This window comes from Pseudomonas sp. Sample_24 (assembly GCF_004307605.1).
Taxonomy (GTDB): Bacteria; Pseudomonadota; Gammaproteobacteria; order Pseudomonadales; family Pseudomonadaceae; genus Aquipseudomonas.
This window is the reverse complement of the sequence record NZ_RCNW01000338.1, coordinates 1-56900: the sequence shown is the minus strand read 5'-3', so window position 1 is coordinate 56900 and position 56900 is coordinate 1. Positions and strand designations below refer to the sequence as shown.

The 56900-nt window shown below is 58.5% G+C and carries 53 protein-coding genes and 1 pseudogene (1 of these 54 running past the window's edge); 33 read left to right on the top strand and 21 right to left on the bottom strand.

Going from position 1 to position 56900, the window contains the following annotated elements:
• The 3 genes from D8V06_RS18705 to D8V06_RS18695 form a co-directional block, all read left to right on the top strand.
• Positions 1-288, top strand: partial view of an enoyl-CoA hydratase/isomerase family protein gene (locus D8V06_RS18705; RefSeq protein WP_241664331.1) — the 3' end only. Its footprint begins 495 nt before the window's first position; 288 of the gene's 783 nt are visible here — the last part of the coding sequence; its start codon lies beyond the left edge, outside the window; its stop codon occupies positions 286-288.
• 207 nt (positions 289-495) lie between these two features.
• Entirely contained in the window at positions 496-2067 is a 1572-nt protein-coding gene (locus tag D8V06_RS18700) for a gamma-glutamyltransferase (RefSeq protein WP_130931510.1), read from the top strand.
• A gap of 113 nt (positions 2068-2180) precedes the next feature.
• Positions 2181-2873: a GntR family transcriptional regulator gene (locus D8V06_RS18695; RefSeq protein WP_130905034.1), complete on the top strand. Its 693-nt coding sequence runs from the start codon at positions 2181-2183 to the stop codon at positions 2871-2873.
• On the opposite strand, the gene D8V06_RS18690 is transcribed toward D8V06_RS18695, so the two are convergent.
• The 4 genes from D8V06_RS18690 to D8V06_RS18675 are packed head-to-tail and all read right to left on the bottom strand — an operon-like array spanning position 2870 to position 8651.
• A complete protein-coding gene (locus D8V06_RS18690; protein ID WP_130905033.1) occupies positions 2870-4099 on the bottom strand; it encodes an amidohydrolase family protein in 1230 nt (409 codons plus the stop codon). The two genes, D8V06_RS18695 and D8V06_RS18690, sit on opposite strands and share 4 nt — an antisense overlap.
• A complete protein-coding gene (locus tag D8V06_RS18685; protein ID WP_056856781.1) occupies positions 4096-6588 on the bottom strand; it encodes an ATP-binding cassette domain-containing protein in 2493 nt (830 codons plus the stop codon). The genes D8V06_RS18690 and D8V06_RS18685 overlap by 4 nt, the downstream gene beginning before the upstream one ends.
• Positions 6585-7454 (bottom strand): branched-chain amino acid ABC transporter permease, encoded by an 870-nt coding sequence (locus tag D8V06_RS18680; protein WP_130931509.1) that lies wholly within the window; start codon positions 7452-7454, stop codon positions 6585-6587. The genes D8V06_RS18685 and D8V06_RS18680 overlap by 4 nt, the downstream gene beginning before the upstream one ends.
• Positions 7455-7457: 3 nt before the next feature.
• Positions 7458-8651, bottom strand: a complete 1194-nt coding sequence (locus D8V06_RS18675) for an ABC transporter substrate-binding protein (RefSeq protein WP_130931508.1) — start codon at positions 8649-8651, stop codon at positions 7458-7460.
• Between the two features lie 187 nt (positions 8652-8838).
• On the opposite strand from D8V06_RS18675, the gene D8V06_RS18670 reads away from it, so the two are divergent.
• Complete coding sequence (locus D8V06_RS18670; protein WP_056856778.1) at positions 8839-9237, top strand: nuclear transport factor 2 family protein; 399 nt, start codon at positions 8839-8841, stop codon at positions 9235-9237.
• Between the two features lie 547 nt (positions 9238-9784).
• On the opposite strand, the gene D8V06_RS18660 is transcribed toward D8V06_RS18670, so the two are convergent.
• Genes D8V06_RS18660 through D8V06_RS18650 form a run of 3 tightly spaced genes read right to left on the bottom strand, consistent with a single transcriptional unit; the run spans position 9785 to position 13717 of the window.
• Entirely contained in the window at positions 9785-10621 is an 837-nt protein-coding gene (locus D8V06_RS18660) for a hypothetical protein (protein WP_130905029.1), read from the bottom strand.
• Positions 10618-12216 carry a hypothetical protein gene (locus tag D8V06_RS18655; protein WP_130931507.1) on the bottom strand — a complete coding sequence of 533 codons (1599 nt, stop codon included), beginning with the start codon at positions 12214-12216 and terminating at the stop codon, positions 10618-10620. The genes D8V06_RS18660 and D8V06_RS18655 overlap by 4 nt, the downstream gene beginning before the upstream one ends.
• A 37-nt stretch (positions 12217-12253) precedes the next feature.
• Positions 12254-13717 (bottom strand): OmpA family protein, encoded by a 1464-nt coding sequence (locus D8V06_RS18650; RefSeq protein ID WP_130905027.1) that lies wholly within the window; start codon positions 13715-13717, stop codon positions 12254-12256.
• A gap of 101 nt (positions 13718-13818) precedes the next feature.
• Between D8V06_RS18650 and D8V06_RS18645 the strand changes: the two genes are divergently transcribed.
• Both D8V06_RS18645 and D8V06_RS18640 read left to right on the top strand, forming a co-directional pair.
• The gene (locus D8V06_RS18645) at positions 13819-14283 is read left to right on the top strand and encodes a hypothetical protein (RefSeq protein ID WP_130905026.1); all 465 of its coding nucleotides are present in this window, start codon (positions 13819-13821) and stop codon (positions 14281-14283) included.
• 136 nt (positions 14284-14419) lie between these two features.
• The gene (locus tag D8V06_RS18640; RefSeq protein ID WP_130905025.1) at positions 14420-14824 is read left to right on the top strand and encodes a hypothetical protein; all 405 of its coding nucleotides are present in this window, start codon (positions 14420-14422) and stop codon (positions 14822-14824) included.
• A 102-nt stretch (positions 14825-14926) separates the two neighbouring features.
• Here the strand turns inward: D8V06_RS18640 and D8V06_RS18635 are convergent, their stop codons facing one another.
• Positions 14927-15382, bottom strand: a complete 456-nt coding sequence (locus D8V06_RS18635; protein ID WP_130931506.1) for a VOC family protein — start codon at positions 15380-15382, stop codon at positions 14927-14929.
• A gap of 201 nt (positions 15383-15583) precedes the next feature.
• On the opposite strand from D8V06_RS18635, the gene D8V06_RS18630 reads away from it, so the two are divergent.
• The 3 genes and pseudogenes from D8V06_RS18630 (at position 15584) to D8V06_RS18620 (ending at position 17871) form a co-directional block, all read left to right on the top strand.
• Complete coding sequence (locus D8V06_RS18630; protein ID WP_130931505.1) at positions 15584-15901, top strand: transposase; 318 nt, start codon at positions 15584-15586, stop codon at positions 15899-15901.
• Entirely contained in the window at positions 15898-16233 is a 336-nt protein-coding gene (tnpB, locus tag D8V06_RS30890) for an IS66 family insertion sequence element accessory protein TnpB (protein ID WP_153188975.1), read from the top strand. The genes D8V06_RS18630 and tnpB overlap by 4 nt, the downstream gene beginning before the upstream one ends.
• A 61-nt stretch (positions 16234-16294) precedes the next feature.
• A pseudogene (locus D8V06_RS18620) lies at positions 16295-17871 on the top strand (IS66 family transposase).
• A gap of 46 nt (positions 17872-17917) precedes the next feature.
• On the opposite strand, the gene D8V06_RS18615 reads toward D8V06_RS18620, so the two are convergent.
• A complete protein-coding gene (locus tag D8V06_RS18615; RefSeq protein ID WP_130905022.1) occupies positions 17918-18277 on the bottom strand; it encodes a DUF2834 domain-containing protein in 360 nt (119 codons plus the stop codon).
• A 118-nt stretch (positions 18278-18395) separates the two neighbouring features.
• Between D8V06_RS18615 and D8V06_RS18610 the strand changes: the two genes are divergently transcribed.
• Positions 18396-19202, top strand: a complete 807-nt coding sequence (locus tag D8V06_RS18610; protein ID WP_241667845.1) for a helix-turn-helix domain-containing protein — start codon at positions 18396-18398, stop codon at positions 19200-19202.
• Between the two features lie 280 nt (positions 19203-19482).
• Positions 19483-20187 carry a CTP synthase gene (locus D8V06_RS18605; protein WP_130905020.1) on the top strand — a complete coding sequence of 235 codons (705 nt, stop codon included), beginning with the start codon at positions 19483-19485 and terminating at the stop codon, positions 20185-20187.
• Between the two features lie 197 nt (positions 20188-20384).
• On the opposite strand, the gene D8V06_RS18600 is transcribed toward D8V06_RS18605, so the two are convergent.
• The gene (locus D8V06_RS18600) at positions 20385-21185 is read right to left on the bottom strand and encodes a hypothetical protein (RefSeq protein WP_130905019.1); all 801 of its coding nucleotides are present in this window, start codon (positions 21183-21185) and stop codon (positions 20385-20387) included.
• A 264-nt stretch (positions 21186-21449) separates the two neighbouring features.
• A complete protein-coding gene (locus tag D8V06_RS18595; protein WP_130931504.1) occupies positions 21450-22880 on the bottom strand; it encodes an aldehyde dehydrogenase family protein in 1431 nt (476 codons plus the stop codon).
• A gap of 124 nt (positions 22881-23004) precedes the next feature.
• Here D8V06_RS18595 and D8V06_RS18590 point away from each other — a divergent pair, with 124 nt between their 5' ends.
• From D8V06_RS18590 to D8V06_RS18580, 3 genes are all read left to right on the top strand, one after another.
• The gene (locus tag D8V06_RS18590) at positions 23005-23907 is read left to right on the top strand and encodes a LysR family transcriptional regulator (RefSeq protein ID WP_241667844.1); all 903 of its coding nucleotides are present in this window, start codon (positions 23005-23007) and stop codon (positions 23905-23907) included.
• Positions 23908-24152: 245 nt separating this feature from the next.
• The gene (locus D8V06_RS18585) at positions 24153-24626 is read left to right on the top strand and encodes a carboxymuconolactone decarboxylase family protein (protein ID WP_130905017.1); all 474 of its coding nucleotides are present in this window, start codon (positions 24153-24155) and stop codon (positions 24624-24626) included.
• Positions 24627-24672: 46 nt separating this feature from the next.
• A complete protein-coding gene (locus tag D8V06_RS18580; RefSeq protein ID WP_130931503.1) occupies positions 24673-25050 on the top strand; it encodes a MerR family transcriptional regulator in 378 nt (125 codons plus the stop codon).
• 122 nt (positions 25051-25172) lie between these two features.
• Here D8V06_RS18580 and yfcF read toward each other — a convergent pair whose 3' ends face one another.
• Both yfcF and D8V06_RS18570 read right to left on the bottom strand, forming a co-directional pair.
• Positions 25173-25805 carry a glutathione transferase gene (gene yfcF / locus D8V06_RS18575; RefSeq protein ID WP_130931502.1) on the bottom strand — a complete coding sequence of 211 codons (633 nt, stop codon included), beginning with the start codon at positions 25803-25805 and terminating at the stop codon, positions 25173-25175.
• A gap of 259 nt (positions 25806-26064) precedes the next feature.
• On the bottom strand, positions 26065-26451 hold the full coding sequence (locus D8V06_RS18570; RefSeq protein ID WP_130905015.1) for a YkvA family protein: 387 nt from the start codon (positions 26449-26451) through the stop codon (positions 26065-26067).
• A 321-nt stretch (positions 26452-26772) separates the two neighbouring features.
• Here D8V06_RS18570 and D8V06_RS18560 point away from each other — a divergent pair, with 321 nt between their 5' ends.
• Positions 26773-27318, top strand: a complete 546-nt coding sequence (locus D8V06_RS18560; protein ID WP_130905128.1) for a hypothetical protein — start codon at positions 26773-26775, stop codon at positions 27316-27318.
• Between the two features lie 35 nt (positions 27319-27353).
• On the opposite strand, the gene D8V06_RS18555 is transcribed toward D8V06_RS18560, so the two are convergent.
• On the bottom strand, positions 27354-27989 hold the full coding sequence (locus D8V06_RS18555) for a hypothetical protein (protein ID WP_130905014.1): 636 nt from the start codon (positions 27987-27989) through the stop codon (positions 27354-27356).
• A gap of 223 nt (positions 27990-28212) precedes the next feature.
• Positions 28213-29247 (bottom strand): helix-turn-helix domain-containing protein, encoded by a 1035-nt coding sequence (locus tag D8V06_RS18550; protein ID WP_241667843.1) that lies wholly within the window; start codon positions 29245-29247, stop codon positions 28213-28215.
• Positions 29248-29644: 397 nt separating this feature from the next.
• Here D8V06_RS18550 and D8V06_RS18545 point away from each other — a divergent pair, with 397 nt between their 5' ends.
• From D8V06_RS18545 to D8V06_RS18525, 5 genes are all read left to right on the top strand, one after another.
• Positions 29645-30523 (top strand): transporter, encoded by an 879-nt coding sequence (locus D8V06_RS18545; RefSeq protein ID WP_130905013.1) that lies wholly within the window; start codon positions 29645-29647, stop codon positions 30521-30523.
• Between the two features lie 83 nt (positions 30524-30606).
• Positions 30607-31647, top strand: a complete 1041-nt coding sequence (locus D8V06_RS18540; protein WP_130931501.1) for a phenylacetaldoxime dehydratase family protein — start codon at positions 30607-30609, stop codon at positions 31645-31647.
• 32 nt (positions 31648-31679) lie between these two features.
• Entirely contained in the window at positions 31680-32300 is a 621-nt protein-coding gene (gene nthA / locus D8V06_RS18535) for a nitrile hydratase subunit alpha (protein ID WP_130931500.1), read from the top strand.
• A 44-nt stretch (positions 32301-32344) separates the two neighbouring features.
• Positions 32345-32977 carry a nitrile hydratase subunit beta gene (nthB, locus tag D8V06_RS18530; RefSeq protein ID WP_130905010.1) on the top strand — a complete coding sequence of 211 codons (633 nt, stop codon included), beginning with the start codon at positions 32345-32347 and terminating at the stop codon, positions 32975-32977.
• Between the two features lie 97 nt (positions 32978-33074).
• The gene (locus D8V06_RS18525) at positions 33075-34592 is read left to right on the top strand and encodes an amidase (protein WP_130931499.1); all 1518 of its coding nucleotides are present in this window, start codon (positions 33075-33077) and stop codon (positions 34590-34592) included.
• 142 nt (positions 34593-34734) lie between these two features.
• On the opposite strand, the gene D8V06_RS18520 is transcribed toward D8V06_RS18525, so the two are convergent.
• On the bottom strand, positions 34735-35007 hold the full coding sequence (locus D8V06_RS18520; protein WP_130931498.1) for a hypothetical protein: 273 nt from the start codon (positions 35005-35007) through the stop codon (positions 34735-34737).
• Between the two features lie 446 nt (positions 35008-35453).
• Between D8V06_RS18520 and D8V06_RS18515 the strand changes: the two genes are divergently transcribed.
• The 10 genes from D8V06_RS18515 (at position 35454) to D8V06_RS18470 (ending at position 47905) form a co-directional block, all read left to right on the top strand.
• A complete protein-coding gene (locus D8V06_RS18515) occupies positions 35454-36815 on the top strand; it encodes an MATE family efflux transporter (RefSeq protein WP_130931497.1) in 1362 nt (453 codons plus the stop codon).
• A gap of 138 nt (positions 36816-36953) precedes the next feature.
• Positions 36954-37919: an alpha/beta hydrolase gene (locus tag D8V06_RS18510; RefSeq protein WP_130931496.1), complete on the top strand. Its 966-nt coding sequence runs from the start codon at positions 36954-36956 to the stop codon at positions 37917-37919.
• A 161-nt stretch (positions 37920-38080) separates the two neighbouring features.
• Complete coding sequence (locus tag D8V06_RS18505) at positions 38081-38767, top strand: phosphoribosyltransferase family protein (RefSeq protein WP_130931495.1); 687 nt, start codon at positions 38081-38083, stop codon at positions 38765-38767.
• An 83-nt stretch (positions 38768-38850) separates the two neighbouring features.
• Entirely contained in the window at positions 38851-39396 is a 546-nt protein-coding gene (locus D8V06_RS18500; RefSeq protein WP_056856766.1) for a sigma-70 family RNA polymerase sigma factor, read from the top strand.
• Positions 39393-40352 (top strand): FecR family protein, encoded by a 960-nt coding sequence (locus D8V06_RS18495; protein ID WP_130931494.1) that lies wholly within the window; start codon positions 39393-39395, stop codon positions 40350-40352. The genes D8V06_RS18500 and D8V06_RS18495 overlap by 4 nt, the downstream gene beginning before the upstream one ends.
• A gap of 192 nt (positions 40353-40544) precedes the next feature.
• Positions 40545-43040 (top strand): TonB-dependent siderophore receptor, encoded by a 2496-nt coding sequence (locus D8V06_RS18490; protein WP_056856764.1) that lies wholly within the window; start codon positions 40545-40547, stop codon positions 43038-43040.
• A 122-nt stretch (positions 43041-43162) separates the two neighbouring features.
• Positions 43163-43732: a YceI family protein gene (locus tag D8V06_RS18485; RefSeq protein WP_130906508.1), complete on the top strand. Its 570-nt coding sequence runs from the start codon at positions 43163-43165 to the stop codon at positions 43730-43732.
• 101 nt (positions 43733-43833) lie between these two features.
• Positions 43834-44343, top strand: coding sequence for a sigma-70 family RNA polymerase sigma factor (locus D8V06_RS18480; protein WP_056856914.1), 510 nt, complete (start codon positions 43834-43836; stop codon positions 44341-44343).
• 3 nt (positions 44344-44346) lie between these two features.
• Complete coding sequence (locus D8V06_RS18475) at positions 44347-45300, top strand: FecR domain-containing protein (protein ID WP_130906509.1); 954 nt, start codon at positions 44347-44349, stop codon at positions 45298-45300.
• Positions 45301-45418: 118 nt separating this feature from the next.
• Positions 45419-47905, top strand: coding sequence for a TonB-dependent siderophore receptor (locus D8V06_RS18470; protein ID WP_130931493.1), 2487 nt, complete (start codon positions 45419-45421; stop codon positions 47903-47905).
• Positions 47906-48061: 156 nt separating this feature from the next.
• On the opposite strand, the gene paoC is transcribed toward D8V06_RS18470, so the two are convergent.
• From paoC to paoA, 3 genes are read right to left on the bottom strand one after another with little or no spacing between them, the layout of a single operon-like run.
• Entirely contained in the window at positions 48062-50257 is a 2196-nt protein-coding gene (gene paoC / locus D8V06_RS18465; RefSeq protein ID WP_130931492.1) for an aldehyde oxidoreductase molybdenum-binding subunit PaoC, read from the bottom strand.
• Positions 50254-51210: a xanthine dehydrogenase family protein subunit M gene (locus tag D8V06_RS18460; RefSeq protein WP_130931491.1), complete on the bottom strand. Its 957-nt coding sequence runs from the start codon at positions 51208-51210 to the stop codon at positions 50254-50256. The genes paoC and D8V06_RS18460 overlap by 4 nt, the downstream gene beginning before the upstream one ends.
• Positions 51207-51830 (bottom strand): aldehyde dehydrogenase iron-sulfur subunit PaoA, encoded by a 624-nt coding sequence (gene paoA, locus D8V06_RS18455; RefSeq protein ID WP_130904998.1) that lies wholly within the window; start codon positions 51828-51830, stop codon positions 51207-51209. The genes D8V06_RS18460 and paoA overlap by 4 nt, the downstream gene beginning before the upstream one ends.
• Before the next feature lie 215 nt (positions 51831-52045).
• On the opposite strand from paoA, the gene D8V06_RS18450 reads away from it, so the two are divergent.
• From D8V06_RS18450 to D8V06_RS18445, 3 genes are all read left to right on the top strand, one after another.
• Positions 52046-52768 (top strand): GNAT family N-acetyltransferase, encoded by a 723-nt coding sequence (locus tag D8V06_RS18450; protein ID WP_130931490.1) that lies wholly within the window; start codon positions 52046-52048, stop codon positions 52766-52768.
• 221 nt (positions 52769-52989) lie between these two features.
• Positions 52990-53295 carry an IS3 family transposase gene (locus tag D8V06_RS30885; RefSeq protein ID WP_056855265.1) on the top strand — a complete coding sequence of 102 codons (306 nt, stop codon included), beginning with the start codon at positions 52990-52992 and terminating at the stop codon, positions 53293-53295.
• Complete coding sequence (locus D8V06_RS18445) at positions 53292-54128, top strand: IS3 family transposase (protein WP_056855266.1); 837 nt, start codon at positions 53292-53294, stop codon at positions 54126-54128. Before D8V06_RS30885 ends, D8V06_RS18445 begins: the two co-directional genes overlap by 4 nt.
• A gap of 385 nt (positions 54129-54513) precedes the next feature.
• Here the strand turns inward: D8V06_RS18445 and D8V06_RS18440 are convergent, their stop codons facing one another.
• Positions 54514-55644 (bottom strand): P1 family peptidase, encoded by a 1131-nt coding sequence (locus D8V06_RS18440; protein ID WP_130931489.1) that lies wholly within the window; start codon positions 55642-55644, stop codon positions 54514-54516.
• Positions 55645-55691: 47 nt separating this feature from the next.
• Entirely contained in the window at positions 55692-56795 is a 1104-nt protein-coding gene (locus D8V06_RS18435) for an extracellular solute-binding protein (RefSeq protein WP_130931488.1), read from the bottom strand.
• Between the last annotated feature and the right edge of the window lie 105 nt (positions 56796-56900).

Below are 56900 nucleotides of genomic sequence, written 5' to 3'. Positions count from 1 at the left end.
CGCAGCTTTCCCGAAAACGAGCTGAACAGCTTCGTCGATGCTCTGGCCCGCCGTATCGCCACCTTCGACAAGCAATCTCTGGGCGAGATCAAGGAACTGGTGAATGTAGCTTCCCTCCCTTCAAACGAAGACGTCGGGAAAGAATGGCCCGCTTTTCTCAACTCTGTTCGACGCCCTGCCGCCCAACACCATATCGGCCGCCTTATGGAACTAGGCCTGCAACAAAAAGCTGATGTGGAAATTAATCTGCCCAAGTATACCGGCCAGGTCAGTGCCGAGAAAAACTAAGGCGCAGAAAACTGCATTTCCGAGGTGGCGGTTCAAAAACTGTTGAACGACGCCGGATCTCTTCAATAGCTTGTTTTGGGGGGCCTGGTTGACGTTCAAAAGGGTTTGACGCTGGACGCCACCCCGTCTGCCGCAGGGTAAAAGGCATACATCTTGCTTTGCTAACAATATTCATATCGATAGCTAGCAAAAAAGAGGCCTTGAACCATGATCGCTACCTCCAGTCGTGCCGTGATCTGTACGCCCCATGCCGATGCCAGCGCCACCGGCATGCGGGTTCTGGAGGCGGGCGGAACGGCCATCGATGCGATGCTGGCCGCCAGTGCCATGCTTGCAGCGGTTTTCCCGCACATGACCGGTCTGGGTGGCGATGCCCTGTGGATGATCCACGACAGCAAGGTGCGCACCATCGTGGGGATCGGCCAGGCCGGGCAGCGTTTGCCTGAGGGCGGATCCATCACCGTGCGAGGTCCGGCTTCGGTGGCCAGCACCGCGGGCGCGATGGCGAGCTGGAAGACCGCAGCAGACATCAGTCGTCATGAGTGGGGCTCCAGGCTGGGCTGGGCTGATCTGTTGGTAGACGCAGCGAGCGTGGCCGATGCCGGTGTCGTGGTTTCGCAATCGCAATTGTTCTGGCAAACCCTGCGCCAGCCGTTGATCGAGCAATTGCCGGACCTGCATCACCTGTGCAAGACCGACGGGCGCTGGCTGCGCGAGGGCGATAACCTGCGCCAGCCCGAGCTCGCCAACACCCTTCGCCATCTGGCGAAACACGGCGTCGAGGATTTCTACCACGGCGAACTGGCTGAGGCTTTCGGGGCTGCGTTCGATCGCCTTGGGTGCGGCTTGACCGCTGCCGATCTGGCCGCGACCCGCGCCCCTGAAGTCGCACCGATTTCGGTGCGTTACCGCGATGGACGACTCTACAATGTCGCGCCGCCGTGCCAAGGCCTTTACACGTTGCAGGCCATGGCCGCGCTGCAACACAAGCCGCTGGCGCAAGTCGGCAACGGCAGCGCGCTGTACTATCACTATCTGGTCGAAGCCATCAAGCAGGGGTTGCTGCGGCGCAATGCGCAGTTGTGCGATCCGCTGAGCAAGCCCTGGGATTTTGCCGCCAGTCTCGAAAGCGTGCAGATTCAAGCCTATGCAGATGCCATCGACGACCAGCGTGCTGCACCCTGGACCGAGCCGGGGCGCCCGGCCGATACCGTCTGGATGGCCGCGACCGATGCTCAGGGGCGTACGGCCTGCCTGATCCAGAGCCTGTTTCATGACTTCGGCTCGGGCTGCATTCTGGGTGACACCGGCGTGCTGTGGCAGAACCGCGCTGCCGGCTTCAACGCGAATCCCGGGCACGTCAATGGCTGGGCTCCCGGCAAGCGTCCGGCGCACACGCTCAATCCGTCCTGCTATCTGGCTGACGATGGCCGACGCTGGTTCTTCGGCACCCAGGGGGGCGATGGTCAACCGCAGACCCAGATGGTCCTGGCGACCCAACTGATCGACTACCAGCAGCCCATTGACCAGGCCCTGCAAACCCCGCGCTTTTTGTTGGGGCGCAGTTTTTTCGACAGCACGGACAATCTCAAGCTGGAAGGCGACATGGCGGCCAACACGATTGAGGGCCTTGGGATGCTGGGGCATGAGGTGGAAATCATCCCGGCCCGCAGCCCCATGACCGGCCACGCCGGGATCATCGCCATCGATGCCGATGGCCTGCGCAGAGCCATGCATGACCCACGGGGCGAGGGCGCGGGCCTGGGTCAGGCGGGCTGAGCCGTGAGCGGGGCATTTGCCGGGTTCATGCCGCTGGCGGATAATGCCGCCGATTGCCCGCCATCCGCAGCCTTGCGTATTGGCCTGAGGCTTTCTGGACAACAGAGGAATGGATGGGCTTGAGCACTGTCACCGCCAAACAGCTTGAAGTGCAACGCATCGTCGATGCGCTGTTCAAGGCTATCGCCCAGCATCGCCTGCCGCCTGGCACTCGATTGGTAGAAGCACACATTGTCGAAACCCTGCAGGCCAACCGCAATCATGTGCAGGTGGCGTTGCAGCGGCTGGCGATGCAAAAGGTGGTGACCATCGAAGCCAATCGCGGCGCCATGGTTGCTCAGCCGACGGCAAAGGAAGCGCGGGATATCTTCAGCGCGCGTCGCGCCATCGAGCGGGCGATCGTCGAGGCCATCACCCCGGCAGTGATGCGCAAACACCGGCAGCGCATCGCCCGGCACATGAACAACGAACGCAAAGCCACCAACGACACCGATCGACGTGCCATCGTCCGCGAGCTGAGCGAGTTTCACCTGCTGCTCGGCGAGATCAGTGGCAATGCCGTGCTGAGCGATATCCTCGCCAACCTGATGGTGCGCAGTTCATTGATCGTCGCGCTGTACCAGCGCAATGACGTGCCATCCTGCGCCTCGGATGAACATCAGGAGATCATTACCGCGCTGGAAAATGGCGACAATGAAAGAGCCGTCGCCGTCATGCTCGAACACCTGGATGAACTGGAAGGGCAGTTGGCCCTGGAAGAAAGCGTGCCCGAGGAATTCAACCTCAAGCAGGCGTTGATCGATTAAGCACTCGGCTTCAGCAACGTTCCCGCCGGCCGGCTGAACGTCTGAAGCCCTCCCTTGAAGCCCATGACCGGTGCGCATATTTCAGCGATGACCGCCGCCGGCGAGGGCGCGTCGAACACAATGAAATCGGCGCGGCAGCCTGGCAGCAGACCGTAATCGGACAACCTCAGCATACGCGCCGCCTCGCTGGATACCCACGCCAGGCATTGCCGCAGTTGCGCCGCCGTGCCCATCTGGCTGACGTTGGCGAACAGGTTGGCCTGGCGGATCAACGAGGCGTCGCCATAGGGCGTGAACGGGTTGCCGATGTTGTTGGTAGACACCGAACAGGTCACGCCGCAAGCGTGCAGATGCGCCAGTGGCGCCAGTCCTCTGGGTTTGTTGTGAAACGCCTCGCGACCCATCAGGAACAGATCGGTGCTGGGCAGGCAAGTCACCTGCACGCCCGCTTGCGCCAGGTGCAGGCCAAGCACCGTCAGGGGTTCCCGGGGCAAGGTCGACAACTTGGTCGCGTGGCCGACGGTGACGCGTCCGCCCCAGCCATGCAGCTGCGTGCAGCGTGCCACCTCCATGACGGTCATGCCTTCGGGATTCAGGTCGAAATCCAGGTGCAGGTCCAGGTCGCAGTCGTAGCGCACCGCCAGTTCGAACAGGCGCCGGATCTGCCCGTTCGGGTCACTGTCCATATAGGGGCAGCCGCCGAGTACGCTGGCGCCGCTTTCCAGTGCCTGGCACAGCAGCGCTTCAGTCCCCGGATTGTTCAGTAAACCCTCCTGGGGGAACACGCAGATTTCCAGGCTGATGGCCCAGGCATAATCGGCTTGCAAGCGGCGAATGGCATTGAACCCGGTCAGGCCAATCTGCGGGTCCAGCTCGACATGGGTCCGGATATGCGTCGTGCCTTGGACAATCGCCTTGTCCAGTACCCGGGCACCGCGCCGATAGACATCGTCTTCAGTGAATTCGGCTTTTGCTGCCCGGGTTTGCGCCACGGCTTCAGACAGCGTGCCTTCGTGCAGCTGGCAGCGTTGCATGATGCAGGCCTTGTCCAGGTGCAAGTGGGTTTCGATCAGGCCCGGCATCATCAATTGGCCCTGCAGGTCAAGGGTTTGCCAATGGCGTGTGTCCTTACTGAAGGCGGCGACGAAGTAGCCGTTCTCGACATGAAGCTCGCTATTGGCGCGCTCGTCAGGCAGCCGGGCATTGATGACTTTCAAGGCGCTCATGCGACGGCTCCTTCACCCAGGTAAGCGGCAGCCAACGCCTGATCGTCGCGCAATTCTGCGGCGCTGGCGGCTTTGACAATGCTCCCGGTTTCCAGCACATAGGCGCGATCCGCCACCTGAAGGGCCAGGTTGGCCATTTGATCCACCAGCAGGATGGTCACGCCTTCGTCGCGCAGTGCGGCCAGTGCGTCGTACAACTCGCCGATCATGGCCGGTGACAAGCCCAGTGAAGGTTCATCCAGCAACAGGACTTTTGGCTTGGCCATCAGGCCGCGACCCACCGCGACCATTTGTTGTTCGCCACCGGAAAGCAGCCCGGCCGGGTTGTCGATGCGGTCTCGAAGGCGCGGGAAGCGCTTGAGGATCGCCTCGATTTCCGCGTCGGCGTCGAAGGCTTCGCGGCGTGAATACCCACCCAGCAACAGGTTGTCGCGCACACTCAGGTAAGGGAATACCTGGCGGCCTTCGGGTACCAGCGCCAAGCCTTTTGCCGCGACGGTGCTGGCGTTGGCCTGTTCGATGTTTTCGTTGTCCAGCAGGATGCTGCCGCTGCTGGCGCGATGCAGGCCTGCCAGGCATTGCAGGATGCTCGATTTGCCCGCGCCGTTGGCGCCGAGAATCGCCACCAGCTCGCCGGGATTGACCAGCAGGTTGACCTTGTCGACCACCGCTGACGCGCCATAGTCGATGACCAGGTCCTTGACGAACAGGCGCGCATCGCGGCTGCCATTCCAGGCCTGTTCGCGCGGCGTGGCCTGATACTCGGTGCCGCCCAGGTACGCGGCGATCACCTGCTGGTTGCGGCGGATTTCAGCCGGCGGCCCGGCGGCGATTGGCTTGCCCGCATCGAGTACCAGCAGGTGCTCGGACACCGACATGACCAGCGCCATGTCGTGCTCGACCAGAATCACCGTGAGGCCAAAATCCGCCAGCTTGCGCAGCAGAACGGCCAGATCATCGGTGTCGCGGCGGCTCAGACCCGCTGCCGGTTCATCCAGCAACAGGACCGCAGGCGCGGTGGCCAGTGCCCGGGCGATTTCCACCAGGCGGCGATCCACATGGGGCAAGTCCTCGGCGGCAATGTTCACCTCGCCGCGGTAGCCCACCAGTGCCAGCAGATCCAGCGCCAGGCTTCGCTGCTCGTCGGTGGCAAGGCTGAACGGCAGGCCCAGGCGACCCTTCTGCATCGCGACCAGCAGATTGTCCAGCACCGACATTTCGCCGAACAGCAGGGTGGTCTGATAGGTGCGGGCGATGCCGGCCCGGGCGCTTTTCCAGGCCGGCAGGCCCGCCAATGGCTGTTGCAATTCGATCTGGCCGCTGTCCGGCACATAGAACCCGCTGATCATGTTGAGCACGGTGGTTTTACCCGCGCCGTTGGGGCCGATGATGCTGGTGATGCTGCCGGCAGGTGCATGCAGGCTGACATGCTGCGCGGCCTGCACGCCGCCGAAGCGAATGCCTATGTCACTGACCCGCAAGCCTGAAGACGGGCCACGACTGCGCAAATGCGCGGCGATGCGTTGCTGATCGATGCGCGTCGGTGGCAGCAAGCGAGGCGGTTTGATCCAGCGTCGGGCGAGGGCGCCGAGCAGGCCGTTGGGCGCGATCCAGAGCACCAATAGCAGGAGCACGGAAAAGATCAGCAGGCGGTACTCGGCAAAGTCGGACAGCAGTTCCGGCACCAGCACGATCAGCAGTGCGCCAATCAACGGTCCGAACAGCATGCCGCTGCCGCCGACGATCACGGCCAGGACAAACAGAATGGATTGGGAGAACGGGAAGGATTCAGGGTTGATGAACATCAGCAATGGCGCGAGCAAGCCACCCGCCAGCCCGGTCAATGCCGCCGACAAGGCAAACGCCAGGGTTTTGCTGATGACCGGATTGAAGCCCAGTGAGCGGGCGGCAATCTCCGAGGCTTTCACCGCGCGCATGGCCTTGCCCCAACTGCTGTGGCTCAGGCGCTGGTAAAACAGCAGGGCGCCTATCATCAACGCACCGGCCAACAGGGCGAGGACAGTCGCCGGATCAAGGCCGGCGAATTCCGGCAGCGGGATACCCATCAAGCCGTTGGAACCGCCCGTAACGTCCCGCCATTCGATCAGGCTGTGATGCACCACAAAACTGAAGGCGATGGTGATCATCGCCAAGTACGGGCCGCTGACCCGAAGGGCGGGAATCGCCAACAGCGCGCCAACCAGTCCGGCTACCGCACCGGCCGTGGGCAGGGCCAGCCACAACGGCCAGCCCGCCAGGGTCAGCAGTGCCGATACATAGGCACCGATGGCGTAGAAGGCGATATGCCCGAAGGAAATCTGCCCACTGAGGCCGATCAGGATATTGAGGCCCACACCGACCACCGCCGCCAGGGCGCAGAGGGTGAAAACCAGCAGCGAGTAGCTGTCCAGCGTGAACGCCAGTACGCCGCAGACGATCGCGAGCAGGGCAATGAAGACCGGTGCGGCCAGGGGGTTGAAGTTCTTCATACTTTCACCAATGCCTGGCTGCCGAACAGACCGTTGGGACGAATCGCCAGCGCGACAATGACCAGCGCAAACGTGAATATCTGGGTGAAGGCGGAGCCGAAATACAACGTGATCAATGCTTCAGTCAGGCCGAACAGCAGCCCCGCCGTGAACACACCGCCCGCGCTGGTGATGCCACCGAGAATGGCCACCGCGAACGCCTTGAGGCCGAACAACATGCCCATTTCCGCATTGACGCTGAACAGCGGCGCAATCAATAAACCCGCCACGCCGGCGAATAACGTGGAGACAGCAAAGGCGATGGCGACCACACGATTGACGTTGATCCCCATCAGCATCGCTGCGCGGGGATTCTGCACGCAGGCTTCCAGCACCTTGCCCAGCCGGGTGTAGCGCCGCACCAGATACAGCGCCAGGGCAATGGCCGCGCCTGCCAGCGGAATCAGCAATTGCAGTGCGCCCACGTTGCTGCCAAACAGCTCGATGTTCAGATTGACCAGGCTGCTTTCAAATTGGCGCGGCTCCTTGCCGAAGGTAAACAGCGCCAGGTTATCCACCAGGATGCCTCCCGCCACCGTTGCCATCAGCCAGGCCTGTGAGCCGCGACTGTGGAAGGGCCGTACCAGCCAGCGTTCGATCACCAGGCCGTACAGCCCGCAGAGGATCAGCGTCAGCGGCAGGGCCAGCCACAGCGACCAGCCCCAGTTGATGCAGAGGGTGTAGCCCAGCACGGCGCCGACCATCATGGCGCTGCCTTGGGCAAAGTTGACGGTGCGCGAGACGACGTAGGTCAGGTGAAAACCCAACGCCAGCAACGCGTACATGCTGCCGAGGCCGAGGCCGGTGATGATGGCGGCGGTGAACATGGCTTACTCCTCAGGCTTGAGCGGCACGATCTGGTCGTTGACGACGTGGGTGAACAGATAGTCGTCCGGCCCCAGCGCGTCATGTTTGGATGGGGTAAACGGTTGCGTGTAGTGCTTGATCAAACCGTCGTATTCGTTGATGGCGTAGAACCCGTCGCGTACGGCCTTGCCGTCGGTACTGCCGGCTTTTTCGATGGCCTGGGCGGTGAGATGCAGCGCGTCGTAGGCATTGGCAATGCCCACTGCCGGCGTGACGTCAGCCAGCGTCTTGATCTGCGGGTATGCCGTTTTCAACGCAGCCAACAGGGCATCGCCCTTGGCGCCATTGTTCTCGGTGAACACGTAGGTCTGGATGAAATGCACGCGAGAGGCGTTCGGCCCCGCCAACTCGCCAAAGCGTCCACCGGCCGGCCCCCAGTGAGAAACGACCGGCACGTCCCAGCCCATGCGGTCCAGGGACTTGACCACCTGTGCCGAGGGACTGACGTTACCGACCAGCAGCAGGGTGTCTGCACCGGCGTTTTTCAATCGGGTCAGTTGCGGCACTACGTCGAGATCGCTGTCCTGGATACGCTCGACACCAGCGTTGGGCATGCCGCGTTTTTCCAGGGCGCGCTTGAAGCCAGCCTCGTTGGACTCGCCCCATGGATTGTTGATGAGGATCATCCCCGGCTTCTTCATACCGTTGTCGACGCCGTACTTCACCAGTGCCTCATCCACCAGTTCATCGACGGCGGAAACCCGGAACACGTAGTTATCGGCTGCGCCGTTCTCGGTGATTTTCGTACCGGCGGCCCAGATGCCCATGAACGGTACTTTCATCTGGTTGACCAGCGGCACGATGGCCAGGGAAACCGGTGTATCAAGACCGCCAAACAGCACCGCGACCTTTTCCCGCTGGACCAGTTCGCGAGCGGCGAGGATGCCCTTGGACGGGTTGCTTTCGTCGTCACGACGCACCAGCTCCAGCGGACGCCCGAGCACGCCGCCGCTGGCGTTGACCTCATTGATGGCCATGGTCAAGCCCCGAGTCAGGGCTTCGCCGGATTTGGCCGACTGGCCCGAAAGCGCGGCTACCAGACCGACTTTGATCGGCGGCTCGGACGCTTGCGCGCCACCGAAAAGAGCCATGTTGAGCGTGACTGCCGCAGCCACGGGAAACAGCAGACGTTGCAGGTTTGGAAGCCGGGTGGCCATAGTTGATTCTCCTGATTGCTAGCAGTTGCATAATTATTGCTAGCAAGTAGGATGCCAGTCGCAGCAGCCCTTGAAATAGGGTGGTTTTGCAGGGGCTGGCAGAGTTTTTCGCGCCAAAAGAAGGCGGCTTGCACCATGCAAAGGCGTCCGAATCAACCGGGTATTCCTAGAGTCAGGAGTTTTAGCGATGTCTGAAATGAATAAAGATGTACAGATTGTTAGCAATTTTCTCGAGGCTTCCATGGCCCCGGATCCCGTCCGGGCGGCGACGTTCATGAGTGCCGATGTAAAGATCACCTTTACCGGCGGCCGGGCCATGCCCGATCCACTGGCGATCACGGCGTTCAATGGCTCACGCTACGCCTGGGTCAAGAAAGCCATGGGAAACTTCGACTGGATGGACCGGGGCGACCATACCGTGGTGTATTCCAATGGCACACTGTTTGGCGAATGGCCGGATGGCCGCCGCTTTTCGGGCAATCGTTATCTGGACCGCTTCGAAGTGCGCGATGGCAAAATCACCCATATGGACGTCTGGAACGACAGTGCTGAGTGGTTGCTGGCACCGGAGATTGCCAAGGAATGAAAGGGCACTTTGTTGTTGCGCACAGTTGAGCCAGGGTTCAGCGCGAACGAAGAAGTTGGGGGGCGGCCATTTTACATGGCACTGGTACCTCTAAAGACCTACCCGCCGCATTGCATTGGTATACCCGTGCTGCCGATCAGAGCCGGGCCAACGCCCAGTACGTCCTTTGCCACCTCTACACGTCGAGTTGATGTGTGGTCGAGGTCGTGCGAGCCGGCGCGTCACGCTGCAGCACTGGGCAGCCCTTTGAGAGCGGGTGATCTAGTGGTAGTTGGACCGGGATCTACTGGGTGGTGCCCGGGGTGAAAGTGGACGTTGAGTTTGCCGGATAGGACGAGCTGCCTTGTTGGCTTGATGCGCTCCAAAGGCTTGTTCACTTCCAGCTTGCGGAGCCAGCCGGCGCATGGCTCCTCCTTAAAAGGCGTCGGCTTTTAAGGCTTGGCTCAGTGGCGGGCGCCAGTATCTGTTGAAAAAGGAGCCCCCTGCCGAGCTTGTCGCTATCAGGTTACCGCGCGCGCAGGTATTCCCACGCATGCGGCTCTCCAAATTACCTCAAGTCTCCACCCAAACTCGGCGTGCCAAACCCGGCCAACGACGCGTTGGAGCGGTTGAAGTAGCCTGCCCAGAACGCGTTCAACGCATCCATGGTTCTGCCTGAGCGATAGCTTTGTTTGATGTCATCGGAGATCAGGCCAGCACCTGTGACGTAGACGCGGGCGCCGGAAAGATCGGCGAACAGGTTGTGGGTCTGGGCTTTTTTCAGCTCGTCGGCGACTACCAGGTTCTTGATCTGGTTTTTCGCGTAGAAGCTGGCGTAGTCGCTGTTTTCCAGCATGTCGCTGATCAGGAATACCACGTGATCGTGGGGCTTTTCGGCAGATTTGATGTCGTCGCCGATTTTGCGCAATGCGTTCATGATTTCGCTTCTCGGAATGTCCTGACGGGCATCACGTAGGCTCTTGACGAATAGTTTGCCGAAGCCGGTTTCAAAGTCTTGTGGCTGACGGGCCAGGCACTGGTCCAGGGTGCGCAGTTTGCGAGCGCTGGCGTCGTCGCGAACTTCCTCTCCGACATTTTTGTCGAGCTTTCCGGCATAGATCAAACGTAGGTATTCGCCCGGCAGAAACGCCGAAAAACTGTAGAGCTTAATGCTGTCACCGGGTTGCACGAAACGAGTGATCTGACCCCATGCCTGTTTCTGGATGTCTTCCGGAACGGGTACGGTCTCATCGACCACGACGATCAGTTCGCGGCCTGAAGCGTCTGGCTTCAGTTCTGGAAGTTGGGCGGTTTCGTAGCAACTTTGCAGGTCGTTACGCTCCAAAGCCAAGGCGATGTGGGGCATCACCAAGGCTGCGATCATCAATGCCTTCAGGGCTTTCATGCGTTGACTCCTGCGACCTTGAAGATGCCCAGTTGCTTAAGCAGCAGCTGTTGTTCACGGACACTCTTGAGAGTGGCTTCGTCTTGCTTCAGAGCTTTTGCCAAGGTTGGCAATTGCTCATCAGTGACGCTCGTGAGGTCGTGGAAGGTATTTGCGTCAATATCTGCCAGTACCGCCACGGGTGCCACCGTCTGAGGTTCGGACACTGCTGCAATGGCTGCTTGCAACGCCCGGACAGGTTGAGGCGCGGGGATTACCGGTGCCACTTCAATTGCTGGCGCTGGCGTTGTGTTGATGCGCTCTTGACCGTGCTTCAGTGCTTTTTCAGCAGTACGGCGCACCATCACATACGCGTTGAAGTCACGCTTTTGAATAGCCGAGCCTTTCATCGCGTTGAGGTGTTCGGCATTGTTGGTCATGCGCGTGGAAAGCTTCTGCTGCAACATGCTCAGCTTATGGTCGGCATGGCCGGAGATTTTGGTGCGCTCGCGCTCCATCCAGCGAACCATTTCGTCCGCACTGTTGAATTTATGTGTGTAGTTGTAGGCGCGGCGCGAGTGGACACCGGCGAAACCAAAAATGCTCGCTAGCCAGCAGGTGATGCACTGGATGGCGATGTAGATGACCGAGAGGATGAGGTATGTGGTCAACGACGCTTCTCGGATCGCTTGCATCTTGTCGTCGATGGTTTTGTTGTCAGCCGAGTCATTGACCGCTTTGGATTCATCCGGCAGCTCAAATGGGCTGACTTTGGTAGAGCCGCCACTCTGTGCGCTTTCAGCGCGCAGCGAGTTCACCATCTCATCCTGAATGCTGTCGAGCGTCTTGGCGCGAACCACGAATGCGGCGACAGCCATGATCATGATAATGCCGACGAACGCACCGATAAGCAGGTACTTGGGCGTAACGTCCACCGAGGTGGCGATGCGCGACAGAATGCGGTTGTAGTCCTTGTCGTTGCTGTCGCTGAAGCTGTCTTCGATGTTGATCGAATCGATTTGCTTAAGGTGGTTGGAGCGTGAATCGGATGCGTCGCCACGCCACCACGCACGGGCCTTCTTGATCAGGCTGTTGTGGTGGATAGCGTGACCGGCCGCTTCGGCAAAACCGCAGGAGATGACGGCCAGGAGGATTGCCACGCCAATAGCCTGGTAGCGTTTGTCACTGGCCGATGCGTCGAGGCTTAACCAGCCCGACAGTACGTAACCAAAGCCGACGGCTTCAACCACCAACAAAACGGCGGCCAGGATAAACACCCAGGCCGGACGTGGTCTGCGGCCGGCTTCGCCAATTTTTTTCAGGTAGTCCTGACACTGGCGAAAGAACTCCGGGCTCTTGTCTACCTGGCCGTATGCTTCGTAGTAGTCATTGCACAGATCGTACTCGGAGTTGGTCCAGCCATCTGGGCGGATGGTGGGCTCTTTACTGGCTGAGCGCGATACCGTGCCAATCAGCGGTACACCGTGCCAGATACGCATGGTGAAGTAGCCGACCTTCTCCCAGTAGAATTTCAGTAGGCACAGCAGGACGAAAAGAGCGGTGATGCTGACGATCGCCATCTCGTTTGCGGCAATAAAAGCTTTGAAAGCTGCCATCGCGGATTCTTGCACGTTCGATATCTCCGTTTATCTACTATTGGGTGCTGACAGGGGCATATGCGACGGTGTAGCTCTGCTCGCCGACGGGGTAGAACAACGCACCGCGCTCGGCGGTTGCATTGCCTTTGCTGAATACAACGTCCATGCAGGCTACCGGTGCTTTGGGTTCACTGATGAACACGCGGTACAGCACTTCTTTTTCGCCTTCGTACGTGTTGGCGACGGCATTCATTGACGGCAGCGGCTTACGATTGCCATCGTCATACCCTTTCACCACTTGAATGAAGGGTTGTTTGCCGACTTCGGCGCCTTCGCGAAGGATGGAAACCGGGGAGATAGTGACCAGGTTGCCGTTGACGGTATTGGCCCAGACTCGGTTGTTGTAGCCGGGCAGGTAGTCGCGTGTTTTCACGCCATCGAGCGGTTTATCGGTTGCCAGGCTGATGACGTCACCGCTTTCTCGCGGCATGTCGTCCTGGCAACTGCCAACGGGAATGTCGCTGGCATTAGCCGCGCTAACGAAGCTGAATCCGCCGGTTTTTGGCGTGATGTTTTGGCCCAGATTCCAATGCATGCTGGCGGTTGGCACACCGCCAAAGTCGACAGCCGGTTTCGCACCATTGCTGTTTTTAGTGCTGATGAGCTCCACCGCGGCGACAGTGGAAGGCGTTGGTGATGTCGATTTTGCCGCGACCGCAGGGGTGGCAGGCTTGCTCAAAGGTTTGGCGGTGGATGCACCGTAGGCCAAGTATTTGGCGTTGGACTGCTCGGCTTTGGCGCGCCTCACCAACACCTCCTGGGAGGTCAGCTCTGCAATTTCTACCCGGCGGTTTTCAGTACGGCCTTCGAAGGTACTGTTGTCGGCCAGAGGCCGCGAAGCGCCGGCACCCTGGTAGAAAATCGAAGTCGAAGGAATGCCTGCGGTCATCAATATTTTGCCGACGGTGCGTGCACGGCGTTCGGACAGTTTCTGATTGGTTGCGCTACTTCCCGTGGCATCGGTGTGGCCTACCACCAGTAAACGTCGAGTGTTCGCTATTTTAGGATCGACATTGGCATAGGCGGCTGCCACTTTGGCGACGCTTCGCTGGCCGCTGACAGTGAGTTGGTCGGAGCCGGTGTCGAACATTCCAGAGTCTTCGATTTGCGTCACGAGACCGGCATCCAACGGCGCGGCACTGGGTGTGGCCGACACAGTCTGAAGTTGTTCTGAATGGATCTTCAGGTTTTCTTCTTTAGCAATGCGATCCAGCTCTTGCATTCGGCTTTGCCAGACCGATCCTGCATAGCAACCAACAGCTGTGCCCGCGGCAGCACCCAGCAGTGCGCCGTTCTTGCCGTTAAGGGCATAACCTGCCGCACTACCGACAACCAGCCCAGCACCGCACAAGATCGCCGTGCCGTAGTCTTTGCCCAATTGGTCGAATTGGCCAGTTGAGCACCCGGAAGCCAGCAGCAATGCGCTGGCAAGCGTGGTGAAACGAAATGCGTTGGTCATTTCAAGTCCATTTCAATGCTGTTTTACAAAACGCAGTCACACCTAAATGCCGATAAAAAATCAGTATTCAGGCGAAACCAAATGCGTTCGGGAAGTGCGTATTGGGTGAGGTCAAAAGCCGACCGCGTTTAAAGATCGCCAGCGTTACGGCGCAGCACGGAAGGGCGCAAAATGAACAAGCCCTGGCGCGAAATTTTCATTTCGCGCACAGCTTTTGGCGGGCCGGGTCGAAGAATGGCCAAAGCAAAACTGGTTATCTTGTTCAAGCGAAGTCCTTTTCCAGGAAGTGCACTGCTGAGTCCAAAGTGATGGCTAAAAGGCATCATTTTTTGATACTAAATGCAACAAAGAGCGATGTCACGAAAATGTTTGGTCCTGTGCTGCTGCTCACCGCAGCAGAGGGACGACTGGATTTTTGGATTGGAGGAGGCGGTTCAAGACTTAGATACTGGCTTTCACAACCCTGGCTTTTTTTCTTTTTGGTCGGTAGCAGCGTGTTAAAAACGACTATCAGGCCATTGCTGTCTGTCAGGAATAGCAGTAAAACGATCCTTAGCCTCCGGTGAGCAAAAGCAAAAAGGGATACAGCCATTAGTTAAATAAACCCTACTACTTTGTCTTTTTCAAGAACACCGATTACAAGGCATAATGGCGGCGGGGTTTGTATAGAATCCGTCCATCTGGAAACAATTTAGATCAATAATGAACGATATAATTTCCGAAATAGTTAAGTGGCTAACTGAAAAACATTCGACAGGAATTCGCTCACTTTATGGTTTTCAGTCCGTGTTGGTAATCGTTGTGGGCATCGGCGCTATGATCAGTACCAAGGCGCTTGTCGAAAAACGGAATATGCTTAAAAAGCGGATGGTTAGTGACCTGTCCTCGGCCCCCCTGATCGCAACTTTACGAGTAGAAGAGACTGGAGGAGCGGTTAGATATGTCGCAACGCTGAGCAGTACCAGCAAAGGGTTCGCTGTTACGGTTGTTCGCGAAACTGGGGTGGATCCTGTGAAATCATTTAGCCCCTTAATGCGATCACTGGATGAGGTTGACGCTTGGTTGAGAAACCGAACCCCCTTCATTCTTGCTGACTTCAGAAATTGAAACGGCTGTGCTGCGTTGGTAGTGAGAGGCTACATCCGACCCCAAGCGGTCGGTGACATCAAACAATAAATGGCAGCAAGCAAACGTTCATCGCCGCATCACTCAGGCAAATGCAGCTTCTACAAATGCCTCTAACGCCTTGTCTTCCAGGATTTCGATAGAGAAGTGCCCGAAGCGCTTGGGCAACCAGATAATGCGTGTTCCCGACGGTGATTGCAGGTCCGAGCGGGCTAGTGGCTTTCCGTTTTCATCTTCTGGCTGAACACCGGCGACCATCAGTTCGTCGTAGGCCCGCTCGATGTCTGGCGTCGAATAGCAGTGGCGATAAATCATCCCTTCTCCCGATGAGCCTAATAGCTCTTTCAGGTTCCCCGCCAATGGTTGTACCAACATGAAACGCTCTTGACCGATCAGCGCAATTGCGTAGCGTACGTGCAGACCACCTCGTTCCCAAACGAGCGTTTTGGAGATCCTGGCATTAAGTATCTGTGCGTAGTAAGCACAGGCTTCTTCGAGATTATTGACCAGTACATCTACGTGACTGAACTTCAGATCCATTGCAGACTTCCTATTGAACCGACGTACATGTTAAGCCGAACGCTCTCAGAACTCGATGGATTTCGTGAAGCTCTATTGTTGGTGTAGAAGTGCGCTAATCCGTAAGCGCCTGGGGAAGTCACCTTCCGAACTCCAGCATTAAGGGCGATGGTGTCCGCGTATTTTTAAGCGGACGCCATTGGCCTTAACGTCAGGATTTCCATGCGCCATCGAAGCTCTTATCCGAAACCCTTCAAGGCCCAGGTTGTTCAGGAATGCCTGCAACCGGGCGCAACCCTATCCAGCGTCGCCATCAGCCACGGCATCAACGCCAATGTGATCCGCAAGTGGCTGCCGCTTTACCGAGACCAGCCGCCAGCAGCGTTTCCGGCTTTCGTTCCGTTGAGAGCTGCACCCAAGCGGCAGACGGAAGCTTTGGCGATTATTGAGCTGCCGCTTGGCGAGCAATCGATCACGGTGAAATGGCCGATGTCTGATCCTGAAGGCTGCGCCCGCTTTGTCCGTGGACTCACGCAATGATTCGCGTCGACGCCATCTGGCTTGCCACCGAGCCCATGGACATGCGTGCCGGCACCGAGACCGCGTTAGCCAGAGTGATCGCGGTGTTCGGTGCGGCGAAGCCGCACTGTGCTTATCTGTTTGCCAACCGCCGCGCCACTCGTATGAAAGTGCTGGTGCATGACGGGATTGGCGTCTGGCTGGCTGCTCGTCGATTGAACCAAGGAAAGTTTCACTGGCCAGGCAGTCGACTAGGCTGCGAGATGGAGCTGGATGCCGAGCAACTTCAGGCTTTGGTGCTCGGACTGCCTTGGCAACGCGATGGAGCTGGCGGTGCAATCACATTGCTCTAGAAACTGTAATTAGCGCCTCGGCCTGCTGCCGCAGGCGATCCGCTTTGGTAAAATCCAGGGCATGAGTTCCTCGCCCAATCTCGATCAGATGACCCTCGACCAAGTGCGCGCTTTCGCTGCGCAGTTGCTGTCCCAGGTTGATTCGCTCGGACAGCAAGTCGACAGGATGGGCAAGAAGAACGACCGCGACCAAACCATCATCGAGCAACTCACCCATGAAATCGCCTGGTTCAAACGTAGCAAGTTTGCCAAGCGTAGTGAGCAATTAAGTCCCGACCAAGGCAGCTTGCTCGACGACTTGCTCGACACCGACATCGCGGCCATTGAAACCGAGCGGAAGGCGTTGAGTCCGCCGGCTGCGCAAGCTGAACCACGCAAGCAGTCCAAGCGTGTTTCCTTGCCTGCGCAGTTTCCGCGTACCGTGATTTATCACGAACCCGACAACATCCAATGCGCCTGCGGTTGCCAGCTCCAGCGGGTTGGCGAGGACGTCAGCGAGAAGCTGGATTACACGCCGGGCGTGTTTACGGTGGAGCAGCATGTGCGCGGGAAATGGGTCTGCCGCGAGTGTGAAACACTGACTCAGGCACCGGTTCCCGCCCAGGTCATTGATAAGGGCATCCCGACGGCAGGGCTGCTGGCTCACGTGATGGTGGCCAAATTTGCCGACCATTTGCCGCTGTATCGGTAAGAGAAAATCTTTGGCCGCGCCGGCTTGGCCATCGCCCGCTCGACACTGGCGCAATGGGTCGGTCAAACCGTGTGCAGCTCCAGTCCTTGGTCGATGCGCTACGCGAAACAGTGCTTGCTCAAGGCGTGATCCACGCTGACGAAACGCCGGTGCAGATGCTCGCCCCGGGTGAGAGGAAAACGCATCGTGCTTATGTCTGGGACTACTGCACTACGCCATATTCGGGGCTCAAGGCGGTCGTTTATGACTTCAGTCCAAGCCGTGCGGGAGAGCATGCACGCAACTTCCTTGGCGCGTGGAATGGCAAGCTGGTTTGCGATGATTTTGGTGGTTACAAAGCAAGCTTCCAGCAAGGCATCACTGAAATCGGCTGCATGGCCCACGCTCGCCGCAAGTTTTTTGATCTGCACGCGACGAACAAAAGCCAACTGGCCGAGCAGGCGCTGCACTCAATTGGTGGGTTGTACGAAATTGAACGGCTGGCGCGGGAGATGACCGACGAAGAACGCTGGCGAGTACGTCAGGAAAAAGCGGGGCCCCTTATCGACGCACTCCATACCTGGATGATGGCCCAGCGCGACCTTGTGCCCGAAGGGTCGGCTATCGCCAAAGCTCTGGATTACAGCCTCAAGCGCTGGATGGCACTGACTCGATATCTAGAGGACGGCGCTGTGCCCATAGACAATAACGCGGTCGAAAATCAGATAAGACCGTGGGCACTTGGGCGCTCCAACTGGTTGTTCGCCGGGTCACTGCGCAGCGGCAAACGGGCGGCAGCAATCATGAGTTTGATCCAGTCTGCGCGCATGAACGGGCATGATCCGTAAGCTTACTTGAAGGATGTTCTGACTCGTCTGCCGACGCAGCGGGCGAGTGAGATTACGGAGTTGCTGCCGCATCGATGGGCGCCCATTCAATCACGTAAGGCGTGTTGGCCGGTCACCTAGAAACAAAGGAATTGCCAAACGCCAACGGACTTCCTCTTCATTCCTTTTAGTCGAGATTGCGCGAAATATTGATGCTGTAACCGGTGGTATCCGTCGGCACCTTCTTCTTGGCGAATCCGTTGATGACGAGGTAAAGCAATGGGCCAATCGATACGAAGACTGCTGTTATGAGAAAGTAAGGCACAAGAGAGACCGCAGATCGGCCTTTGGAGCGAGCGTCCCGATACATCCAGATGCAAGCGAGGACGCCGAGCAGGTAAAGGTCAATAACTACTTGGGCAGTGTCCGGGCTGGATATTAACTCCAGGCCGAAGTCGATGAGCGATTGATCGGCAACGAACATGGTACTCACCGTATACAAGGAAAAAATCACCAATGTGGCAAGTGAGAGGTAGGGTCTTTTCATTAGTCCTCCTTGAGCAAGAAGCGATGATCAACGCTGACAAGGTAGTGATATTGTCACGACGAGATCAATGACCTCACAGGTCATGGACTCAGCCAATTCGCGCCGTCAGAGTCGAACAATGAGCACTCGACCTTTTCCTCGAACGACACCCGCCATCACTGCAAGTGAGCAGTTGCGTCAACTGCGACGTCAGGCAAAATTGAGCCAACTCGACCTAGCCTTGATGTCAGGTATTTCTCAGCGCCACCTCAGCTGCATCGAGACAGGGCGCGCCAAGCCAAGCCCAGGAACTCTGCATAACCTACTCATGGCACTCGATGCGCCTCTAGAGCACTGCAACAGTGTCTTTCTCGCCAGTGGTTATGCACCGCGCTACGAAGCAACACCTCTTACCTCGCCAAGCATGGAGGCTGTTCGTGACGCTATAACTCACCTGCTTCATGCCAACAACCCCGCACCAGCGATTGTCTTGGGGAGTCAGTGGGAGATATTGGCAGCCAACGCCAGCACTGGAGTGCTGTTCGATCTGGTCGGCCTGAGTGCCGATGCGGCAGAAGGCCTAAATCTGTTGGTAACGCTGCTGGAGCCTGGAGGGTTGGGCGATCATCTGAACAACGTCGAGGAAATCAGATTGATTGCTTGGCAAAGGGCAGCTAGAGAGGCCCTGAGCAACCCGGGGCTCGCTACGCTTCTGAAAAGCCTCCCCACGCCTCAAGAGGCTTCCACGTTAACAAACGAACTGCCTCCGTTGGTACTGACGCGGCTCGACTCAAGGCACGGGGAACTGAAATTCATGTCAACTTTTACAACATTTGGCATGCCTCTCGACATTACGATGGAGTCGCTGCGTATTGAGCATCTGGTTCCTGCCGACGCGAGAACCTGGGAAGTCATGGCCCGAGCCTATGGACAATTGAAATGCTGATGCCGTTATCTTCGATTCAACACATTCATAGGTGTGTTCGCCAGACGCTTACCCGACTCTTCCTGCTCGTGGAGGTTATAACAGCATTGACGCTAGCGCGTTTAGGGATTGAGAAACAAGGGATAAGACCTTATTGCCAAACGTCTGCGTTTGGTCGATTGCCGCCCGACGTAAGGGGATTAATCGACCGTAGTGGCCACTCAGGCTCGACAGATCCCTTGCCTGTGCCTATCGTCGCTCCCTCTAGATCGCGTTTTTACCAAAGTCAAAGGAACGACCCATGAGTACGCTGCTCACTATACGTGTAGGTCTGATCGGAGACCGTGACCTTAGCGTTACTGCTCACAGAGCCATCGAGCAAGCGTTGCCATTAACGGCTGCCGCAATGGGCATCAGTATTGAATATGAATGGCTGGCCACAGACTCGATCAACCCTGCGCACTTACTCAGCTTCAACGGGCTATGGTGCGTTCCGGCCAGTCCGTACCGCGACACTGAAGCCGTATTGGCTGCGATCAGTTACGGGCGCAAGGAAGCCATTCCGTTTCTAGGCACTTGTGGCGGCTTTCAACACGCTTTGCTGGAGTACGCCCGGAATGCCTTGGGCTGGAGGGATGCTGAGCATGGCGAGCTACCTAGTCAAGGCGGTCGGGCTGTAATCGCCCCACTGACTTGCGCGCTGGTGGAGACCCAACAATCTATTCGCTTGGCGGAAGGTTCACGGATCGCTAAGGCCTATAGCGCTCCGCGAATTCAAGAAGGTTATCGCTGCCGGTATGGACTGAACCCGCAGTTCGCGGCTGAGCTGCTTGAAGGGTCTCTACGCGCCACGGGTTGGGATGAGGACGGTGAAGTACGAGCTGTCGAATTAATGGGTGCCGCGTTCTTCGTCGCTACTCTGTTTCAGCCAGAACGTGTAGCCCTTGAAGGTCAGACTCCTCCACTGGTGAGGAGCTGGTTGCAAGCCTGTACCGATCGTAAGTAACTATTATCTATCGGCGCGTTCATGGCTGCCCGAAGAGTCGCTTTGTGGGGGGCTCTTTTGGCCGATTTCTGCCTACCATGACCAGCTAAAATCAACCCATATCAACCCATATCAACCCGTCTGGAAACCAACCGAAATACCTGCCCTTGGTATCTGTTGTAGTTAATAGCGCTGTGAAAGGTGGGCCAAGGTAGAGCTCAGTTGCTGTTTCGGTCTATTGGCTCAAACATGGTTTTGAGATCAATCGGATCCAGGCAGTCCGGCGCCTTATCTTTCACTTGCTTGAAATAGCTTCGTGCTGCCGGATTCTCGATACCACTTTTGAGCGCTAGCAGATAATAACCATCGGCACGAAACTGTTCCTGGCTCAGCAGCACAGGGGTGTAAAGATCCCTCAGTGAGGTCAACGGTTGCTCACGATTGACATCGGGCATCTTCGGCTCTTTGAAACAGTACGAATTTAACGCCGGCAATGGGTAATGCCCTGAGTAAGGGTCTGGCTGGTCCAACGCGCTTTGCAATTGTCCCCTAAGCCGCAGAAGTTCAGGGTCATTGAACTTGAAACGCTGGTACGCTTGATCACAGTCGCGCAATTGCATTACCGCGCTGGCCAGCAGTCCTTGATCCGTGGCGCGCTGATAGAGCTCACAAGCCTCTGCATGCATCGCCGAGTAGTCTTGACCAGACATGGTCTTGCTGCGTTCTTTTAAAGTCGCCAGCAGGTAAGTGGCTACACCATGACCCTCGCTGCTAGCTTTACGCAGTTCGCTTTCAAATGCCTCAGCTTTGTTTGCCACTTCCCGGATGGTTTCAGTTAGAGCACCTTTATCGAATTTGCCTTGTTGCTCTTGCTCCACAATCAAATCTATCTGTTGCTTGCTGTCTTCCGCTATACGCAGCGCATGCTGAAAGGTTGCTTCAGCCTCGGCTGTCGGTGCCGCATTTACAGCGGTGCATAAGGCAAGACTTAGCAACAGTGTTGAATGACACAACTTCAATCTCACTTCCTCCATGAATGCCTGCGCGAATACGTAGACCGAGCGGCCTTATCCTTCGATTTGTAAAGCCTGTCAAGGTGTAAGTGGGCAGTGAATCTATCCTGCGTTTTATCTCGTCGTTTGCAGCTCCGGACCTAGTGTGCTGGATCTTTGCAATGACCGCTCCTGGCCGTTTTCTGCCTGTCGCGAACTGCAGAAATCGGCCTATAGCGGACGCTCGCTGCCATTTCCCACCCAGTCCTCCCAGACAGGAACCGCACACGGTCATTTCAACAGGTCATGCGTGATCAATGTCTTGGGCTCCAGATAAGCGCTCATCCCCCACTTGCCCATTTCGCGCCCAAGACCTGAATGCTTGAAGCCGCCGAAGGGAGCACGCGGTTCGTGGGCAAGGGTGTTGATGAGCACACGTCCCGAATCGATCTGCCGGGCGATAGTCAGACAGCGTTCGGGATTCTTGCCCAGCACCAGGGCGCTGAGCCCATAGTCCGTGTCGTTGGCAATGCTGATCGCATTCGCATCATCGTCGTAGGGGATGATCGTGAGCACGGGGCCGAAGATTTCCTCGCGAGCGATGCGCATCCGGTTGTTGGCATCAGTGAAGATCGTGGGTTTCACGAACCATCCGGCATTCAGGCCTTCCGGGCGACCCTCGCCGCCCGCCAGCAACCTCGCGCCTTCTTCCTGGCCGATACGGATGTAGCGCTGCACCCGTTCCCATTGTTTCTGACTCACCATCGGACCGATGTCGGTGTCGGCGCTGCGTGGATCGCCCGATTGAATCTGTGAGACGCACTCCTTTGCAATCCTCTCGAACTCTGCCAACCGACTGCGCGGCACAAGGATGCGCGTGCCCGCGACGCAAGCCTGGCCGCTGTTGAGAAATCCGGCTTGCAGGACCAAGGGCATGACCGCTTGGAAGTCTGCATCGTCAAGCACCACGGTGGGCGACTTGCCGCCCAGTTCGAGCGTCACGCGCTTCAGGGTATTCGCGCCGGTTTTAACCAGATGTTGACCGACCGCGGACGACCCTGTGAATGAGATCTTGGCTACGTCGGGATGGCGGGCGATTTCCTCGCCAACCACATCGCCCCGTCCGTTGACGACATTGAATACGCCCGGCGGCAACTCCGCTTCGTGCAACGCCCTGAGCACAACCTGCGTCTGCAATGCGCTCATCTCGCTGGGCTTGATGACGGCGGTGCAACCGGTCGCCAGCGCGGTGGCCAGCTTGTTGCAGATGAAGCCCGCATTACTGTTCCAGGGCGTGATCAGACCGGCAACGCCCACGGGCGTCAGAATGACCCTGGCCATGCCGACCTGCTCCTCGAAATCGAACGCCACCAGTGCATCGATTGCTTGCGCAATGACGTCGGCTGGGTACGTCGCCATCCAGCGCCCGCGGACCGCAGGTGCGCCGTATTCGAGGAGGATGGCTTCCAGCAACTCTTCCTCCCGTGCCGCCATGGCCCGGTGCATGCGTTGCAGTGCCGCAATGCGCTCCTCCCGAGTGGTACGAGACCACGCCGGGAACGCAGACCTGGCGGCGGCTATGGCACGCTGTGCGTCCAGTGCATCACCCAGACGAACCCGGCCGATGACGGCCTCGGTGCTCGGGTTATGGAGGTCGAACCATTCCTGGCCGTGGGGGATGACGTATTCGCCGTTGATATAGATATGTTCGATGCGCTGCATGGCGACTCCTCGCTCAAAATGACTCGTCTGAAACGAGCCTGTGTGCAATGAAGTCTATGGGGGGCTTATTGTTCCGATAAGCTATCCTTTTGCGTATGAAGCATCCGCATTTTCAGGACGATCCATGCACAGAACAGGAATGACCGAACTGGAAGTGGTGCTGGCCGTCGCGCGCCGCAGCAGTTTTCGTGGTGCGGCACAGGAATTGGGCATGTCCACCACCGCAGTGAGCAGCGCCGTGGCCGGCCTGGAAGCGCGCCTGAAGGTGCGCCTGTTCAACCGCTCCACGCGCAGTGTGGCCCTCACCGACGTTGGGCAACGCTACGTGGAGCGCATCACCCCTGCATTGGAGCAGATTAAAAGTGCCGGCGAAGAAGCCAGCTTCGGCCCCGATGAACCCAGCGGCACCCTGCGTATCAATGCCCCACATGGCGCGGCCTACTTGTTGCTGGAGCCGCTCTTCAAGCAGTACACAGAGCACCATCCCAAGGTGCGCATCGACATCGTCAGCGAATCAAACATGGTCGACATCGTCGCCGGTGGATTCGACGCCGGTATCCGCCTGGCAGAGTCGGTACCACAAGACATGATTGCCGTGAGGCTGTCAGAGGACATCCGAATGCTTGTGGTGGCAACGCCCGAGTATCTCGACCGCCATGGTGTGCCCGAGCATCCGCGAGACCTGCTCAGCCACCAGAGCATCGGCATGCGCATGGCCCATGGCGGCATCTACCAGTGGGAGCTGGAGCGAGACGGTGAGAAGTTGCAGATGGATCTGCCGGTGCGCTTCATTTTCAACGAGATGCTGGCTATCAAGCAGGCCGTGGTGATGGGCCTTGGCATCGGTTTCATTTCCGAGTGGTTCATCCAGGAAGAACTGGCCAGCGGTACCCTGGTGCCGGTGCTGATACCGTGGTGCCCGTCGTTTGGCGGCTTGAGGCTTTACTACTCCGGCCATCGCTTCGTGCCGGCGCGATTACGCGCATTGATCGATCTGGCGCACGCGTTGCGGCCCACTGTGGTTTGAGCGTGTCGCTATGGAGCGTTTTCGGCCAAAGCAGCCCTTCATCATGACAAAACCGTTGGTGCCCCAAACTGGCTGCGTGGATTGAAAACGCAGTTTTGGGGCGACGGGTTCAAATCCCTCTAGTTGCAATCCCCATTATCTGAGCGCACCAGGTGCTTGACTTAGAGCGCGCTCTAACCAATAGCCTCCTTGTTGCACCGCCAAAACGGCCAGGTCCGTGCGCGGTTTAAACAAGGAGATAGGTCATGACATTAAAAAATCTTGGTTTTGTAACCGGGCTCGTGCTTTCAGCAGTCGCAGTTCCGGTGTCGGCAACTGAACCGGATAGTCGACGAGTAAAAGGGTTAGAGACACTGGAAAAAATCACCGGCGCCGCTGGCAACACTGTGGTCAATTCGCTTGGCGATATCTCGCCCGAGCTAGGTGATTGGATAGTCGATTTCGCCTATGGTGATGTGTTTTCCAGGCCTGGTCTCGCTCTGTGCACACGCGAGCTGGCAACCATCTCGGCCCTCACCGCATTGGGGAACGCGCAACCTCAACTCAAGGTGCATATTGAGGGGGCGCTGAATGTGGGTTGCAAACCTGAGGAAATCGTTGAAATCATCATCCAGATGGCAGTATATGCGGGCTTTCCAAGCGCGTTGAATGGCATCAGCGCAGCGCGGGAAGTGTTTGCCAAACGAGGCATCAAAATGGTTGCTGCACTTCCCGAGTGAACGGGACCACTGAATGACCTAACACCGATGGCCAAGGATTGCGCTTATGAAGCCCTACCAGACGATTGACCAGGTCGCCAAGCAAACCGGACTCACGGCCTATACCCTGCGCTACTACGAACGCATCGGCCTGTTGGCACCTGTCGCTCGTGCAGCCGGCGGACAACGGCTTTATGCGCCGACTGATATGGCGTGGCTGGAGTTTCTGCTGCGTTTACGCACCACTCATATGCCCATCGGCAAAATGCAAGCATTCGCCAAGCTGCGCAGCGCCGGGGATTCAACGGTTGTCGAACGCCGCCGGATGCTGGAATGCCATTTACAGGAGGTGCAGGCCGAAGTTGCTGCGATGCAAGCGGCCGCTGCCGCACTGCAAGTCAAGATTGAGCACTACCGCGCACTTGAGGCCAAGGAGAATATTTAGCGCCTGCTCAAAGGGCTCAACGTAATGCGGTCCGTTCATGCAGAAGATTGATGGCTTGGATCGACCCGTAGCTGCCGCTCAGCAGCGGCAGAATTCGGCCATTATAAGCAATTTGGGTGCGGCTACATTGGAGGTCGTTGCAGCTTGATCCACTCTTGCACTGTCGGGCGCTGCCATTGGCGCTGGGCGTAATCCTCCAGTTGAGCCGGTACGGTGTCCCCATTAAGAATCAATCGGTTCAGCATCAATGCGAGATCAACATCGGCGATCGACCATTGGCCAAAGATGTAGTTCGGGCTATCGGTAAGCAGCGATTGAGCGACATCAAGCAACTTTTGCTTGGCAGATTCAGCCGATGCGGACAAAGGTTCGTATTTTTGGCCATAGAATACAACCAGCGTTGAGCGCTCCTGGCGGATGGGTAGCAAATCACTGCGTAGCCACGCTTGAATTTGTCTCGCCGCGGCACGCTGTTGCGGGGGCTGTGGGTAAACAGATGTTTGGGGGAACACATCTTCCAGGTACTCAGTGATTGCCGATGATTCCGACAACGCAAAGTCACCATGCACGAGGGTGGGCACTCTCTGAGTCAACGAAAGACGGGCATAATCACTGGTCTGGTTCTCCAGTGTTGCCAGGTTCAAGGTACTCATTTCGAACTCAATTCCCTTTTCTCTAAGTGCCACAAAGCATGACAGCGCGTAGGGGCTGGTGAATTGAGAGTCAACGTAAAGGCGCAGTCTCGGGTCATTCATAGCGACATCTCCATATGCAGAATGGAACACGCTAGAACATCTGACGCTTTAAATAAAATGCGTGTTTTTTATGGGGGCATTCCTGTCAGGAATGCGGTATTGCCGCGAATCACCTCTAATTTTCTAGACTCTTTCGAAGGTTTCCTCTTGGCCGCTTTCTGCCAATCCCGGAGGATAAAAACGATGCAGCGCTATTGATGCAACAGCGCCCGCTGCCAGCGTCGACGAGATGTCATCGGCTGAAGGGGGCAACCTTAGCTCAGAAGAAACAAGCGCCCAAAATGCTCAACGTGACAACCCAAACCAATACAACGATTACGGCAGCACAGCGGTTCACAGGCCGCTTCACTCGGCTTGCCTCCCACTCGATCGCTTTGAGCTGACACTGCTCCAGCACCTGAGCAGGCATCAAGCGAATAGCCAGCAGAATGCCAAGCGGCAAAATGATCACATCGTCCAGATAGCCAAGTACTGGAATGAAATCAGGAATAAGGTCGATAGGACTCAAAGCATACGCCACGATAAAAATCGAGACCCATTTGGGTAACCAAGGGGTTTGCGGATGTTGATAGCAAAACCACAGGACCATTGTTTGCCGTTTTAACTTCTTGGCCCAGCCACGCAGGCGGTCGAGGATACTTTTCATCGTGTAATTGTGAGTACCTTGAGGGCATTGGGGCGAGGGTACCTTCTTGAGTGATTGGCTGCTATAAGCCAAGCGGCTGACGTTTCACTCGGGTGAAGAAGCGTGAATGAGATAATCCACGGCCTTGCTCCAGGAAATGCAGACAGCACGAGTATTGGGCGGTCCGATTCCGGGGCGCCCATGGATCACGACGGGCTATGGCCTCGGTGTGAAGCCATCATCGTCGAGCAACTGATGCAGACACAAACCGAATGATGACTGATGGCTAAATGCCATTTTTGGGGTAATCTCGCGGCCTTATATTTCATGCAAGGAAATGCCGTGAAAAAGTCCCTACTCTTCGTTCCGCTATTCGCGCTGCTGCTGCAAGGTTGTGGTGTGACCATGACGCGTTATGAACCGAGTTACGAGAACGTCCAACAGCTCAAACAGACCCCAACACTGCAATCAATCAACAATGCTCAGGTGAAGGCAGAGTCTGGCCAGGGCTCGCTGACTGTTCGGGCTAATCCGATCAGCTCGCCGAGTGGCACCATCCCTCTGCATATTCAGGAGGCTATCAACGAAGAACTGCGCCGAGCGGGCCTGCTGGATCCGCAAGCACAGCGTCATCTGGATGTATTGCTGGTCAAGAATGAGCTGACGGCAGGAATGGGTACCGGTACTGGCCAGCTCGCTGCCCGCTTTACTTTGCTCAAGGGCAACGAGGTAGTTTACGACGCGACCAAGGACGTGAGCCGCCAGTGGGACAGCAGTTTTTTCGGAGCCATTGCGATCCCGAACGCCGCCAATGCCTACAATCCGATGGTTCGTGATTTGCTCAAGGCCTTGTACACCGACCCGCAATTCATACAAGCCCTGAAATGAAGGTAAAAAAGAGCCGCAATTGCGGCTCTTTTTTATCAGGTGCGTGTCACGCCGGAACTGAGTGCCGAGTATTGCAGGCTCTTGCTCTCAACCATTTGTTTGAGCAACGCATTGACCTGGCGGCTGAAGGTATCGCTAATCGCCGCCTTCGGGGTATTACCCATCAAAGGCACAAACCAGATACCGATCCAGGTATTGATCGAATCATGGTTGCTGGCATTGCTGATTGGCAGCCCTTGTTGATCAAGCGCCTCGAGACTCATGGTGTATTGATCAGTGGCCATGGAAGGAATGACGGTCATAGTGAGCCCACTGATAAAGGCCATGGCAAGCTGACCACCACCAGGTGGGTGGTTGTAAACCTTGAGGCGCAGGCTGTAATCGCCAGGCTGCTTCTGAAACTCGTCCAGCGTGACGCGACCAAAGAGCCCGGAGTCGTTCAGCACTTTTTGAAGTTCAGGTTTGAGCATGTCGCGAGCTTGTGGAATTTCAACGGCTGACGTGCTTTTTGGAGCGCCTTGGTAGAAATCGAAGTCCACATACACATTCGGCTTGTTCGAATAACTCGACATAGACGGCAGATTCACCGGAGCCACTTCATCCTTGGTGAAGCTGGCGCAACCGCTCAGCCCTAGTACCAAGGCCAACCCCAGAATTTTTCCTACTTGCATTATGGCTTCCTTAATTGATGGCATAGCGCCTCCATTGTCGGAGTGCTGGGCGGATTCTAGAGATTTCGCGGTAATTGCAAAAGGCCATATATGAGAAATTCGACAGGGCATGCACATCCAGCAATCAGGGACGTGACGAAGACCAGCGCATACAAATCCCCAGTAGGTTTTCCGGTAGTGGTCGTTCCTGAGTGGATATAGGCGTTCAGCAGATGCACGCCAATCATCGCTTCGTTTGTGACTCCCGCCATTCTCTGGCCGCCACACCATAGAACTCCCGGAATACCCGGCTGAAATGGGAAAGATCATTGAAGCCCCAACGAAAGGCAATGTCGGATATTCGATGCGCGGCATTGACCGGATTGAGAAGATCGCTGCTACAGCGCTCTAGCCGCCGACGCAGCACGTAGCGCATCAGGGAAACACCTTCCTGTTCGAACAGTTTGTTGATGTAGCGAACGGAGATCCCCATTGCCAGGGAAACCTGCTGAGCGCTGAGCGTGGGGTTGCCCAGGTTGTCGTTAATGTAAATTTTCACCCGCATCAGTGTCAGTGCCTGTGAGCGCGAGTGTTCAGGGTCCATGGGCTGCACATGGCCGAGTGAAAGCGCGATCAGATGTGTAATCGACTCTGATAGCCGTGCCATTTCAAATGGAGTGAACTGGCCGATCTGCGAAGCAATGCTCTCCAGCAACGAGCGCATGACCCGCCCTACAGGGCTGTCAGTAGATATCCGCGTTGCGGTGCGGCACTCCATATTGACCACCAACTGGTTGATGCAAGTTCGGGGTACGCTGACGATGATCTGCCTCCAGTTATTCTCGAACGTCAGGTAATGCGGCCGTGTTGCATCGTAGATGGAGAAATCGCCCGGCCGGATCACCGCTCGGTTGCCATCCTGTTCCAGACATTCCGTGCCTTCAAGCATCAGGACCGCAAAATATCTGTCCTCTTCCCGGCACGTAGGTTGTAAGTGCCTTCGATTCACTGCTTGTGCTGCGGCACCAACATCGCTCACACGAAGGGACTCACACTTTTGCGAGCGAACTTTTCCGAAGAAATCGGGGTTCGGGATTGCACCGATTTCCACGTCCGCGAAAAGTCGCAAGATCATTTCCCGCCAGTAGTCCACCCGGTCACTGAAAGAGTTGCTTTGAGTCGTGAGGTCAACGCTTTCGCTAGACCAGTCCGTGCCCGCGAGCGCCTTTCGAGCGGTTTGCGGAATCGTTATGGCGTACTCCCGAGAGTCTTTGTCCAATTGCAATGCACCCCTGTTCTTTGAATTTATTTTCAGGATAGAACCGCGGTTGCTTCGCTACTTCTGACTGTCAGGGCTCTTTGACAAGAAGCGAAGTTTCCTGAATGCAACTGCCTGCAAATGCCTTGGGACAACTTTTACAACAGCCTCCCGTTACTCGCCAGCTACCTGAGACGGAAGGGCCGCCTGAACCTATTTTTGGTTCCGTTTCAGCCAAGAAGCGCGAGGCGTAGCGGCCTCATCCTTGAGTCAGCGACAAACCCGCGCGGTGTAAATGGCCGTTGGACGTCGACCCGTACGCCAGGCTAGCCCGGCGTACGACCAGGAAGGTCAAGGACCCAAGTCCCCCGTGAGGGGTTTACCGAGCAAGGCAGACATAATGAAAACAATAAGGCTGATGCTTCCTGAATTTAAACGATCGGTATTAGCAGCGCTGACGCTTGTCGGCGTGTCCTTTTGCACGTTGGCTGCAGAGGTGGCGCCGGGTGACTACGAGCAATACCCCGCGGGCACCACCATCGGCGTGGTCTATTACCAGCACGCAACCACTGATTCACTGCGCGTCCATGGGCGTGAAGCCAGTTCAGATTTCAACCTGTCCTCTGACATCGGCATCCTGCGTCTGCTGCACGTTTATCAATTGAGCGACTCAGTCACCATCGACCCACAGTTCCTGTTGCCTTTTGGTCACGTTTCCAGTGGTGGCGACGCCTGGGCAATGGGCAATGCCAGTGGCACCGGTGACCTGATTCTGACGGCACCGATCAAGTTCCTGCTCAATAGCGCCCGCGATACGTTCAGCGTCAACGCCTACCTGTACGTGCCTACCGGCAGCTACGACAAGAATGATCTGATCAACCTCGGCGAAAACCGCTGGAAGGTCGATTTCCAGACGGCCTATATCAAGCACTTCAGCGACAAGTGGGCGATGGATCTGGTGGGTGATGCGATCTGGTATGGGAACAACGACGACTACGGTCCCGGTTCGGATGTTCTAAAGCAGAAAACTTCCTACGCTGCGCAGCTAATGGGTCGGTACATGCCGGACCCCGCAACTTCATTGGGTGTCGGCTTCGGGCAAACGTGGGGAGGAGAAGTCGAGGTTGATGGCGATGATCTCGATGATGCCATGCGTACTACCAACTTTCGTCTCACCGCCACCCGTTTCTTCACCCCCAAGGACCAGTTGCAACTTCAGCTGGGCCGGGACCTGTCTGTTGAAAACGGCCCACGAGAAGATTTCCGGATGAATCTTCGCTATGCGCGGGTGTTTTGACCTCGCTTCAACCAACAACAAAAGCACGCCATAGACCATGCCGCGCATCGGCGGCCAATGGCAAAAAAAACTGTGAGGAACCCATGGAATCAGCAATCGACAAGCACCTGATGTGCCCTCGTACCCGCACCCGGCGCATCGACGATAGTTACACCCCTCCATTCCCGGCTTGGGTAGGACGCGCCGACGCTTCAGTCACCCAGTTTGTCATGGGTTACTTCGGTGTCCAGTCAAAGGGTGAGAACCAGTTGAGTGCAGCCTGTGCAGCACTGCGCCAGATCACATCCAGCTTTACCCTGGACGATGGTCCTCGCCACCATGATCTGTCCCACTACGTTGACGATGTCGGCTACGACAACATGGTGGCCATCGCCTACTGGGACGATCCCGCCGCATTCGCCCGCTGGGAAGCGAACAGGGAGGTTGCCAACTGGTGGAACGCCGAAAGCCTTGGCAGCGATGGCTTGGGATATTTCCGGGAAATCCTGATGCCGGGCGTTGAGCGTTTCGAGACGCTCTATGCCATGCCACAAGGCATGGAAGGTGTAGGCGTTGCGATGGCGACCCGCAGCGGCGAGATTCAGGAGCATGGCTACTGGGGCGCCATGCGCGACCGGATCGCGCTTTCACAGACTGATGCCATGGCGCCGACCGGTAGCTTGGTGACCGAAGAAAAGTCTTCCCGGGTGATTGTCATGGGCCATGAAAACCTGGTGGTCATTCGCTCGGGTCAGGACTGGACGGAAACAGTTGGCAAGGAACGGGAGCTGTACCTCGGCGAGATGGAGCCTGTGCTGCGCGAAGGCATGAACTTCTTGAGAGATGACGGCCAGCCTGTCGGTTGTTACAGCAATCGTTATATGCAGCACATCGACGCCAGCGGACAACTTCAAGAGAAGAGTTTTTCGGTCAGCCACTGGCGCTCCCTGGCACACCTCGAACGCTGGTCAGAATCCCATCCCACCCATATCGAGATATTCGGGACCTTCATGCGCATGGTGCAAACGCTCCAGGCCGAGCTCAAGTGGAAGGGCTACCACGAAGTGAGCGTCATGCGCGCCGAGGACCAGCGCTACGAATACATCAACTGTCACGCCGGCACAGGGCTGATGCGCGCAGCATGAATGGCCGATGATTCGCCAAGAGGAGAACGATCATGAGTAACACCCTAAACAACACTGCGGCGCCGGCATCCGCTCGCGCACATGCGCTGAAAAATGCCCTCCAGGAACGCGAACTGCTACCCGAAGGCTACGTTGAGAAATTCACCGAGGTCATGGAAAACGATTTCGATCCGGCCAATGGCGCGCGAGTCGTGGCAAGGGCCTGGGTAGACCCCGCCTATCGTGAATTGTTGCTGCGGGACGCAACCGCCGCCTGCGACCAATTCGGCTACACCGGCGTGCAGGGTGAATACATCGTCGCCCTGGAAAACACACCGACACTACAAAACGTCATCGTCTGCACGCTCTGCTCTTGCACCGCCTGGCCAGTCCTCGGCTTGCCACCGGATTGGTACAAGAGCTTCGAGTACCGCGCGCGGGTCGTACGTGAATCGCGCACGGTCCTGCGTGAAATGGGCCTGGACCTGCCGCTCGACGTTGAGATCCAAGTCTGGGACACCACTGCCGAAACCCGCTACATGGTCCTGCCATTTCGGCCGGCGGGTACGCAAGGGTGGTCGGAAGAAGCGTTGGCCAAGCTTGTTACCAAGGATGTTTTGATCGGAATCGCCCGACCGGAAGTCCCGGCAAGCCTTGAACGTGGGCCGGAATAACACGGTAACGACTACTTCCATCATCGGCAGCGAGTAATGAAAAAATGGATGGCATACATGATCTTGGTGGCGTTCAGGGTTTCGGCCGGGTGCAGCACACCGCCAACTCCCTGAGCTACAAGCCGGTCTTCCACGAAGACTGGGAAAACCTCGGCTATAGCCTGCTTTTCCTGGGCGCAGCTGAACTCGGCCTGTTTAACGTTGACGAACTGCGCCATGCAATAGAACGCATGGAGCCCCGCCAATACCTGACATCCAGCTACTACGACAGGATCATCGTCGGCGTGGCGTCCTTATTCGTCGAGAAGGGAGCACTCCAACATCGACGTCTCGAAGAGCTGGCCGCAGGCGCCTATCCACTGGCTCTGCCTATGGTCGCGGGGCGTGCCCCCAGACCTCCTGAGCAACCGTTCCAGGTAGGCGATCAGGTACTTGTGCGCAATGAGTTCGTTTCCGGGCATATCCGCATGCCCGGTTATGTTCGCGGAAAACGCGGAGTAGTGGTGCACCGCACATCCCAAAAATGGCCATTCCCCGATACGGTCGGTCATGGCGGTTCCAGTCCATCCGAACCCACCTACCACGTCCAGTTCACGACCCAGGAACTTTGGGGCGACGAGGCGGACGCGGGCAAAGTGGTCGTGGACCTGTTCGGCGGCTATCTGCTCCTGGCCTGACGAATGGCTTTTCGGTGCGACGAAGCAATCAAGACGAGCAGCTTCTGCGTGTCGCACGTCGCACCCTTTTTCAGCACGGATTCCATGAGGACACTACATGGCCATTCTCAGACCCAGCAATGACCACATCGGTGAAATCGCCGCCTCCCTCGGCATCACCTTGAGCACTTCGCAGATTGAGGACTATCAGGTCGCTCTACAGGGTAACTTCGACGCGTACGATCAACTCGATGCGCTTGCGGATTTTCTTCCAGAAGTCCGCTATCCACGACAAGGGGGTTATTTGCCAGGCGCCGAGGAGAATCGCTATGGCGCCTGGCAATGCAAATCGCAGATCCGCGGCAGGAGCGACGGCCCGTTAGCGGGCAAAAGCGTCGCGATCAAAGACAACATCGCGGTCGCCGGGCTCCCCATGCTCAATGGCTCCTTTACGCTCGATGGCTATGTGCCGGATGTCGACGCCACCGTCGTCACCCGTCTCCTGGATGCGGGTGCGACTATCGCCGGCAAGGCAGTCTGCGAAGCGCTGTGCTTCTCGGGCGGCTCCCATACCGCAGCTAGCGGCCCGGTGCACAATCCACACCGCCACGGGTACTCCGCTGGCGGATCTTCGTCGGGCTGCGCCGCACTTGTCGCGGCGGGCGAAGTTGATCTGGCCGTCGGCAGCGACCAGGGCGGTTCGGTTCGCATCCCGGCCTCTTTCTGCGGCGTATACGGAATGAAACCCACCTATGGGTTGATTCCCTATACCGGCGCCATGCCCATTGAAACGACACTCGACCACCTGGGCCCGATCACCGCCAGCGTCCGGGACAACGCGTTAATGCTTGAGGTCCTGGCGGGTGCGGACGGCCTCGACCCTCGCCAGTCGAATCCGACAAAGGTGGGCGGCTACGTCGAGGCGCTGTCACGTGGCGTCGCTGGCATGCGGATCGGCGTTCTCAAGGAAGGCTTCGGCCTGCCCAACGCGGAAGCCGTCGTGGATCAGGCGGTGCTGGAGGCCAGCGGGGTCTTCCGTGCACTCGGGGCGTCAGTAGAAGAAGTATCTCTTCCCATGCACGGAATGGGGGCGGCTATCTGGCTGGCAATTGCGGCCGAAGGCGCCACCCAGCAAATGATGAAGGGCAATAGCCACGGCTTCAATTGGCGCGGCCTCTACCTGACCGACATGATGGAACACCATGCGCGATGGCGAGAGCAGGCAGACAGCCTTCCGGACACCGTCAAGACAACAATGATCCTCGGTGAGTACCTCAGTCGCCAGTACCAAGGCCGCTATTACGGCAAAGCACAGAACCTCGCCCGTCAACTGCTCTTGGCCTACGACGGCCTGTTCGAGCATTTTGACCTGCTGCTGATGCCCACGCTGCCGATCAGGTCGACGCCACTACCAGGCGTGGGTGCCGAACTGCCGGAATTCCTGGGTCGTGCCTTCGAGATGCTCGGCAACACCTGTGGCTTCGATGTGTCGGGTCATCCAGCGATGTCGATTCCCTGTGCCATCCGCGATGGCCTGCCCATTGGCTTGCAACTGGTCGGCAAGTATTTCGGCGAAGCCGACATTTACCGGGCAGCCCATGCGTTCGAGCAGTCCGCTGACTGGCGATCGCGCTGAACCATGAGAAGCATGGGCTAAGAAAAAGCGGACAGGATTATTGATTGAATAATTCTGTCCTCCTTTCGCCATTCGCGCGGAATCAGGTTCGAGTTGATTGTGCCGACAAGCCTGAGAACGGGCGCTTTGCGCCCGTTCTCAGTCACTGCGCCGCTTGCGCCCGCAATCGTCGCCCAACCACATCCATCAAATCACAACCGTCGCGTAACGGAATGGCCAGCAGTTTGGAAAAGTCCGACAACACCACCGTGTCGCAACCAATCTCGGCGCGAAAGGCGATGTTCTCCAATACCTGAGTGACTGTGCGAATGCGGTAATCCGCCATGGCTTGCAGGACGTCGAGCGGGGCTTCGGTATCAATGAGCAGGGAGGGTGGAACCAGGTCGAGTCCGGTAAGGGGCATGTATCGATTCATTTTCAATGATCTCTGTTTGATTTGGCTGAAGGCCGTCACTTATCGTCGCCAAACGAATGGGTGGCAGCTGTGCGCAGGTTGGCGAACCGGAAACAGAAAAACCGGCAGACCCTGAGGTCTCCCGCGCACAGCCGCCATTACAGCGGCTTTGCGGGTGCGATGATACCTGCAATGAAGCCGATAGCCTTCGCATTTTCTGTTATCAGGTCGCCAAACCCGAATCGCCATTTGGGGCGACGGCACCGACTATAAGCCTCACGAGATCGGCAGGGTAGGTGAGGCATTCCGAACTTCATGTAGGACCAAAGTCGCCGCATTCTCGGATCTTTCACATCACTTCCCTACAAAACTAAACACGTCCCCCAAAATGTACGTTGCCCCTCGCTCATAACTCACCGAAGCTATCCTTCATCAGCCCTCACGCCGTCGAGATGGACCTCCACCCCATGCAAACCGCCACTGCCTCGCAACACCCGCTCTGGAAAACCTACCTGCTTTTCCTCGCGCCCATGGTGCTGTCGAATTTCCTGCAATCCATGTCCGGCACCGTCAACAGCATCTACATCGGCCAGATGCTCGGCACGCAGGCGCTGGCGGCGGTGTCGGGGATGTTTCCCATCGTGTTCTTCTTTATTGCCCTGGTCATTGGTTTGGGCGCGGGTGCGGGGGTTTTGATCGGGCAGGCGTGGGGCGCGCGTGAGGTGCATCTGGTCAAGGCCATCGCCGGGGCGACGTTGATGTTGGGGGTGTTGATCGGCTTGGTGGCGGCGGTGGTGGGGAGTGTGTTTGCGCGGTCTTCGCTGGTGGGGTTGGGGACGCCGGCGGACGTGCTGGACGATGCGGTGGCGTATGCCCATGTGATGTTGTGGTTCATGCCGACGCTGCTGGTGTTTGTGTTGTTCACGCAGTTGTTGCGCGGGGTGAGCGATACGATGTCGCCGTTGTTGGCGCTGGTGGTGTCGACCGTTATTGGCCTGGCGCTGACGCCGGCGTTGATTCGCGGCTGGCTGGGGTTGCCGCCGCTGGGGATTCAAAGTGCGGCGTTTGCCGGGTTGGCGGGCAACCTGGCGGCGATGGGGTGGCTGGCATGGCGCTTGATTCGTCGGGGCCATCCGTTGGCGCCGGACCGCGAGTTTTTTGCGTCGATGAAGCTCGATTGGGGGATTCTCGGCAAGGTGTTGCGCATCGGTTTGCCCACCGGGTTGCAGATGGTGGTGTTGTCGCTGTCGGAGCTGGTGATCCTGGCGCTGGTGAACCAGCACGGTTCCCAGGCGACGGCGGCTTATGGTGCGGTGACGCAGATCGTCAATTACGTGCAGTTCCCGGCGCTGTCGATTGCGATCACGGCGTCGATCCTTGGCGCGCAGGCGATCGGGGCAGGGCGCATCGAACGCATCGGGCCAATTCTGAAGACGGGATTGATGATCAATGTATGCCTGACGGGTGGCTTGATCGTGCTCGGGTACGTGTTGTCGAGTTGGTTGCTGGCGTCGTTCCTCACGGAAGAAACGACGCTGAATATGGCTGAACACCTGTTGCACATCATGCTCTGGAGCCTGTTGGTGTTCGGCTTCCAGGCAATCATCGGCGGCATCATGCGCGCCAGCGGCACGGTGATGGTGCCGGTGGCGATTTCGATTGTGTGCGTGGTGGGTGTGCAACTGCCGGTGGCGTATTTGCTGGACGCGCGGTTCGGCTTGCCAGGGGTTTGGATGGCGTTTCCGGTGGCGTATCTGGGGATGCTGGCGTTGCAAACGCTGTATTACAAATTGGTGTGGCAGCATCAGAAGATTGAGCGGTTGGTGTAGCAGGGCGGCAGGGCTTGTGTATCGCTATGTAAGATCGGCGGTGAAAATACAGGTCATTACAAATCCGGTACGGGGTGGATACATCGAGGTGGCACTGTTTACCCAGGTCACTTTTGCACCTTGAATCGGAGTTTTCTCATGAACAAATGGTTGCCTGCCCTGGCCCTCGGTTGTGCCATGGGCCTGTCGCTTTCCAATGTCGCCCACGCTGCCGAACCGGCCAGCCCTTCGGTGGAGCATATGACGGTTGCCTACCGCAGTATCAAGGTTGATGACCTGTCGATTTTCTATCGTGAAGCCGGGCGGCCGGATGCGCCAACTTTGTTGCTGCTGCACGGCTTTCCCAGTTCTTCGCGCATGTATGACCCGCTGCTGTCACGCTTGGCGCAGCACTACCACCTGGTGGCGCCGGACTATCCTGGGTTTGGTCACAGCGATGCCCCGGATGCGAAGTTGTTTGTTTATACATTCGATCATCTGGCCAGTGTTATGGAGCATTTCACCGAAGCACTGGGCCTGAACAAATATGCGCTGTATGTGCAGGACTACGGCGGCCCGGTTGGATTCCGAATGATGCTCGCCCATCCCGAACGCTTGCAGGCACTGATTATCCAGAATGCGGTTGCGCACGAGGATGGGCTCGGGCCGCTGTGGCAGAAACGGCGTGAGTTCTGGGCCAATCGAGCCCCGAACGAGGCGGGGTTGCGAGCGAGCTTTTTCTCGTTGGCGACCACTCGGCAGCGGCACGTCGGTGCCAATCCTGCGATAGAAGTTTTCAACCCGGATTTGTGGACCGACGAATACAACTTCCTGAATCAACCAGGACAAGCGGATATCCAAAGTGATCTGTTCTATGACTACCGCAACAATGTGGCCAGCTATCCGAAGTGGCAAGCCTGGCTACGCGAGCACCAACCACCGACGCTGGTAGTGTGGGGCAAGTTTGATCCGTCTTTTGACGTTGCCGAAACCGAGGCCTATCGACGGGATCTCCCGGCCGCGGACATTCATGTGCTGGAGGCCGGTCATTTTGCACTGGATGAAAAACCCGGGGAAATTGCGCGGTTGGTCGGGGATTTTCTTGGCAGGCATGTAGGGAAATAACCCTCAAGCGTCACGGTTGACTGGGCTGGCCCCATCGTGAGGAGGCTCGCCTGCAGGGGATCGGCGGTACGCAGGGAGGTCTTGATGACGGCCACCATCGCACCGACAATCAGGGGTGGGGGAAGTCACCGGCAGGCGCGATCGCCTGGGGAGGTTTTCCAATGAGCCCCTTGTCCCATTCCATCCTGCAGGATCGAGCAGCCGCAGGGCGGCGGTTGGTGGAGCCGTTGCTGCATTACGCCCATCGGCCTGATGTCATCATTCTCGCCTTGCCCCGTGGCGGTGTACCAGTGGCCTATGAAGTGGCCAGGGCACTGGGTGTTCGCCTCGACTTGATGCTGGTGCGCAAACTCGGCGTGCCGTCCCGTCCGGAGTACGCCATGGGCGCGATTGCCAGTGGCGGCATTCAGATTCGCAATGAAGAAGCACTGCACTTTCATCCCATCGACAGGGCTGCTTTCCAGGCCGTGGTCGACCGCGAGAGCCGCGAGCTAAGGCGTCGAGAACAGGTCTATCGGGGATCGCGTGCGCCGGTGCAACTCAAGGACCAGGTGGTGATCCTGATCGACGACGGCCTGGCGACCGGCGCTTCGATGCGGGCGGCGGTGCAGGCGGTTCGATTGCAGGCGCCGTCGCGCATTGTGGTGGCCGTTCCGGTGGCGCCGGTTGAAACGGCCGAGGCGCTGCGCAGGGAAGTGGATGAACTGGTGTGCCCATTGTTTCCGGACTGGTTCACATCGATTGGGCACTGGTACGTGGATTTTTCCCAGACGTCGGACGCGGAGGTCATCGAGTTGTTGCAACGGGCATGGGAGCAGGAGGCCGACTCGCCTGACGCCAAAGGTTGATCACCACGTCGCTTGCTCTGGTGAAGATTTGCTGTCATCGTTCGCGCTATTGGTAATCTTTCTTATTTGAGAAATTTTTTCGTATGCGCGATTTTTCCGTGGCCGGCGACGATCTTGCGCGTCGTCAGCAGACTTTCACTGAGCTCTACAGCAATCATCATTCATGGTTGCATGGCTGGCTGCGGAAAAAACTGGGCTGCTCGCAACGGGCGGCGGACCTCGCGCACGATGCCTTCATTCGGGTGCTGACCCTTGCCGAACCGCAGTCCATCAAGGAACCCCGGGCCTTTCTGGCGACGATGGCGGGGCGCTTGCTGATCGATGGCGCGCGGCGCCGACGGATCGAGCAGGCGTACCTTGAGGCGTTGGCGTTGCAGGCACAAGACGCCGGCATGCCCGATCCGGCGGCGGTGCACGCGGCGCTTGATGCGCTGGAAAAAATTTCCGCCATGCTCGCCGGGTTGCCGACCAAGACCCGCGAAGCTTTTCTGCTTAGCCGCCTGGACGGCCTGACCTACAGCGAAATCGCCATCGAACTGAAGGTGTCGGCCAGTACCGTGAAAAATTACGTCGCGAGTGTGTTGGTGCATTGCTACAACGCCTTGTACACCGAGGATTCGCCCGCGTGACGAGCCTCGATAAACCTACCGAGAAAATGATCGCCGAGGCCGCGCACTGGCTTGCGTTGCTGCACGACGAAGCGGTCACTGATCGCGACTGCGAGGCGTTCGATGCCTGGTGCAAGGCCGACCCGCGCCACGAACTGGCGCACACACGCATGCGGGCATTGTGGTCGAGCCTGGATGAGTTGCCGGCGGCACCGGCGCGGGTTGCACTCAAGCAGGCCTTTGCGCAACCGCGTCCGAAAGCCACAACCCGTGGTGCTCAGGTGTTCGGTCTGTTGAGCATGCTGTTCTGTGGGTGGTTCAGCCTGGAGAACTGGCCCCTGTGGTTTGCCGACCAGCGAACCGACGTGGGCCAACGGCGGGAGGTGGCGCTGGCCGACGGCAGTCGGGTGCAACTCAACAGCCATTCGGCGCTGGACGTGAAATTCGACGGTCAGCAACGGGTGGTCGAGTTGCTCACCGGGGAGATGTGGGTGGAGGTGGCCAAGGACGCCAAGCGGCCGTTCGTGGTGCGCACCGAACAAGGCACGGCGACCGCGCTGGGTACGCGTTACCTGGTTCGTCGCACGGACGATGGCGCCACCGTGGTCACGGTTCTGGAGTCGGTGGTCGCAGCCAAAGCCAATGGTGCCGAGGCGATCAAGGTCATGGCGGGGCAGCAGACGCGGCTCAAGGACGGGCAGGCGCAAGCACCACAAGCCATTGGCAACGCTGAGCCGGATGCCTGGACTCGCGGTTTGCTCAAGGTCGACGATCGGCCGGTGAGCGAGGTGCTTCAGGCCCTCGCCGGTTACCGTCGCGGACTGGTGCGTTTCGATACGCAAGCGTTGCAGGGCATGCGCGTTTCCGGGGTGTTCCGCCTCGACGATACCGACGCGGCACTGGCGACATTGGCGGACAACCTGCCGATCAAGGTGGAGTACTTCACGGATCTGTTAGTGGTGGTCAAGCCGCTGTAGTTCGCCAAAATCAATGCAGGAGCGAGCCTGCTCGCGATCGTGGAGTGTCAGCGATCATCCTTTTGGCTGACACGGCTCTCATCGCGAGCAGGCTCGCTCTTACATTTTTAATGCAAATCACTCGTATTCGTTGTCCGTTTTCTCGACATGGCCGTCATGGATAGTAACGCTCCCCATTTCACAGGACTTTCCATGTCACGCTTTGCTCGTCCCTTGCATCCCTTGGCGCTGTCGGTCGCGATGGCTTTTGTCGCGGTGCCCCTGCACGCCGCTGAACCAACATCGCCCGAAACCGCAACCAGCGCAGTGCGCAGTTTCGCCATCCCGGCCGGGGATTTGGGCCAGGCGCTGAACAGTTTCGCCGAGCAAGCCGACCTGACGCTGGCGTTCGACCCGGCGTTGACGCGCGGTAAAACCAGCGCTGGCCTGAGCGGTCAATTCAGTGCGCCCCAGGCGCTTAGCCGATTGCTGCAGGGCAGCGGCCTGAGCGCCATCGCGTTGTCGGCCACGCGTTATCGCATCGAGCCGACCCCCGAGCCAGTGGCCGGTACGCTGATGTTGGGCGCCACTGATATCAACGGTGCCTGGCAAAGTGAAAGCCCCACCGGCCCGGTGGCAGGCTACGTCGCAACCCGCGCGCTGTCAGGGACCAAAACCGACACGGCGTTGATCGAGACACCGCAATCGATTTCCGTGGTGACCAAGGATCAAATGCGCGCGCAAGGCGCCGAGAGCCTCAATCAGATTTTGCGCTACACCGCTGCGGTGGTGCCGGAAACCCGCGGCTCCACGGCTTCGCGTCTGGATCAGATGACCATTCGTGGCTTCTCCCCGGCCACTTATCTGGACGGCTTGCGCATGCCCGGTAGCCGGGATGCTTCACCGCAAAAGGATGCCTTCGATCTGGAGCGGGTAGAGGTGCTGCGCGGTCCTTCTTCGGTGCTCTATGGGCAGGCCAGCCCCAGCGGCGTGCTCAACATGGTGAGCAAGCGTCCGCTGGATACGCCGTTCCACGAGATCGGCATCGAATACGGCACCTTCAACAAAAAACGCACGACCTTCGACACCACCGGCCCGCTGGATGATCAGGGCGTTTACTCCTATCGCGTTGCCGGCCTGTACGACGAGGCCGACGGCCAGCTCGAACACACTGAGACCCAGCGTCAGGCGCTGTCGTCGGCTTTCACCTGGCGTCCAAGCGATGACACTTCGCTGACGTTGCTCGGGCACTTCCAGAAAGATCCGAAAGCCGCCTCGTACGGCTCGGTGCCGGCCTGGGGCTCGGTGTTGCACAGCCCGCTGGGGCGCAGCATCGACGTCGATTTCTACGACGGTGAAGAGGATTTCGAGAAGAGTGACCGGGAGTATTTCTCTCTTGGCTACCTGTTCGAACACCACATCAACGACGTGTGGACCGTGCGCCAGAATCTGCGTTACCTGCAAAGCGAAGGCGATTACCGCAGCATCTACAACAGCAATCTGCGGGCCGATTACCGTACGTCCAATCGCTCGACCATTGCCACAGATGTGAACCTCGATTCCTGGACCGTGGACAACCAGTTGCAGGCCAGATTCGACACCGGCGCGGTGCAGCACACGGTGCTGTTCGGCGCCGATTACCAGAACACCAGCACCCACACCAAGTCCGGTTTCGGCACCGGGCCGACCCTGGATATTTTTGACCCGGTGTACGGTGCGCCAGTCACCACACCGGCGTTCACCTCTGACGCCACGCAACGCAACGAGCAAAAAGGCCTGTACCTGCAAGAGCAGTTGAAGTGGGACAAATGGGTGTTGCTTTTGGGCGGTCGCTACGACTGGGCCGACAATAACAACAGCACCACCAACCTGCGTACCAACGCCAAGACCAAGACCTCGCTGCAAAGCGAAGCCTTCACCGGTCGCCTGGGCGTGGTGTACCTGTTCGACAACGGCATCTCGCCATATGCCAGCTACTCGGAATCGTTCGAGCCGCAATCAGGCACCGGCTACGGCGGTTCGGTGTTCGAACCCACCGAAGGCAAGCAGTACGAAGTGGGCATCAAGTACCAGCCGCCGGGCAGCAACAGTTTCATCACCGCTTCGGTCTTCGACCTGCGCCAGAGCAACGTGCCGACACTTGACCCGGACCCGACCCACATCTGCGGTACCGGTCGCTGTCAGGAACAGACCGGTGAAGTGCGCTCCCGTGGTTTCGAACTCGAAGGCAAGGCCAGCCTCAACGACAACCTGGACATCACGGCCGCCTACGCCTATCTGGATAACCGGATTACCCAGTCCAACAGTACCGTCAGCTACGCACCGTTGACCGACATCGCCGTCGGCCCGGCCGTACCCGCCAAAGGCACCACGACCTATGGCGTACCGCGTCACACGGCTTCGGCCTGGGCTGATTACACCTTCCACGATGGCGTCGCCAAAGGTTTCGGCGTCGGCGCCGGTGCCCGTTACGTCGGTTCATCCTGGGGTGACACGGCCAACACCTTGAAGGTGCCGGGCTACACGCTGTTCGATGCTTCGTTGCACTACGACATCCCGCACCTCAACAGCCTCAAGGACAATCTGCGCCTGGCCTTGAACGCCAGTAACCTTGCCAACAAAGAGTATGTGGCGTCCTGCTATTCCTACTCCTGGTGCTGGTATGGGGCGCAACGCACAGTGCAGGCGAGCGCGACTTATCAGTGGTAAACGTTTAACTGACACATTGAAACGGGCTGCCCATGAGGCAGCCAGTTTTTTGCGGTGGCATAAACGGTGGTTCTTTGCTTTAGTCCACCTACTGTCAGCTTACCCGCACACCGGAGAGTCCCATGAACTCTCGAGCATCACGTTTTATTGCATTGGCCTCCGTGCTTTTGTTCGGTGCGTTTCCTTGCGCCTATGCAGTCGAATACACCGACGTGAATCCCACGGCCAGTACCCTCAGTTTCACTTACAACCAAATGGGGTCACGGGTGTATGGCACCTTCAGCAAGTTCGTTGGGGTCCTCGATTTCGATACAACTCATCCCCAGGATGCACATGCGAAGTTGACCATTGACCTCGACAGTATTGAAGTGGATGACAGTGATGCCAGGACTGAACTTCCAAAGCCTGCCTGGTTCGACACGGCGACTTATCCGAAGGCAATCTTTGAGTCGACTCGGGTCAAAGACCTCGGCAGCAACCGTTATTTGATCACCGGCAGACTTACTCTCCGGGGGCTCACTCGGGAGGTGGAAGTGCCGGTGCTGCTGAAAGCGGGAAGTGCCGTTGGCATTTTTGATGGCGAGTTAACGCTCAAACGCAGTGACTTCAAGATCGGTGCGGGTGAATGGGCAGACAGCGTTGTTTCCAATGACATTTACATTCGTTTCCGGATAGTTGCCCCCGAGCGCTGAAGTGGGGTGAGTTTCACCAAACGTGGGAGGTCTTGCCAAAGCGTGTCGGCCTGGAAGAAAATGAGAGTCATTATCAAATAAATCTGTATCGGGCCTTTTTCATGTCCTCCGCCGACCACTCGCTGCAACACGCCGTGCATACGCTTTATGAGGATCACCACAGTTGGTTGTGTGGCTGGTTGCGCAAGCGGCTCGGCTGCAACCACAGCGCGGCAGATCTGGCCCAGGACACCTTCATTCGTGTGCTCACCCAACGCAAGACCCAGGAGCTACGCGAGCCGCGCGCCTACCTGAGCACCATCGCCCGTAGCCTGATGATCGACATGTTCCGTCGCCGGGCGCTGGAGCAGGCATATCTTGAAACCCTGGCCAACATCCCGGAGCCGGTGGCGGTTTCCCCGGAAACCCGTTCGCTGATCATCGAAACCCTGATGGAAATCGACCGTTTGCTCGACGGTCTGGGTGAGCGCACTCGAGAGATTTTCCTGCTGGCCCAGCTCGATGGCCTGAGCTATGTCGAGATCGGTCGACGTCTTAATGTCTCGGTGACCACGGTGAAGAAACACGCAGTCCGCGCCCTGACGCATTGCCTGTTGCTGATCGAGGACTGAACCGTGGCCCGTGCACAACCGCTGGATTTCGCCACCCTCGAAGCCGCTGCGCGCTGGTATGTCGACTTGCGCGGCGAGGGGCCGGACGATGGCTTGCGCGAAGCGCATCGGCGCTGGCTCGAGCGTGATCCTCGTCATGTGCAGGCGTGGGAGCGCCTCGCACGTTTGCAGGACAAGCTTGGGCAGCTATCTCCCGCCGTCGCTCGCCCGACCCTGGCCAGCGCCCGGGCCAAACGCCGGGACGTGCTCAAGGTGTTGTCGATTCTGTTGATGGCGGGCGCCGCCGGGACACTGGCCTGGAATACCACGCCGCTGCCAACCTTGATGGCCGACCAGCGCACCGGTACCGGTGAACGTCGTCGGGTGCGACTGGACGATGGCAGCCAGCTGCAACTCAACACGGCGACGGCCGTGGACATCCGCTACAGCGCCCACTTGCGTGAAGTCCGTTTGCTGCAAGGCGAAATCCAGATCGAGACAGCGCGTGACGCATCGGCGCGGCCTTTTGTGGTTCATACCGCCGAAGGCAGCATCCGCGCACTGGGCACCCGTTTTGTCGTGCGGCATGACACAGCGCAAACACTGGTCAGTGTGCAGGAACATGCGGTCGAAGTGCGCAGCGCGGTTTTGTCCGGCCCGGCGGTACGCGTCGACGCCGGTCAGCAGGTGAGCTTTCGCCGCGATGCCGTCGACGCCGTGCAGCGAGCTAGCGCGCAATCCGATGCCTGGACCCGCGACATGCTGGTCGTCAATGACTGGCGCCTGGAAGACTTCGTCCGCGAACTGCAGCGCTATCGTCCGGGCCACTTGGGATGTGATCCGGCGGTGGCGGCACTGCGTATCTCTGGCGCTTTTCATCTGACCAGTACCGATACCATTCTGGACAACCTGACGTCGACCTTGCCCGTGCGCATTCGCCGGTTCAGCCGTTACTGGGCCAGTGTGGAGCCGGTCTGAGTGATTAACCGAAAAAAACTTGCCGGAGGGGTTATTGATTTTGATTCTCGTTCGACTTGGTAGTTAGAGGCGCATTTAGACGCTGCCATTGACTGCCACACGGGCGAAAGGAAACTGCATGACCCCTCGCAATTCCCTATTGAGCATTTCTGCAATTGAGCCAACTGTCAGACCCTTGAGTCGCGCCGTGCATGCCGCATTGCTCGGTATGGCGCTGGTCGTCCCGTTGGGCATGGCGATCGTGGCACAACCAGCGTGGGCGCAAACCAGCACTGAAGCCGAATTCGATATCCCGCCAGGTCCGCTGGGCGCGGCATTGACCCAGTTTGCCGGCATCGCCGGGGTGACCGTGTCGTTCGAGCCGGCTTCTGCCAATGGTCAGAGCACCGCGGGGCTGCAAGGGCGTTATTCGGTGGAGGCGGGGCTGCGTCAGTTGCTCGCCGGGAGCAAATTGCAGGCTGTGCGTCACGACAACGGCAGCTATTCGCTATTGCCGTTGGTGGGTGATGGCGCGGCGCTGCAACTGGGGGCCACCAGCATTTCCGGCGCTGTGGTGGAGTCCGCTTACGGCCCGGTGGACGGCTTCGTCGCGACCCGCAGTGCCACGGGCACCAAGACGGACACGCCGATTCTGGAAATCCCGCAGACCATCAACGTGGTCACCGCCGACCAGGTCGAAGCCCAGGGCGCCCGCAACCTGACCCAGGCCTTGCGATACACGCCGGGAGTGAACACGGGCGGTTACACCGACCGCAACTCGATTGCCGATGAAATCACCAGCCGGGGTTTCGCACCGACGCCGCTGTACTTCGATGGCGCATACATCCCTTACGCCGGCAGCCTCGGCGGCGCGCCGCAAATCGATCCCTATACCCTGGAGCGCATCGAAGTGCTCAAGGGGCCGTCGTCGGTACTCTATGGGCAGAACCAGCCCGGCGGGCTGATCAACATGGTCTCCAAGCGTCCGACCACCGAGCAGCGCAGCCAGATCAAACTGGGGGCGGGCAGTTATGACCGGGTCAACGGTGCCTTCGACACCAGCGGCCCGATCGACGAGCAGAAGCAGTTCACCTATCGCCTGATTGGCGTCGCCAACAAGGGTGGCGAACAAGTCGAGCACAACAGCAGTGAACGCATGCTGCTGGCGCCGAGCCTGACCTGGGCGCCGACCGAGGACACCTTCCTGACGGTGCTGGCGCAGGTCCAGCGCGATGACGGCGTGCCCGATTATCAGTCGCTGCCACGGATCGGTTCGCTCAACCGCGGCCCTGACGGCGAGAAAATCAATCGCGACTTTTTCTCCGGTGACACTGACTTCAACGATTACAAACGTGACCAGTACATCTTCGGATATGACTTCAGCCACAACTTCAGCGAAGACCTGAAATACCGCTCCACGGCGCGTTACACCGACGTGCGCGACCGCTACAAGGGCTTTTACCTGCGCAGTTTCGTCACTGATGCCGGCGTGACCGATTACACCCGGGCCAACCGCGCCAAGGTCGACTGGCACCAGCACAACATCGCCTGGACCGTCGATAACAACCTCGAATACACATTCAACACCGGTGCCCTGGAGCACACTACGCTGGCGGGGGTGGACTATCGGCATTTCACCCGCAAGTACGACGGCTACAACGCCAACAACGTGTTGCCGGTCAACCTGTATGGCAAGAACAACTACGACACCAGCAGCGTGACGCCAACGCTCACCACCCAATGGGACAACACCTTGCGCCAGACGGGTGTGTATCTGCAGGACCAGATCAAACTGGACCAGTGGATCCTGACTATCGGTGGCCGCCAGGACTGGGCGGAAATCGACAACAAGGATTTGCTGGCGTCGACCCGTGAATCCAAACGCGACAACAAGTTCACCGGGCGTGTCGGCCTGACCTATGTCACTGATTTCGGCCTGGCGCCCTATGTCAGCTATTCCGAGTCGTTCCTGCCGACAATAGGCACCGGGGCGCCTGAGCGTGGCGGCAAGGCCTTTGAGCCGACCGAGGGTCAGCAATACGAAGTGGGTGTGAAGTACCAGCCGTTCGAGCAGACCCTGATCACCGCATCGGTGTATGAGATCAAACAGAAGAACGTGCTGACCGGCGATGATGACTATCCGGAGTACATGTCCCAGGGCGGAGAGATGCGTTCGCGCGGCGTCGAGCTGGAAGTCAAATCCAGCATCGACAACGTCGATATCCTGGCCGCCGCCAGCTACATGGACTCGTTCTACACCAAGGACACCTGGGGCAACGAAGGCCACCGCAACGAAGCCCAATCGCCGGTTTCAGCGTCAATGTGGATCGACTATCACTTCACCCAGGCCACCCTCAATGGCCTGACCTTTGGCGCCGGCGCGCGCTACACCGGACGCAAGCCGGGGGATGCGGCCAACTCGTTCGACGTACCGTCCTGGGTCGTCTATGACGCTACCGTCAGCTATGACATGGGCAAACTCGACCCAAGCCTGCGTGGTTTGCAAACTCGCCTGAACGTGCAGAACATCTTCGACCGCGAGTACGTGTCGGACTGCAACTACTCGTTCGGTTGCTATTACGGGCAGGAGCGGGTGGCGTCGGCGGAGATGACTTACGACTTCTAATGTTCTTCGCTGCAACTGACTGTGGGAGTGTAGGAGCCGGCTTGCTGGCGATGGCGGTGTATCAGTCAACACAGATGTTGAATTTCAAGCCGCTATCGCCAGCAAGCCGGCTCCTACAGGAAAGGTGACCGCTGCGTTATTGTAAAAATGCAGCGCTCAAATCATCGGCGGCAGTTTGTCGAGCATCTTGTCGAGGGTGATCGGGTAGTCCCGGACGCGAATCCCCGTCGCGTTGTACACCGCATTGGCGATGGCTGCGCTGACTCCGCAGATGCCCAGTTCACCCACGCCCTTGGCTTTCATCGGCGATGAAACCGGATCGTCCTCCTCGAGGAAAATCACTTCCTGATGCGGGATGTCGGCGTGCACCGGCACTTCGTATCCGGCCAGGTCATGGTTGACGAAAAAGCCCAGGCGCTTGTCGACCGCCAGTTCTTCCATCAATGCCGCACCGACGCCCATGGTCATCGCACCGATCACCTGGCTGCGTGCCGAAGTCGGGTTGAGGATGCGCCCGGCAGCACAGACCGCGAGCATTCTCCGCACGCGGGTTTCGCCGGTGGCACTGTCGACGGCGACCTCAACGAAGTGCGCGCCGAACGTCGACTGCTGGAATATTTTACTCAGCTCGGCAAACTCGATCGAATCCTCGGCCACCAGTTCTCCGCCTCGCGCGGCCTCTTGAAGCGGCACACGTCTATCGCCGGTACTGACTTCGCCATCGGCGAATGTCGCCTCGTCCGGTTTCATGCCCAGGCGTTGCGCAACGGCTGCGCGAAGTTTTACGCACGCCGCGTAGACCCCGGACGTCGAACAGTTGCCACCGAACTGGCCACCGGAACCGGCCGACACCGGAAAGCTCGAATCGCCGAGGCGCACCAGCACTTTGTCGAGGGTGACACCCATCATTTCTGCCGCGGTCTGGGCAATGATCGTGTAGCTGCCGGTGCCGATATCGGTCATGTCGGTTTCGACGGTGACGATGCCTTGATCATTCAGGCGAACCCGGGCTCCGGACTTCACCAGCAGGTTGTTGCGAAAGGCGACGGCCATGCCCTGGCCGATCAACCAACGGCCCTCGCGTTGCGCGCCCGGCTGCGCCTGACGACTGCTCCAGCCGAAACGCTCGGTCCCCGTACGCAGGCATTCGATCAAGCGGCGCTGAGAGAAGGACCGTTGCGTGTTCACCGGGTCGACCTGGGTATCATTGAATATGCGAAACTCGACCGGGTCGATCTTGAGCTTTTCCGCCATTTCGTCCATGGCGATTTCCAGCGCCATCATTCCCGGCGCTTCGCCGGGTGCGCGCATGGCGTTGCCCTCCGGCAGGTTGAGGGTCGACAAGCGCATGGACACCCGGCGGTTTTCCCCGGCATACAGCAATTGACTCGGCTGAGAAGCGCGCTCGACCTTGCCACCCGGCAGGTCACCGGACCAGCCTTCGTGGGCCATGGCCGTGATCTTGCCGTCAGCCGTGGCGCCAATGCGGATGCGCTGAATGGTGGCGGGGCGGTGCGTGGAATTGTTGAACATCAGTGGCCGCGCGAGCGCGACCTTCACCGGCCGGCCGGCCAGTCGCGCACCGAGCGCCGCCAACACCGCGTCGCAGCGGATAAACAGCTTGCCGCCGAAACCGCCGCCGATGTACGGCGAGATCAACCGTACATTTTTTTTCGGTATGCCGAGGGTGGTGGCCAGATCGGTCACGGACCAGTCAATCATCTGATTGGAGGTCCACACGGTCAGTTTGTCGCCATCCCACGCAGCCATCGAGGCGAAAGGTTCCATCATGGCGTGGGCCTGATCGGGGGTGGTGTAAGTGGCGTCCAGTTGCACTGGTGCAGCAGCGAACGCACCCTCGAAATCGCCATGCACTGTATCGGGCATTTCCTTGGTCTGTTTGGCCGAATCGCGGGTTGCCGCAAGATCGAACACGCCCTTGGCTCGTACGTAGTTGACCTTGACCAGTTCAGCGGCAGCCCGGGCCTGTTCGAAGGTCTGCGCCACGACCAACGCGACGGCCTGGTGGTAGTGCTCGATTTCAGGCCCGCCGAGTAATTTGGCAGTGTTGTATTTGCCTTTGCCGAGCTTGCCGGCGTTGGCCGCCGTGACAATGGCCAACACCCCCGGCGCCGCTTGGGCAACCTCGAGGTCCATCGAGGCAATACGGCCCTTGGCGATGGCCGAACCGACCACCACGCCATACGCCTGATTCGGCACGGCGGTGTGATGCTCATAGGCGTAGGGTGCCTGGCCGGTGGTTTTCAGTGGGCCTTCGATGCGCGTAGTGGCTTTGCCGATGACCTTCATCTGGTCGATCGGGTTGCTGGTGGCGGGCGTGTCGAATTTCATGCGTGCTCCTTCGCTTGGGCCATCACCGCAGCGAGCGTGCGCTCGACCAGGGTCAGCTTGAAGGCGTTTTCGTGGGTGGGTGTGGCGCCGGCGAGCAGCTTTTCGGTGAATGCTTTCGCGCCTTGGGGCATGACCGACTCCGCGCTCTCGACACGCCACGGCTTGTGCGCCACGCCACCCAGGGCGACGCGTCCGCTGCCGTTGCTCTGGATGATCGCGCCGACAGAAACGAGCGCAAACGCGTAGGACGACCGGTCCCTAACCTTGTGATAAATGTGGGTACCGCCGATCGGCGCTGGCAGGGTGACAGCGGTGATCAATTCATTGGCCATCAGCGTGGTTTCGATGTTCGGTGTGGTGCCGGGCAATCGATGCAAATCGGCCAGGGGAATGACGCGGATAGTGCCGTCGGGTCTCACCGTCTCGACCTCGGCATCGAGCGCGCGCATGGCCACGGCCATGTCGCTGGGATGGGTGGCGATGCAGGCCTTGCTGACTCCAATGATGCCCAGTTGCCGGCTGAAGCCGTCGATGGCCGAGCAGCCGCTGCCGGGCTGGCGCTTGTTGCAGGCCTGATGCGTGTCGTAGAAGTACGGACAGCGTGTGCGTTGCAACAGGTTGCCGCCAGTGGTGGCGACATTGCGCAGTTGCCCCGAGGCGCCGGCGAGCAGGGCGCGGGCAAGCAAGCCGTAATCTTCGCGCACGCGCGGATGGGTGGCGAGATCGGTGTTCCTCACCAGTGCTCCGATGCGCAAGCCACCCTCTGCCGTGCCTTCGATACGGTCGAGGCCGACATCGTTGACATCGATCAGATGCGCGGGGGTTTCGATGTCCAGTTTCATCAGATCCAGCAGATTGGTGCCACCGGCGATGAACCGCGCGTTGCTGACCTGGGCTGCCAGCAACGCCGCTTGAGCCGGGGATTTGGCGCGCAAGTAGGTAAAGGGTCTCATGCGCTGGCCTCCGCGACTTCCGTGATCGCCTCGATGATGTTGGAGTACGCCCCGCAGCGACAGATGTTGCCGCTCATGCGTTCCTGGATTTCACTGGCGATCAGCTGGGGTGGTTTGGTGAGGCTGGGGCTGGCGTGACTGGGAATGCCGTCACGAATTTCTCCCAGCACCGCGACGGCGGAACAGATCTGCCCCGGCGTGCAGTATCCGCATTGGTAGCCGTCGTGCTTGATGAACGCGGCTTGCATGGGGTGCAGCTTTTGCGGCGTGCCGAGGCCTTCGATGGTGGTGATCTTCGAGCCTTCGTGCATGACAGCCAATGTCAGGCACGAATTGATCCGCCTGCCATCGGCGATCACCGTGCAGGCGCCACATTGGCCGTGGTCGCAGCCTTTTTTGCTGCCGGTCAGTTGCAGGTTTTCCCGCAGGGCATCGAGCAGGGTCGTACGGGTGTCCAGGTCGAGGTTGCGTTGTTGGTCATTGACCCAGAACTTCACGGAGGCTTTGACCGGCCGCGCGGCATTGGCGGCGGATGCCTGCGCAGAAATGAACGGCGGCAGTGCCACGCTCGCCGCCGTCACTGCACCCACAATCAGAAATGTACGTCGGGAAATCGTCATCAGGTCTATTCCTTTGCGTAATTTGCGAGTGCAGTGCACTGCGGTACTTTTGCAGTTCACATCAACAAGAGTGACCATCGGATTCAGGAAAAGGTTTATGCGGTTTTCGGCTATAGACTCATGCGCTTAGTTCATGAATCCAGAAATGGCGCGGAACGGGTTAAGATGTCCGCCCGCATCGAACGCTGCACACCGCCCCGGAGCCACCCCCCGCAATGCCCCAGATCACGCACTTCAACACGTCGTGCCCCGAGCACATCAACAGCCAGATCCTGCAGATGGTGGTCGACAACCTGACCGACATCAGCATGGTCGCGATACCGCCGAGCAACCTGCTGTACAACGTCTATCAGTACGCGATTGGCTACGAGGTGCACCTTTATCTGGAAGCGTTGAACGGCGCGAAGGGCATTGATGTGGAGTTGATCGTCGCCACCGATCTTGACGATCCGGACCAGATCATCGGCTTCTTGCTGTACTTGCCGGTCAAGGACGATCCCGAGGCCTGCAGCGTGGCGTACATGGCGGTCCAGGCCGAACATCGGCGCCAGGGCATTGCGCGCCGGATGCTGCGGGAAATGGTCGGCCGTTATCCGCACGCCGAACTGACCTGCGCGGTGGCCAAGGTGCCGTACTTCGAAGCGATGGGTTTTCAGGTGATAGGCGTGCGCGCGACCCAGGTACTGATGAACACCCGTGACCATGGCAGCGACGGCTTGATGGCGCTGCTGGATGTGGCACCGATCTACAGCTCGCTGGAGGTGCGGCAGATTCATACGTATTTGCTGCAAAAACACGGCAAGCGGGCGATGGTCGATGCGGAAAAACAGCGCGACCGGCACCTCGATCAGTTGACGTTCAAGGCCCATGCGTTCGTGCGTGAGCGGTTGGGCGACGACGCAGTGCCGACCAGCGGTCCACGACTGCGCCTGGTCTGATCGAGCTCTCCAGGCATGACATAGCACTCTGTGGGAGCTGGCTTGCCAGCGATGGCGTCCTGACGGCCGACCAATCTCTGCCAGTTGCACTCCAACACCTGTAGGAGCACGGCTTGCCGGCGATGGCGTCCTTGAGATCGCCATCGCGAGCAAGCTTGAACTGGCCTAATAATTCCGGTCACCTCTTAAGGGCGATATGATTTCGCCAACTTGGAGGTTCCATGAACGAAAGAAAGGTCTACACCCGCGAGTTCAAACTGCATGCTGCGAGCATGGTGCTTGATGATAACTGCCCGGTTCCAGAGGTTTGTGCTTCGCTGGATATCGGGCCCACCGCTTTACGGCGCTGGGTTGATCAGGTTCGTAAGGAGCGCGAGGGCCGGTCAGTTGAAGGCACCAAGGCGATTACTGACGATCAGCGCCAAATCCAGGAGCTAAAAGCCAAGATCAAGCGCATGGAGATGGAAGCTGAAATCTTAAAAAAGGCTACCGCTCTCTTGATGTCGGATCCCGATCGTTTCCGATGATCGTAGAGCTAAGAGAGTCATTTCCGACGGCCGTGGTGTGTCGTGTTTTCGGTGTGAAGCGCAGCAGCTTTTATGAGTGGATTCAGCGGCGATCCAAGCCGCGGATCAGACGTGAAGAACTCAGGATGAAAGTCGTTGAGCTGCACAGTGAAAGCCGCGAAGCCATGGGCTCCAGGATGATCAGCGAGGGCCTGAAATCGCAAAATATTGCAGCAGGAAGGAGCCTTGTCCGAGCGCTGATGAGGGAAGCCAACATTGTCAGTAAACAACGCCAGCCGCATCCATTTAGATCCAAAGGCGTGGAGGCATTTGTCGCGCCTAATCGGCTCAAACGCAACTTCAAACCGACTGCAATCGATCAGGTTTGGTGTGGCGACGTTACCAGCCTGATGGTGGGCAAACGCTGGATTCATCTGGCCATCGTGATCGATTTGTATGCTCGCAGGGTCATTGGTTGGGCTTTTTCTCTGGTCAATGACGCCAACCTGGTCAGCAAAGCGCTACGCATGGCGACAGCTGTACGAACGTGCCCTCCAGGGCTGATGTTTCACTCAGACCAAGGATGTCAGTACACCAGTCGCAAGTTTCAAGAAGAACTGACCCGCCACAGCATTGTGCAAAGCATGAGCCATCGGGGACAGTGCTGGGACAACGCTCCAACAGAGCGTTTTTTTGGCACGCTGAAGTCAGAGTGGGTACCTCGCAACGGCTACAGCCTGATCGAGGAGGCAAAAACGGACATGGTGCGTTTCTTCATGTACTACAACCGCACCAGGCTCCACAGCTACAACAACTATCTGTCGCCGATAGCCATGGAGCAAAAAGCGGCATAAACACCGTAATCGGTGTCCGGGATTACTTGACCAGTTCAGCTTTGCTCCTACAGGGGATCTTTATTGGTCAAAAATCCCGATCACACCGGGATCCACAGTGGGAGCTGGCTTGCCAGCGATGACTGAGTATCGGCCGACACATTGATTGACTGACCCACCGCCATCGCTGGCAAGCCAGCTCCCACAGGGTAAAGTGGTGATTCTGGAGGTAAAAAAAGAGCCTCAAAGCTCTTTGATGGGGAGGAAGTAGAGCCATTGAGGCTCAAGATGCGCATGAAGCAAGCGGTGAGCTTGTAGGGGTTCAGTGCACTCACCGCTTACGCAACGGCTTGTTGAGCAAACAAGCGGCTGCGTAAGTTCATCCTAGAAAGACCAAGTGTTTCACTCAAGTACCACTAGTCGTATCCCCCGGCCACCCGGCCCGACGCAGTGCTTGCAGCAACGTTTCGGCATCCAGCCCCGGCACCGCGTGACCATTGCCTTCGGCGGTTTCGGCGGCCAGTACGGCATTGATGATGGCTTCTTCCACGGCTTCGGTCGCGGCCAGGAACAGCTCGCTGATGTGGTCATTGTTGACCATGCACAGACCATCAGTGGTGGCGGCTTTTTTACGCTCGTACGCCGCCGGGGGCACGTGCTGGTTGCCGGTGGCGAAGGCGATGAAGATATCGCCACTGTGGTCTTCATTGCCGCCGCCGGTGCGGGCAAGGCCGAGGCTGGCACGCTGCGCCAGCCGAGTGCACTGGTGCGGCAGCAACGGCGCATCGGTGGCCAGGCAGACGACGATGGAACCCATGCCCGGATGCGGCAACGCGGCCTTGAGAAACGGCGAGTCGACCTGATCCATGTAGCGCCCGACCGGGTAGCCATCGACGCGCAATTCCTGCCGGATGCCGTGGTTGGCCTGCACGATGGCACCCACCGTCCAGCCACCCTGGGCATCGCTCAAGCGCCGCGAGGCGGTGCCGATGCCCCCCTTGAATTCGTGGCAGATCATGCCGCTGCCACCGCCGACATTGCCTTCTGTCACAGGGCCGCTCTTGGCACTGCGCACGGCTTCGGCGACGTGCTCGGGTTTCACGTGAAAGCCGTTGATGTCGTTGAGCAAACCGTCATAGGTTTCCAGCACCACCGGCATGTTCCAGTAGAGCCTGCCGTCGTCTGGTTGCTGCTCACGGTCCACGGCGATCAGCGCATCGCGCACCACGCCCAGGCTATGGGTGTTGGTGAAGGCGATCGGGCTGGTCAGCAAACCGGCCTCGCGGATCCATTCAAGCCCCGTGGCGTCGCCATTGCCATTGAGCACATGGACCCCGGCGAAACACGGTTGCTGGCTGGTGGAACCGGCACGCGGTTCAATCACGGTTACCCCGGTGAGGATGTCGCGACCCTTGGCGGTGCGTCCTCGCACATTGCTGTGGCCGACCCGTACACCGGGCACGTCGGTAATGGCGTTGAGCGGGCCGGGTTGCAGTTGGCCGAATCGAATGTTCAGGTCGCGGGCACGTGGTTTCATCGGTTTTCTCATCTTCAGAAGTCGCGGGTGGAAAGGTGGGGCGTGGGTTATTGACCGTTCTTGACCTTGCTCCAGATCCGCGTCCGTACCCGTTCGGTAGCCGGCGGCAAAGGTTGCAGAGTGAACAAAGTGGCCAGGGCTGCGGCTGACGGGTAGACCGCAGGGTTGTTGCGGGTCGCCTCAGCCACCAGCGCCGTGGCATTGCGGTTGCCATTGGGGTAGTTGAGGTGATTGCTGACCGGGGCGATGACCTCGGCGCGCATCAGGTAATCGATGAAAGCCAACCCTTGTTGGGGATGCGGCGCGTCCTTGAGCAACACCAGCGTGTCGAACCACACCGGCGCGCCTTCCTTGGGCAAGCTGTAGGCGATCTTCACGCCGTTGCCGGCTTGCTCGGCGGTCGCCTTGGCTTCCAGCATCGCGCCAGACCAACCGACCGCCACACAGATGTTGCCGTTGGACAGATCACTGATGAATTTCGACGAATTGAAGTAGGCGATATGCGGGCGCAGTTTGAGCAGCAACGCTTCGGCCTTCTTGTAATCCTCGGGGTTGGTGCTGTTGGGCGGCAGGCCAAGGTAGTGCAGGGCGACCGGGAGCATTTCCGACGGCGAGTCGAGCATCGCCACGCCGCATTCGCCGAGTTTGGCCAGGTTTTCTTCCTTGAACACCAGGTCCCAGGAATCCACCGGCGCTTTGTCGCCAAGTACCGCCCGCACTTTGTCGATGTTGTAGCCGATGCCGTTGGTGCCCCACAGATACGGCACGGCGTACTGGTTACCCGGATCGTTGTGGGCCAGTTTCGCCAGCAGGTCGCTGTCCATGTTCTTGAAATCAGGCATATCAGCGCGGGGCAGCGGCGCCAGGGCACCGGCCTTGATCAGCGTTGGCAGGCTGAAGTTGCTGGCCACCACCACGTCGTAGCCACTGCGGCTGGTCAACAGTTTGCCTTCGAGCACTTCGGCGCTGTCGAAGGTGTCGTAGACGGGCTGGATACCGGTGTCACGCTTGAAGTCATGCAGGGTGTTCGGGCCGATGTAGTCATACCAGTTGTAGACGTGAACGGTTGGGACCTCGGCCGCCACCGCCGACAGCGAAACCGCCAGACAGGCGCCAAACCCCAGATTGAAATGCGAGCGATGACCACTCATGATGCGGCACTCCTGGCCTGCTGCGGCCGGTGATGTTCAGGAGCTTGCAGGGTATCGACGGGGCTGGCCGTTACCCATTCCCATCATGGGTTACTCGAAAGGGGT

Excerpts from the sequence above, each read along its gene's own strand:
- D8V06_RS18470 (WP_130931493.1), top strand. The coding sequence starts at position 45,419 with ATGACCCCTCGCAATTCCCTATTGAGCATTTCTGCAATTGAGCCAACT.
- D8V06_RS18515 (WP_130931497.1), top strand. The coding sequence starts at position 35,454 with ATGCAAACCGCCACTGCCTCGCAACACCCGCTCTGGAAAACCTACCTG.
- D8V06_RS18570 (WP_130905015.1), bottom strand. The coding sequence starts at position 26,451 with ATGAAAAGTATCCTCGACCGCCTGCGTGGCTGGGCCAAGAAGTTAAAA.
- D8V06_RS18670 (WP_056856778.1), top strand. The coding sequence starts at position 8,839 with ATGTCTGAAATGAATAAAGATGTACAGATTGTTAGCAATTTTCTCGAG.
- D8V06_RS18630 (WP_130931505.1), top strand. The coding sequence starts at position 15,584 with ATGCGCCATCGAAGCTCTTATCCGAAACCCTTCAAGGCCCAGGTTGTT.
- D8V06_RS18615 (WP_130905022.1), bottom strand. The coding sequence starts at position 18,277 with ATGAAAAGACCCTACCTCTCACTTGCCACATTGGTGATTTTTTCCTTG.
- D8V06_RS18525 (WP_130931499.1), top strand. The coding sequence starts at position 33,075 with ATGGCCATTCTCAGACCCAGCAATGACCACATCGGTGAAATCGCCGCC.
- D8V06_RS18635 (WP_130931506.1), bottom strand. The coding sequence starts at position 15,382 with ATGGATCTGAAGTTCAGTCACGTAGATGTACTGGTCAATAATCTCGAA.
- D8V06_RS18480 (WP_056856914.1), top strand. The coding sequence starts at position 43,834 with ATGTCCTCCGCCGACCACTCGCTGCAACACGCCGTGCATACGCTTTAT.
- yfcF (WP_130931502.1), bottom strand. The coding sequence starts at position 25,805 with ATGAATGACCCGAGACTGCGCCTTTACGTTGACTCTCAATTCACCAGC.
- D8V06_RS18485 (WP_130906508.1), top strand. The coding sequence starts at position 43,163 with ATGAACTCTCGAGCATCACGTTTTATTGCATTGGCCTCCGTGCTTTTG.
- D8V06_RS18590 (WP_241667844.1), top strand. The coding sequence starts at position 23,005 with ATGCACAGAACAGGAATGACCGAACTGGAAGTGGTGCTGGCCGTCGCG.
- D8V06_RS18655 (WP_130931507.1), bottom strand. The coding sequence starts at position 12,216 with ATGGCAGCTTTCAAAGCTTTTATTGCCGCAAACGAGATGGCGATCGTC.
- D8V06_RS18490 (WP_056856764.1), top strand. The coding sequence starts at position 40,545 with ATGTCACGCTTTGCTCGTCCCTTGCATCCCTTGGCGCTGTCGGTCGCG.
- D8V06_RS18605 (WP_130905020.1), top strand. The coding sequence starts at position 19,483 with ATGAGTACGCTGCTCACTATACGTGTAGGTCTGATCGGAGACCGTGAC.
- D8V06_RS18690 (WP_130905033.1), bottom strand. The coding sequence starts at position 4,099 with ATGAGCGCCTTGAAAGTCATCAATGCCCGGCTGCCTGACGAGCGCGCC.
- D8V06_RS18555 (WP_130905014.1), bottom strand. The coding sequence starts at position 27,989 with ATGCAAGTAGGAAAAATTCTGGGGTTGGCCTTGGTACTAGGGCTGAGC.
- D8V06_RS18580 (WP_130931503.1), top strand. The coding sequence starts at position 24,673 with ATGAAGCCCTACCAGACGATTGACCAGGTCGCCAAGCAAACCGGACTC.
- D8V06_RS18520 (WP_130931498.1), bottom strand. The coding sequence starts at position 35,007 with ATGAATCGATACATGCCCCTTACCGGACTCGACCTGGTTCCACCCTCC.
- D8V06_RS18650 (WP_130905027.1), bottom strand. The coding sequence starts at position 13,717 with ATGACCAACGCATTTCGTTTCACCACGCTTGCCAGCGCATTGCTGCTG.
- D8V06_RS18460 (WP_130931491.1), bottom strand. The coding sequence starts at position 51,210 with ATGAGACCCTTTACCTACTTGCGCGCCAAATCCCCGGCTCAAGCGGCG.
- D8V06_RS18610 (WP_241667845.1), top strand. The coding sequence starts at position 18,396 with ATGAGCACTCGACCTTTTCCTCGAACGACACCCGCCATCACTGCAAGT.
- D8V06_RS30885 (WP_056855265.1), top strand. The coding sequence starts at position 52,990 with ATGAACGAAAGAAAGGTCTACACCCGCGAGTTCAAACTGCATGCTGCG.
- D8V06_RS18640 (WP_130905025.1), top strand. The coding sequence starts at position 14,420 with ATGAACGATATAATTTCCGAAATAGTTAAGTGGCTAACTGAAAAACAT.
- D8V06_RS18700 (WP_130931510.1), top strand. The coding sequence starts at position 496 with ATGATCGCTACCTCCAGTCGTGCCGTGATCTGTACGCCCCATGCCGAT.
- D8V06_RS18680 (WP_130931509.1), bottom strand. The coding sequence starts at position 7,454 with ATGTTCACCGCCGCCATCATCACCGGCCTCGGCCTCGGCAGCATGTAC.
- nthB (WP_130905010.1), top strand. The coding sequence starts at position 32,345 with ATGGATGGCATACATGATCTTGGTGGCGTTCAGGGTTTCGGCCGGGTG.
- D8V06_RS18585 (WP_130905017.1), top strand. The coding sequence starts at position 24,153 with ATGACATTAAAAAATCTTGGTTTTGTAACCGGGCTCGTGCTTTCAGCA.
- D8V06_RS18675 (WP_130931508.1), bottom strand. The coding sequence starts at position 8,651 with ATGGCCACCCGGCTTCCAAACCTGCAACGTCTGCTGTTTCCCGTGGCT.
- tnpB (WP_153188975.1), top strand. The coding sequence starts at position 15,898 with ATGATTCGCGTCGACGCCATCTGGCTTGCCACCGAGCCCATGGACATG.
- D8V06_RS18505 (WP_130931495.1), top strand. The coding sequence starts at position 38,081 with ATGAGCCCCTTGTCCCATTCCATCCTGCAGGATCGAGCAGCCGCAGGG.
- D8V06_RS18660 (WP_130905029.1), bottom strand. The coding sequence starts at position 10,621 with ATGAAAGCCCTGAAGGCATTGATGATCGCAGCCTTGGTGATGCCCCAC.
- nthA (WP_130931500.1), top strand. The coding sequence starts at position 31,680 with ATGAGTAACACCCTAAACAACACTGCGGCGCCGGCATCCGCTCGCGCA.
- D8V06_RS18450 (WP_130931490.1), top strand. The coding sequence starts at position 52,046 with ATGCCCCAGATCACGCACTTCAACACGTCGTGCCCCGAGCACATCAAC.
- D8V06_RS18510 (WP_130931496.1), top strand. The coding sequence starts at position 36,954 with ATGAACAAATGGTTGCCTGCCCTGGCCCTCGGTTGTGCCATGGGCCTG.
- D8V06_RS18695 (WP_130905034.1), top strand. The coding sequence starts at position 2,181 with ATGGGCTTGAGCACTGTCACCGCCAAACAGCTTGAAGTGCAACGCATC.
- paoA (WP_130904998.1), bottom strand. The coding sequence starts at position 51,830 with ATGACGATTTCCCGACGTACATTTCTGATTGTGGGTGCAGTGACGGCG.
- D8V06_RS18685 (WP_056856781.1), bottom strand. The coding sequence starts at position 6,588 with ATGAAGAACTTCAACCCCCTGGCCGCACCGGTCTTCATTGCCCTGCTC.
- D8V06_RS18545 (WP_130905013.1), top strand. The coding sequence starts at position 29,645 with ATGCTTCCTGAATTTAAACGATCGGTATTAGCAGCGCTGACGCTTGTC.
- D8V06_RS18540 (WP_130931501.1), top strand. The coding sequence starts at position 30,607 with ATGGAATCAGCAATCGACAAGCACCTGATGTGCCCTCGTACCCGCACC.
- D8V06_RS18445 (WP_056855266.1), top strand. The coding sequence starts at position 53,292 with ATGATCGTAGAGCTAAGAGAGTCATTTCCGACGGCCGTGGTGTGTCGT.
- D8V06_RS18435 (WP_130931488.1), bottom strand. The coding sequence starts at position 56,795 with ATGAGTGGTCATCGCTCGCATTTCAATCTGGGGTTTGGCGCCTGTCTG.
- D8V06_RS18500 (WP_056856766.1), top strand. The coding sequence starts at position 38,851 with ATGCGCGATTTTTCCGTGGCCGGCGACGATCTTGCGCGTCGTCAGCAG.
- paoC (WP_130931492.1), bottom strand. The coding sequence starts at position 50,257 with ATGAAATTCGACACGCCCGCCACCAGCAACCCGATCGACCAGATGAAG.
- D8V06_RS18440 (WP_130931489.1), bottom strand. The coding sequence starts at position 55,644 with ATGAAACCACGTGCCCGCGACCTGAACATTCGATTCGGCCAACTGCAA.
- D8V06_RS18595 (WP_130931504.1), bottom strand. The coding sequence starts at position 22,880 with ATGCAGCGCATCGAACATATCTATATCAACGGCGAATACGTCATCCCC.